Source organism: Desulfobacter curvatus DSM 3379 (assembly GCF_000373985.1).
In the GTDB taxonomy this organism is placed as follows: domain Bacteria; phylum Desulfobacterota; class Desulfobacteria; order Desulfobacterales; family Desulfobacteraceae; genus Desulfobacter; species Desulfobacter curvatus.
Genome location: NZ_KB893063.1, coordinates 1 through 51824, shown reverse-complemented (window position 1 = coordinate 51824; position 51824 = coordinate 1). Strand labels below are relative to the sequence as shown.

At 49.1% G+C, this 51824-nt stretch carries 36 protein-coding genes; 14 read left to right on the top strand and 22 right to left on the bottom strand.

The window, feature by feature from the left end:
* Nucleotides 1–693 precede the first annotated feature (693 nt).
* From B147_RS0114395 to B147_RS0114385, 3 genes are read left to right on the top strand one after another with little or no spacing between them, the layout of a single operon-like run.
* Nucleotides 694–3393 (top strand): DEAD/DEAH box helicase, encoded by a 2700-nt coding sequence (locus B147_RS0114395; protein ID WP_020587899.1) that lies wholly within the window; start codon nt 694–696, stop codon nt 3391–3393.
* Nucleotides 3394–3432: 39 nt separating this feature from the next.
* Nucleotides 3433–4557 carry an SWIM zinc finger family protein gene (locus tag B147_RS30335; RefSeq protein WP_020587898.1) on the top strand — a complete coding sequence of 375 codons (1125 nt, stop codon included), beginning with the start codon at nt 3433–3435 and terminating at the stop codon, nt 4555–4557.
* The gene (locus B147_RS0114385) at nt 4558–5898 is read left to right on the top strand and encodes an L-lactate MFS transporter (protein ID WP_020587897.1); all 1341 of its coding nucleotides are present in this window, start codon (nt 4558–4560) and stop codon (nt 5896–5898) included.
* 81 nt (nt 5899–5979) lie between these two features.
* Here B147_RS0114385 and B147_RS0114380 read toward each other — a convergent pair whose 3' ends face one another.
* The 3 genes from B147_RS0114380 to B147_RS0114370 all read right to left on the bottom strand — a co-directional run bounded on the left by B147_RS0114380 (nt 5980) and on the right by B147_RS0114370 (nt 8671).
* Nucleotides 5980–7035 carry a DUF2278 family protein gene (locus tag B147_RS0114380; RefSeq protein ID WP_020587896.1) on the bottom strand — a complete coding sequence of 352 codons (1056 nt, stop codon included), beginning with the start codon at nt 7033–7035 and terminating at the stop codon, nt 5980–5982.
* Between the two features lie 401 nt (nt 7036–7436).
* Nucleotides 7437–8165: a Tle-like phospholipase domain-containing protein gene (locus B147_RS0114375; RefSeq protein WP_020587895.1), complete on the bottom strand. Its 729-nt coding sequence runs from the start codon at nt 8163–8165 to the stop codon at nt 7437–7439.
* Between the two features lie 125 nt (nt 8166–8290).
* A complete protein-coding gene (locus B147_RS0114370; protein ID WP_157237890.1) occupies nt 8291–8671 on the bottom strand; it encodes a hypothetical protein in 381 nt (126 codons plus the stop codon).
* A gap of 294 nt (nt 8672–8965) precedes the next feature.
* Between B147_RS0114370 and B147_RS0114365 the strand changes: the two genes are divergently transcribed.
* The gene (locus B147_RS0114365; protein ID WP_020587893.1) at nt 8966–9304 is read left to right on the top strand and encodes a hypothetical protein; all 339 of its coding nucleotides are present in this window, start codon (nt 8966–8968) and stop codon (nt 9302–9304) included.
* A gap of 22 nt (nt 9305–9326) precedes the next feature.
* On the opposite strand, the gene B147_RS0114360 is transcribed toward B147_RS0114365, so the two are convergent.
* From B147_RS0114360 to B147_RS0114335, 6 genes are all read right to left on the bottom strand, one after another.
* A complete protein-coding gene (locus tag B147_RS0114360) occupies nt 9327–11921 on the bottom strand; it encodes a helix-turn-helix domain-containing protein (protein WP_020587892.1) in 2595 nt (864 codons plus the stop codon).
* Between the two features lie 53 nt (nt 11922–11974).
* A complete protein-coding gene (locus tag B147_RS28455) occupies nt 11975–13411 on the bottom strand; it encodes an efflux transporter outer membrane subunit (protein WP_157237889.1) in 1437 nt (478 codons plus the stop codon).
* Between the two features lie 150 nt (nt 13412–13561).
* Nucleotides 13562–16711, bottom strand: a complete 3150-nt coding sequence (locus tag B147_RS0114350) for an efflux RND transporter permease subunit (RefSeq protein ID WP_020587890.1) — start codon at nt 16709–16711, stop codon at nt 13562–13564.
* Nucleotides 16711–17880 (bottom strand): efflux RND transporter periplasmic adaptor subunit, encoded by a 1170-nt coding sequence (locus B147_RS28450; RefSeq protein ID WP_020587889.1) that lies wholly within the window; start codon nt 17878–17880, stop codon nt 16711–16713. The genes B147_RS0114350 and B147_RS28450 overlap by 1 nt, the downstream gene beginning before the upstream one ends.
* A 263-nt stretch (nt 17881–18143) precedes the next feature.
* Nucleotides 18144–19484, bottom strand: a complete 1341-nt coding sequence (locus B147_RS0114340; RefSeq protein WP_020587888.1) for an FAD-dependent oxidoreductase — start codon at nt 19482–19484, stop codon at nt 18144–18146.
* A gap of 55 nt (nt 19485–19539) precedes the next feature.
* On the bottom strand, nt 19540–21633 hold the full coding sequence (locus B147_RS0114335) for an ATP-binding protein (RefSeq protein ID WP_157237888.1): 2094 nt from the start codon (nt 21631–21633) through the stop codon (nt 19540–19542).
* 408 nt (nt 21634–22041) lie between these two features.
* Here B147_RS0114335 and B147_RS0114330 point away from each other — a divergent pair, with 408 nt between their 5' ends.
* The 7 genes from B147_RS0114330 to B147_RS30330 all read left to right on the top strand — a co-directional run bounded on the left by B147_RS0114330 (nt 22042) and on the right by B147_RS30330 (nt 31903).
* Entirely contained in the window at nt 22042–22611 is a 570-nt protein-coding gene (locus B147_RS0114330) for a cupin domain-containing protein (RefSeq protein WP_020587886.1), read from the top strand.
* A gap of 89 nt (nt 22612–22700) precedes the next feature.
* Nucleotides 22701–24353 (top strand): AMP-binding protein, encoded by a 1653-nt coding sequence (locus B147_RS0114325; protein WP_020587885.1) that lies wholly within the window; start codon nt 22701–22703, stop codon nt 24351–24353.
* A gap of 160 nt (nt 24354–24513) precedes the next feature.
* Nucleotides 24514–25560 carry a thiamine ABC transporter substrate-binding protein gene (locus tag B147_RS0114320; RefSeq protein ID WP_020587884.1) on the top strand — a complete coding sequence of 349 codons (1047 nt, stop codon included), beginning with the start codon at nt 24514–24516 and terminating at the stop codon, nt 25558–25560.
* Nucleotides 25536–27218 carry an ABC transporter permease gene (locus B147_RS0114315; RefSeq protein ID WP_020587883.1) on the top strand — a complete coding sequence of 561 codons (1683 nt, stop codon included), beginning with the start codon at nt 25536–25538 and terminating at the stop codon, nt 27216–27218. Before B147_RS0114320 ends, B147_RS0114315 begins: the two co-directional genes overlap by 25 nt.
* Nucleotides 27218–27931, top strand: coding sequence for an ABC transporter ATP-binding protein (locus tag B147_RS28445; RefSeq protein ID WP_020587882.1), 714 nt, complete (start codon nt 27218–27220; stop codon nt 27929–27931). The genes B147_RS0114315 and B147_RS28445 overlap by 1 nt, the downstream gene beginning before the upstream one ends.
* 142 nt (nt 27932–28073) lie before the next feature.
* Complete coding sequence (locus B147_RS0114305) at nt 28074–29981, top strand: ABC transporter substrate-binding protein (protein ID WP_020587881.1); 1908 nt, start codon at nt 28074–28076, stop codon at nt 29979–29981.
* Nucleotides 29978–31903: an ATP-binding protein gene (locus B147_RS30330; RefSeq protein WP_020587880.1), complete on the top strand. Its 1926-nt coding sequence runs from the start codon at nt 29978–29980 to the stop codon at nt 31901–31903. Before B147_RS0114305 ends, B147_RS30330 begins: the two co-directional genes overlap by 4 nt.
* Nucleotides 31904–31952: 49 nt before the next feature.
* Here the strand turns inward: B147_RS30330 and B147_RS0114295 are convergent, their stop codons facing one another.
* Together B147_RS0114295 and B147_RS0114290 are read right to left on the bottom strand one after the other, a co-directional pair.
* Entirely contained in the window at nt 31953–32939 is a 987-nt protein-coding gene (locus B147_RS0114295) for a nucleoside recognition domain-containing protein (protein ID WP_020587879.1), read from the bottom strand.
* 28 nt (nt 32940–32967) lie between these two features.
* A complete protein-coding gene (locus B147_RS0114290) occupies nt 32968–34254 on the bottom strand; it encodes an Hsp70 family protein (protein WP_020587878.1) in 1287 nt (428 codons plus the stop codon).
* Nucleotides 34255–34651: 397 nt separating this feature from the next.
* Here B147_RS0114290 and B147_RS30325 point away from each other — a divergent pair, with 397 nt between their 5' ends.
* Nucleotides 34652–37903 carry a transporter substrate-binding domain-containing protein gene (locus B147_RS30325; protein WP_169400716.1) on the top strand — a complete coding sequence of 1084 codons (3252 nt, stop codon included), beginning with the start codon at nt 34652–34654 and terminating at the stop codon, nt 37901–37903.
* Here B147_RS30325 and B147_RS0114280 read toward each other — a convergent pair.
* Genes B147_RS0114280 through B147_RS0114260 form a run of 5 tightly spaced genes read right to left on the bottom strand, consistent with a single transcriptional unit; the run spans nt 37900 to nt 43551 of the window.
* On the bottom strand, nt 37900–38403 hold the full coding sequence (locus tag B147_RS0114280; RefSeq protein WP_020587876.1) for a hypothetical protein: 504 nt from the start codon (nt 38401–38403) through the stop codon (nt 37900–37902). The genes B147_RS30325 and B147_RS0114280 overlap by 4 nt on opposite strands.
* Nucleotides 38400–40712 carry a penicillin-binding protein 1B gene (mrcB, locus tag B147_RS0114275; RefSeq protein ID WP_020587875.1) on the bottom strand — a complete coding sequence of 771 codons (2313 nt, stop codon included), beginning with the start codon at nt 40710–40712 and terminating at the stop codon, nt 38400–38402. Before mrcB ends, B147_RS0114280 begins: the two co-directional genes overlap by 4 nt.
* Before the next feature lie 11 nt (nt 40713–40723).
* A complete protein-coding gene (gene hemA / locus B147_RS0114270) occupies nt 40724–42019 on the bottom strand; it encodes a glutamyl-tRNA reductase (protein WP_020587874.1) in 1296 nt (431 codons plus the stop codon).
* A 24-nt stretch (nt 42020–42043) separates the two neighbouring features.
* Entirely contained in the window at nt 42044–42871 is an 828-nt protein-coding gene (locus tag B147_RS0114265) for a cytochrome C assembly family protein (RefSeq protein ID WP_245569019.1), read from the bottom strand.
* Between the two features lie 5 nt (nt 42872–42876).
* Nucleotides 42877–43551 carry a precorrin-2 dehydrogenase/sirohydrochlorin ferrochelatase family protein gene (locus B147_RS0114260; RefSeq protein WP_020587872.1) on the bottom strand — a complete coding sequence of 225 codons (675 nt, stop codon included), beginning with the start codon at nt 43549–43551 and terminating at the stop codon, nt 42877–42879.
* A 237-nt stretch (nt 43552–43788) separates the two neighbouring features.
* Here B147_RS0114260 and B147_RS0114255 point away from each other — a divergent pair, with 237 nt between their 5' ends.
* Nucleotides 43789–44634 (top strand): amidohydrolase family protein, encoded by an 846-nt coding sequence (locus tag B147_RS0114255; RefSeq protein ID WP_020587871.1) that lies wholly within the window; start codon nt 43789–43791, stop codon nt 44632–44634.
* 180 nt (nt 44635–44814) lie between these two features.
* On the top strand, nt 44815–46146 hold the full coding sequence (locus tag B147_RS30320; protein WP_020587870.1) for a HAMP domain-containing protein: 1332 nt from the start codon (nt 44815–44817) through the stop codon (nt 46144–46146).
* A 61-nt stretch (nt 46147–46207) separates the two neighbouring features.
* Here the strand turns inward: B147_RS30320 and B147_RS0114245 are convergent, their stop codons facing one another.
* From B147_RS0114245 to B147_RS0114220, 6 genes are all read right to left on the bottom strand, one after another.
* Nucleotides 46208–48037: a sensor histidine kinase gene (locus B147_RS0114245; RefSeq protein ID WP_020587869.1), complete on the bottom strand. Its 1830-nt coding sequence runs from the start codon at nt 48035–48037 to the stop codon at nt 46208–46210.
* A 60-nt stretch (nt 48038–48097) separates the two neighbouring features.
* Nucleotides 48098–48787, bottom strand: coding sequence for a response regulator (locus tag B147_RS0114240; RefSeq protein WP_020587868.1), 690 nt, complete (start codon nt 48785–48787; stop codon nt 48098–48100).
* Nucleotides 48788–48819: 32 nt separating this feature from the next.
* Nucleotides 48820–49467 (bottom strand): phosphate signaling complex protein PhoU, encoded by a 648-nt coding sequence (phoU, locus tag B147_RS0114235; protein WP_020587867.1) that lies wholly within the window; start codon nt 49465–49467, stop codon nt 48820–48822.
* Between the two features lie 102 nt (nt 49468–49569).
* On the bottom strand, nt 49570–50013 hold the full coding sequence (locus B147_RS0114230; protein ID WP_020587866.1) for an ATP-binding protein: 444 nt from the start codon (nt 50011–50013) through the stop codon (nt 49570–49572).
* Nucleotides 50013–51128, bottom strand: coding sequence for a PP2C family protein-serine/threonine phosphatase (locus B147_RS0114225; protein WP_020587865.1), 1116 nt, complete (start codon nt 51126–51128; stop codon nt 50013–50015). Before B147_RS0114225 ends, B147_RS0114230 begins: the two co-directional genes overlap by 1 nt.
* A 1-nt stretch (nt 51129) precedes the next feature.
* On the bottom strand, nt 51130–51450 hold the full coding sequence (locus B147_RS0114220; RefSeq protein WP_020587864.1) for an Hpt domain-containing protein: 321 nt from the start codon (nt 51448–51450) through the stop codon (nt 51130–51132).
* Between the last annotated feature and the right edge of the window lie 374 nt (nt 51451–51824).

Below are 51824 nucleotides of genomic sequence, written 5' to 3'. Positions count from 1 at the left end.
CTGGGAACTGATTCATAAAATCAGCCGAACCGCCCTGGTACGAGATCCGTATGCCGGGTGGTGTGGGAGGGCTCCTCAGTGATGGGGAGTCCTATCCCGATTCGCTTGTATAATGTTCAAAGCTCTGTACGCTGCTCGGCCTTGCCAAGAATATTTTTCAAACCGTTCCAAACTACATCCATCAGTCAAAGAGCCCAAACCCCTTCGGAAGGCCCTATGAAAATGTTTCTCGAAGCCGATAAAGCTGCATACTTTGAACAAACTTGGTAAGGGTTTATGAAAAAGTATCAATAAGCCTATAGCCTTCCTTTATTGACCACGTATCAAGCAGCCTATTTTTCATAAAATCTGGTTCAAAGTCCTTTTTGTTTTTTCGATCTCGGCTTCATTCAGCCAATTCATGTCCATTTTTTTTAAGCGAACAAGTAGATCTGTGGTTTCTGTTTATCTTTCATTCTCATTTATCTAACGGGATAACATTCAAAAAGTATGAATATCCAACCCGCTACAATTTTATAGAATGTTAATGGAAGAATTCTTACCATTATCGGAGATGATTCGCAAAGGTTTTCAATATAATACAGAATGTTGCCCTATATGATGGCGATTGCCCGCACCACGGCATCCCTTGTTGTTAATCTAAGGATTTGATATATCTGCGCCGGAGAATGACGATGGCGGAGATAAAATGAATTGACGGACAGAACTAAAGAACAACCGGTTATTTCGGTCATGCCGGACCAAGCATTGGTGCTTGAATGGGAAATGGTAAAAGGCACGCCCCACCCGGACCAGGTACAGCGCCTGGAAGAAATTGCTCAAAGCGCTGAAAATCGAAAAGGCGACTGGCTGTACGACCTGGGGTTCAAACAATTTCCTATAGATTTTTCAGCCTCCCTGGACTATTTCCTGCGGTTTTCCCGCTGTTTTGTCCGGGAATTGTTAAAAACTGCAGAACTTGAAACCCTGAGGCAGGACGCTGTCATCGGCGTACCACCGGGGCTTGTCAGCGATTTTATTTCAGCCTGCCCCCTGATGGCCGGTTCCGAATATGTAACCGTCGGCATGCTGGAGGGGCTGTGGCAGGGGTTCAATGAGGCGTTTTCCCGTGACATTGAAAAATTCAAGGGCCGGGTCAGCGACTATTTCCGGGAAAAAAACCCAGATCTTCATCCGGCAGGCCGGGTGTTTTTCCATCTGGTGGAAAATAAAAATTCAAATCTGCCCTTTGCCTTTATGGCCACCTATTCGGCAGGCATGGGGGCCAATGGAAAACCCAAGCACCTGCCCCTGAAACATGCCATTGAAACCCATGACGATGATGAGCTTTTAACCCTTTTATCCACGGTGTACAAAGCGGCTGAGAAAAGCCGGATCGTGGCGGATCTCGTTGAATCCGGCGAGTTGTTCCATCCCCTGGCCTGGGATGGGGATGAGGCGTTTGCCTTTCTAAAAGAGATCCCGGATTATGAGGCTTGCGGTGTGCTCTGCCGGATCCCGGACTGGTGGAAACCAACCGCTTCCACCCCCCGGGTGACCATCTCCATGGGGGACAAAAAACCGTCCTTGGCCGGGCTGGATGCCATACTTGATTTCAAGGTCAGTGTAGGATTGGGCGATCTGGAATTGTCCAGGCAGGAGGTTGAAACCATCCTGGAACAGACCCAGGGCCTGGCGTTTATCAAAAACAAATGGGTGGCCGTAGACCCGGAAAAGCTGAGACAGGCCCTGAAAGCCTGCGACCGGATTGAGGATCTGGCCGCCCCGGGCATGACCCTGGGAACCGCCATGCGGGCCCGGTTGGCTCCGGAAAAAATGCTCAGCCACGGCGATGACGAACAGGTGGATGTCTGTGTATCCAACGGCACATGGCTGACATCCGTACTGGAAAAGATGACCCACCCGGAGCAGGTTGATCCGGTGGCACCGGGCAAAGGCTTCAAGGCAAAACTGCGGCCCTACCAGTCAAAGGGCGTAGACTGGCTGAATTTTTTGGTTTCCTACGGATTCGGGGCCTGTCTGGCAGATGATATGGGGTTGGGAAAAACCGTCCAGATCCTGGCATGGCTGAGCACTTTTCCTTCAAACCATAAACGCCCGGCAACGCTTCTGGTGGTGCCGGCCTCTTTGATTTCAAACTGGCAGTCGGAAATCAACCGGTTTCTGCCCAGTCTTAAAACCTGTGTGGCCCACCCCGGTTTTACATCATCGAATCCACAGCCCGACAAGGCTAAGAAAAACAAGGAATTCAAGCTGACCAAAACTCAGCTGAACCGCCTGGACCTGGTCATCACCAGCTACACCCTGGTGAAAAAATACGCCTGGCTTGCCAAGTATTCCTGGCATTGCCTGATCCTGGACGAGGCCCAGGCCATTAAGAACCCAGGCACCCAGCAGACCCGGGCCGTCAAAGCCCTGCCTGCGGCCCACAGAATCATCATGACCGGTACGCCTGTGGAAAACCGGCTGTCGGACTTGTGGTCCTTGTTTGATTTTTTAAATCCCGGGCTTTTAGGCAATAAAAAGGAATTTTCCGATTTTGCCAAAACCCTGAAAGATAATCCCAACGGATATGCCAGGCTGAGACAGATGATCTTTCCTTATATCCTGCGCCGCCTGAAAACCGATAAGACCGTGATCAAAGACCTGCCGGACAAGGTGGAGATGAAGGTATTTGCCGATTTAAGCCCCAAGCAGGTGGTGCTATACAAAAAAGCGGTCAAGGACCTGAAACGGGCCATTGAAACCTCCGAGGGCATCCAGCGAAAAGGCCTGGTGCTCTCCTTTCTTCTCCGGTTCAAACAATTGTGCAACCACCCGGACCAGATCACAGGCTCCGGGGATTTCAAGGCCACCCACAGCGGGAAATTCATGCGCCTGGGCAGTATCTGTGAAACCGTTTATGAAAAACGGGAACGGGTTCTCGTATTTACCCAGTTTAAAGAGATGACAGAGCCTTTACGGGCCTTTCTTGAAACCATTTTCCATCACCCGGGACTCGTGCTCCACGGATCTGTGCCTGTTGCAAAACGTAAAAAACTGATACAAACATTCCAGGACAATGCCTATTGCCCCTTTATGGTGCTGTCGTTAAAGGCCGGGGGCGTGGGCCTGAACCTGACCCGGGCCAACCATGTGGTCCATTTTGACAGATGGTGGAATCCGGCCGTGGAAAACCAGGCCACGGACAGAGCATTCCGTATCGGGCAGACAAAAAAAGTTTTGGTGCATAAATTTGTCACCCGGGGCACCATTGAGGAAAAGATTGATTTGATGATCAACGAGAAACAGGCCCTGGCCGACCAGGTAGTCACCCCGTCCGCCGAAGGCCTGATCACGGAAATGAATGATAAAGACCTGCTCGATCTGTTTCAACTCTCCTTGCCGGAATAAGGCGGCAGATAAAGATTTAAAGGCAAAAGGAATCCAACAATGTATTACGGGTACCCCAAATACGTAAGCGTGGCAGAAAAACGGGCAAAAGCTGAAAAAAAGCTTGCGGCCTTAAAAAAGAAAAACCCCGGGATTCAGCCCGTGGTCATTGAGGGCCAGGCCCTTGCAAAAACCTGGTGGGGCAAAGCCTGGAACAAAAACCTGGAACGGTACGCCGATTATGCCAACCGGATCGGCCGGGGCCGCAGCTATGTCCGGCACGGGGCGGTTCTGGACCTTCAGATCCAGCCCGGCAAAGTCTCCGGCCTGGTCATGGGAAGCACCAGCACTCCCTACCGGGTCACCGTCACCATTAAACCTATCCCCCCAAAACAATGGCAGCACATCAAAAATGAGTGCAAGGGAAAAATGGATAGCATCAAGCAACTGATGGCCGGAAAATTCCCCAAGGCACTTGGCGACCTGTTTACCCAGAAAGGCAAAGGCCTTTTCCCCTCTCCCAAAGAGATTGAACTGGATTGCTCCTGCCCGGACTGGGCAGTCATGTGCAAACATGTGGCCGCCGTACTGTATGGGATCGGTGCTCGCCTGGACCAGGACCCGGGTCTCTTCTTCGTATTAAGAAAAGCAAAGGTCAACGACCTGGTGGCCGAAACCGTCAAAGAGACCAAAAAAGACCTTCTGATCAGATCTGGCAAAAAATCCTCAAGAATCATTGATCAAGAAAGCCAAAATCTGTCGGATATGTTCGGCATAGATCTTGATATGGTTGACCAGGACGGATCGCCACCCTTGCCGCCGGCAAAGACCAAACCAGCCGGTAAAGCATCCGCCAAACCCGGAAAATCAAGGGTTGGGAAAGTAAAATCTGGTCGCCCAAAGGCTGCAAAGGCCAAAAACAAATCCTCCCGGCCCGCTGATACGGCACGGAAAACCGCTTCCGCAAAAATCAAAACTGCCGCCGACATTGAAACCCTGTTTAAGCGACGGACAAAAAGCCATACAACGGCTGCCGAAGTCATTGAGAAATCGGACATGGATCCGCAAAAGGTTAGAAATATCCTGTCCGGCCTTCTAAGAAAAGGTAAGCTGGAAAGGGTATCAAGGGGTGTTTATAAATGGGTCAGGCCGGAAGAAATTATCGGTAAAAGAAAGGAGTCCTGATTGAAACGAAGAAAAATGAATGATAGCTGTAACTCCCCTAACCGCTGGAGAATCGCAATCTTTGGAACCCTGCTGCAGGTTTGCCTGGGCACGGTTTACGCCTGGAGCTTCTTCCAAAAACCCCTGGTCAGCACCTATGGCTGGAGCAACAGCCAGGTTGCCTGGACCTTCAGTACGGCCATCTGCTGTCTGGGCCTGGCCGCTGCCTGGGGAGGCATGAAATTGTCAAAATCAGGGCCTCGAAAATTAGCCATAGCCGGCGGCACTCTTTTCGGAGCCGGATATCTGGTCGCCGCCCTGGCGCTAAGCATCCACAGCCTGGTTCTGCTCTATATCGGTTACGGTTTCATCGGCGGCGCAGGTCTCGGATTGGGGTACGTCACCCCGGTGGCCACGGCAGCCAAATGGTTTCCCGACAAAAAGGGGTTTGTTACCGGCATGGTTGTCATGGGCTTTGGTTTCGGTGCCCTGGTCATGTCCAAGGTCATTGCCCCCATTCTCATGACGGCCTTTAACAATAATCTGGCCCAGGTATTTTTCTGGATCGGAATTGTTATGCTCGTTCTGACACTGCCCGCCGCTTACAATCTGACCAATCCTCCGGAAGGCTTTTTGCCGGCGGGTTATACGCCACCGGCCAATGAAGCCCCGGGACAGGGAACAGACGGCAACGCCCCAACAGGGCGCCAGTGTATCTTGTCGGGCAAATTTTTCATGATGTGGATGATTCTGACCTGTAACGTTTCAGCGGGAATCATGTTCATCGGATTTCAGTCGCCCATGATGCAAAGCCTGCTTCGCGATTCCTATACAGCAAAATATGCTGATCCGGCTGCCTTAACTGCGGCCTTGGCTGCAGCAGGCGCAACCCTCATCGCCGTCAGTTCCATTTTCAATGGTGTCGGTCGTTTTTTCTGGGGCAGCCTTTCCGACAGGATCGGCCGCGCCCAGGCCTTTCGCCTTTTGGTGGGCAGCCAGATTGCCGTATTTATCGGGCTTATCTTCATCAAATCACCCTGGGTTTTCGGCGCTCTGGTCTGCTACGTACTCCTTTGCTACGGAGGAGGGTTTGGGGCTATGCCGGCTTTTGTTTTGGATGTTTTCGGACCGGTTCAAATGCCCGTAGTCTATGGCGCCATTCTCACCGCCTGGTCTGCCGGCGGCATCATTGGGCCACAACTGGCCGCCATCATCCGGGACCGTTTTCCAACGAACCAGGGTGTCTATACCTATGCCGGCGGCGCCATCCTTTTAGCGGCGGGATTCCTCTTTTCCCTGGCCCTGTCGGACAAGCCGTTTGCCACCAAGCCCCTGACACAGGACAAAACCGCCGGCGAATGAATCTCTATAGGCATGGATCACTCTCAAAACCCATCCCGGCCAAAATCTACATGACTTTTCGCCTTCCGTTCTAATCTTGGTTTAGACGAAAACAGTCGGCATCCCCTGTGATTTTGCCTGGGATTTTGTATATGCGACACCATCGACTTTCAGGCCCTTTGCATCCAGCAGGGTGATGGTCCCCCCTTTGTTTGACAATTGTGCACCGGCCCCGGAGAGCCTGGCGACAAAAGCCTCGCCCGGAAGCACGGACCCCGTAATCTGTTCGGCTTTATCATTCCGGTCAAGGATCGTCCATCCGTCCAGATTCAATTTTTGGTCGGATATATTGATAATGGTAACAAATTCATGACCCGTGTCATCAGATACCGGATTTACCATGGCGGCAACGATCCGTGCCAATTGATAGGGTGAATCCGGAGCGATGACAGGCCAGGGATTTACCGGGCCGGTATCCGGAATCGGCACTTCCGGAACAGCAGGCGCACCGGGAATGGCGGTGGAATCTTTTTCATCGGTGTGCCATACCTGGTTCTGAAATTTTAAAAACAATGCAGATGCCGTTCCACGGTGGGGAAAGTCGATGAACAGCGCCCCGTCATGATAGAGCCCATGGTTATCCCCGCTGCCGCCCTGATTCATATGAATCATGTGTACGCCGTTGCCCGGCAGGAAGTTGAAATAGGCATCTTTTTTATTGTTTTCCGGCCCCCATTTTTCACCAAAGGCGTATACAACGGCGTCAGTATCATTGATCGCCCGCCCCAGGAGGTTTTCGATATATTCAAACAGATCGTTGTCCGCGCCCGGTTTAAGGTGGGGGACAGGTTTCATGTCAGAGGCCCGGAACATATTGCTTCGGATGTAATCCAGTGCGGCCTCGTCATCAGCGCCGTCTTTCAAATCGTTCCATCCAAGGGGGAGCCTTCGGGCATGGTCAAGGGCGGGGTGGCTGAAATCATGTACTAACAGGTATTCAATCAGGCGTTGATAATCCGGACCGCGACTTGAGCGGACATTGATTGCGATCCTGTATTGAACATCTCCGACCTTCATGAGGACTTCAGAATGGGGGGAGTTGTCACTGTCACGCTTAAACTCAATGGCCGTACCCTTTAATACACCATAATTTTTCATGATGACTCTCCTAACTATTTAATGTTACTAAAAAAAACAATCGTCATATATGAACGATGGCTCAGGATATCAAGTCTTTCTATGATATGCTGTCAGAACATTCAATTTCGTTTCAGCCCAACGCCAGGCTGGTTGATACGTTCCAAATCCAATGACGGCGGTTCAAAGAGCTGCATAGGAACGAGTACTCACGTCAATGAATACCCGAATGTTACCCGCAGTACTCGAATTCCCTTTAACGATGCTTGACTATGGGCTTTTATTTGATCTTGTCATTGATCCATTTCACACCGGCTAACGTGTTAATCACCTCTAACTAAAGGCGCGCGAACACCTTTAAATTCTGCCGATAAAGGCTACGCACCTTTAATTTTCAATGTGAATTTAATTGTTGGGCAATTTTATTTCACTACAAACGCTAAGTCCTCGTATAGCTCGGGATTAACAGAGGCCCCGTCTAAAAGTATCCCTTTGGCCAATAGATCTCCCCGGTGCTTGCTTTTACCTTTAAAAATTTGAGAATAGTCACATTTATAGATATTTTTTTCCTCAACGACTTCATTGTCTTTTTTCCAAATTTTTCTAACTGCATTGAGAATTTCACCTTTTTGATAAACAATTATTCGTTCAGCCGGTTCATGCATATCTCCAATCCCATCGAATACTCGAGGAGATGGATCAAAAGTAAATGCTTTAATTCCATGGTGGACAGACACACTTAATGCCAATCCTCCACCAAGAGAATGTCCAGTAGCAACAACATTTTTATGACTATTTTCTAATAAGTATTTCTTTACAGCCTTTCTTGCTTGGCGATACTGAAAATTAAAAGGTGGGACAGAAAAATTTGCCCATAAATAATCATTTTTGCTGTCTGTCCCCCTAAAAGCAAAGACTGCTTTGTTTGTACCGATTTTTTCATAAATATTATATGCTAATCCAGATAGTTTATATTTCTTTGTAGGTTTTTCAGTCGGTTCACCATATAGATCTACTTGTTCCCACCCTATCTTTTTTAGGTCAAAACGTATACGCCCAGATTTATACTTATATGCATTAGCAGACATCATCGCGTATACAGCTATGCCCCCAGCTATCTCTGGGGTTATATTTTGAATATTGTCACTCATTGAAACCTCCTTTAAATATTTTTGATGAGCCCAACGTAGAGTAAACTGGCGCAACGTCGTTTGCTGCGTCCAAGCGACGAAGGAACGATGTTGAACGACTTATTGTGCATTGTTTATATTATTGTTTAATTCCAATTAGTTTTAAATAGAAGCATTGCTATTACACAGCCATCAATGATTAAATGGAAAATCATATTGATTTTAATTGATTTATTATCTAATGAATTTAACTGAATAAATTTTGATATTACCTCATTATCATTTTCCTTTTCAAAATCACTTAAACTTTTTCGGCTTTTAAAATTTGTTAACAAAGCATTAGCGTTTGAAATAGCAAACAAAGAGTATAAAACAAATAAGGCAATACCGGCAAAGGGTTCAATTGGGGTGTTTTGTGTACCTAAATAGGCTGTTACACCTAATGAAACGGTAATAAGATAGCCCCACATAGTAAGTGCTGAGTTCCTTAGCTGTATTATCAACTCAATTTTCTTGATCTGGTCCACAAATAAGGTACCTTATAATTTTATTAACAAACAAGTTGATCTATAGTTTCTGTTTATCTTTCATACTCACTTATCTGCCGGGATAACATTCAAAAAGTAAGAATATTCAACGCGCTATAATATCAATAGAAAATTCTTACCACTTTTCAGGATGATTCGTAAAGGTCTCCATTTAAGACGCTTCAATAATTCGCTATGAATATAGATACGGATCCACCACTAAAATGACACAAACTGAAAATTGTGATAAGTGACAGAAGATTCTAAAATAATTGAGTGGTGGAGCATAAGAAGATGCAACTTTATTTTATCACGAAACACTTCAAGGCCCGCAGGGTGGCCTATGACGAAAAACAGAATGTACTCTGGCTGGATCCAAACTTCAAAGAACGGTTTCTTAAAAGACACCAGGTTGGATTCAATCTGGATCTTTTACGGTCCATCAAAGAGTACCCTGCCCTTTCTCCGAAGGTGGCGGTCAGCACCACCCTTGTTTATTTCACGTTGCACTTAAAGGACTTTAAAATAGCCGTCGGCGTTGATGAAGAAGGGTTAGAGTTCTTGAATAAATTAAAAATCCCCGACCCCCCAAGCATTTCCGGCAATCCAATTGTTCAAAGACAATTGACATAACTTTGCAATCCGGGGATACAGCTTATCTATCCTTGGATTCAAGATATTCCAGGTGTGCCACAACGGCCCGGATTTCACCGTAGGAATAATCGTCACCCAGTTCGCTTTTCATCTGGCTCAGATTTTTGTCAGGCGATACGATAGCCGCGATGGCTGTCTGTTTTTCTTTGTCCGGCACCAACTGGTCCACAGTCAGTTCGCCTTTGGCAATGAAGGAACATAAGTGCCCCTGGATGGTGGTCGGGGCCAGCCCCCGTTCTTCGGCAATCTTGTCGACTGGCAGGCCGTCTCTAAACAGCATCAGGCTGATATCCCGGGTGTTGGCCTGGGGTGTGGATTTATCAATTCCTGGAGCTTTATCACTGCGGGTTCCCGCATCTTTCTTTAAGGCCTGTTCTACAGGACGCGGCTCAGGGGATTCATCGCCCGGGATCTTTTTTTCATTGCAATAGGTATCCACCATGGCCAGCAGTTCCTCGCCATAGCTTTCCACTGTGGCCGGGCCCACTCCTTTCAAGGCTTGCAGGCTTTTTTTCGACCGGGGCAGGCAGACGGCGATCTGGACCAGGACTTTCTGGTGGGCCACCTGGAATGCTTTTACATTTTGAGCGGCAGCGGTCCGGGTCCGCCATTCCTTCAAGACCTGGAACATTTCAGGGTGGGCAATATCCAGTTCGGTGTAATCTGTCGTGGATGAACCGGAACTCTTTTTAGACTGAGTTCCCGGTGCATCAGCCATGGCTTGGGACGACACAGCCCGAAGGTAAGTGGTCGTGGAAAACCCATCGGCACAGGACAAAATCCCGGCCTGTTTGACACGGACTTCCCGCTTTAAATTGTCCAGGGCATTTTGCACCTGCTTGGCCAGGGCTGCATTGTCGGTGTCCACGGCACCTCTTTCAAGCAGACGGCCAAACACCTGATCCAGGGTATTGCCGAACCAGGCACTTGCTTTTTGCACCCGCTCCTGAATAACGTCACTTGTCTCCGGCAACGGCTCATTTGCCATCAACTGTTTCAGTTGAATCTGAAATTTATCGCTCACCTGAAACACCTGGTCCCGGACACGGGATTCCATTTCCGCAGGCTCTCCAAGTCCGGGGATGCGCAGCACATTGCGGTTGTCCCTTGCCAGGCGCAAAAAATAAAAAAACAACCGCCTGAAACATGAACAGTCAAAGCATTTAAGTACCAGGGTCTGCTGGCAGGCGGCCCGGGCGGATCTGAAAATCCCGGCAAGGTCCTGATCCGGCGGAGCCGTCCGGTTCATAAACTCCACCACTACCGGATCGGTGCCCAGAACGCGGGACGGCACAGGGGCGGTGAGCACCAACCCGTCAAGGCCGGTACAGCGGCTCAAGGCCACATAAACCTGGCCGTGGGCAAAGGCGTCTTTGGCATCCACGACAGCCCGGTCAAAGGTTAAGCCCTGGCTTTTGTGTATGGTGACAGCCCAGGCAAGTTTTAACGGGAACTGTTTGAATGTCCCCACCACCTCCTGTTGGATGGTTTTATCTTCCTCGTTTACCTTGTATGTGACATTTTCCCAATCCACCGGTTTGACTTCCACAACGGGGCCTTCTTTAAGATCCGACTCACTTTCCCCGGCCGACCTTCCGGCACTGCCCCGGCAGGCCACGGTTACGGTTTCGCGTCCCACATGGGTGACCTGCCCGATGGTGCCGTTGAAATAATTTTTATCCGGGGAAGCGTCATTGCGCAAAAACATCACCTGGGCCCCGGGTTTAAGGGTCAACTGTTCTCCTGTGGGAAAAGCGTAAGAGGGGAAATCTCCGGACACTTCTGCAGTCAAGGTGTGCGCTTCCTCTCTAAGCCGGGCAAGTTTGAGATTATTAATGGATTCAGCCTTTCGATTGTGCGTGGTCAAGGTAATATACCCCTGGTCCGGGGGATCGGGCCTCACCTGCCGGTTAAGGATATCTGTACAGTGGCTGTCCATGCGGTTTTCGCGTACGGCATTGAGCAGGCGAATAAAATCAGGATCCGTTTGACGGTAAACGGTATCAAGTTCTATGGTCACCAACTCGGAACGGCTTAACGCCTGGCTTGAAAAAAAATAGGGAGACGCATAATAATTGGACAAAAGATCCCATTCATCGGGTTTGGTCACCGGCGGCAATTGAAACAGGTCGCCGATGAGCAGCAGTTGAACGCCGCCAAAGGGCCGCTCATCCCGGCGCAGCCGCCGCAATACGGCATCCAGGGCATCCAGCAGATCCGCCCGGACCATGGAAATTTCATCAATCACCAGCAGATCAAGGCCGTTGATAATCTGTTTTTTTATCTTTGAGAACCTGAAAAACCGCCGGTTGTCCTGGGGTCGATCACTTTGTCCGGGAAGATATGGCCCCAACGGAATCTGAAAAAAGGAGTGCAGGGTCACGCCCCCGGCATTTACGGCGGCAACACCCGTGGGTGCTGCTACAATAAACTGCTTAGGGCAAAAATCCTGTAAAGATTTCAGGAACGTAGTTTTACCGGTACCGGCCTTGCCCGTCAGATAAATATGGCACAGGGTTTCCCCGACAAAGGCCCGGGCAGCCTGGATCTTTTTGTTGCCTTCAAAGGAAGGTAATGTGGATTGCGCAGTGTCCATAATCCTGTCTTATAACAGAAAAATTCACATCCTGTCCACTGCACCAAAAATCATCATTGTGCAGGCAAAGCCCCACTTTCCACAGCATCAGTCCTTTTGGAAAGCCAGCCCCCGCCAAGGGCTTTATAAAGATTGACATAGGCGTTGAAATAGAGCTGCCGGTTTTGGGAATACTCAAGCTGGGCGGAAAACAGGGTGCGCTGGGAATCCAGTACTTCAAGGTAAGAACTGACCCCTTTGTCATACCGCTCAAAGGAAAGCTTATACGCGTTTTCGGCCGCAGCCACCTTGCGCTGGGACGCATCACTTTCCCTTTTGTAAGTATCCACTTCCACTAACGCATCCTCCACCTCTTTAAAAGCGGTGAGCACCACTTCCTGGTAGTTGAACAATGCCTGGCGGGTCTGTTCCTTAGCCACCTCTACCCTGAATTTGCTTTTATTGAAATCAAACAAGGGGCCTAGAAGGCTGCCGCTTAGATTCCATATCCCGCCATGATTGGTAATATCGGACATTTCGGACGAGGCAAGCCCCAGGACACCGGTCAGGCTGATGGCCGGAAACCGCTGGGCCACAGCCACACCGATTTTTTCGTTGGCGGCATGCACAAGAGCCAGGGCTTCTTTGATTTCAGGACGGCGCTCAAGAAGGGACGCAGGCATGCCCACAGGGATCATGGGGGGCAAGGGCTGCTTATCCAGGGTAATACCTGTCCGCACCGTCCCGGGCAGCCGGCCTGTGAGCAGTTTCAACCGGTGCTCGGTTTTGGCAATAAGGCGTTCATAGGAGGGAATGGCACCGGCCGCCACTTCCAGCTGAATCTGGGCCTGGTTCACATCGATTTCCGGGATGATCCCCTTGTCAAACCGTTTGGTAATAATATCCAGGCCGTCCTGGCGGGAGGTAAGGGTATCCCTGGACATCTCCAACCGCTGGCGATAGTCCAGAAGCTGGTAATAGGCAGACACCACATCTGCAATAAGCGTTGTGCGCACGGCCCATGCACCATAGGCCGATGCCAGAATCTGCGCCTGGGCCGCGGCAGTGGACCGCTTGAATTTTCCCCAAAAATCCAGTTCCCAGGACAGACTTGGGGCCACATAATAATTATGGTTGGTGAATGTGGACCGGGTTCCCGAATAGTTGCCCACGAAACCTCCGGCCCCAAGATCGACAGCCGGAAACTGATCCGCCCGGGTCATCCCGTGGGTGAATCTGGCCTCTTCAATCCGGCTTAATGCCGTTTTCAAATCCTGGTTGTTCTCAAGGGCTGTGGTCACAAGTTCATAAAGCACCGGATCTTTGAACAACTCCCACCACTTTAAATCCTGATCACTGCCGGAAGCCGCCGGGGCAAACCGGTAAGCCACCGGGACATCCACCACAGGAGATTTAAAATCAGGTCCTAACGTAAGACAGCCGGACAGGCCGAATCCTGACAAAAGGACCAGGGCGATAAACAATGCGGGAATGGATGACACTTTGTTCATAACCATAACGTTTACGCTTTCTTGTTACTCGATGATCAAGTTTTTGTTAATTTGCCCAACTTCGGCGTTGGAAACAATTTTTAATCCTCAAAATATGTTGTATATTCCTCCGGTTAAAAATTGTTTCCGCCTTGAATTTGAACAAATTCCCTAAAAACTTGATGATCGAGTATTAGCCAAATCTCGTTTTTTTTCATACCGGCACAACTTGCCGATAAACACGAACAACATGGGATAGAAAAATACCCCAAGCAAGGTAGCCAGGCACATGCCGCCAAGAAGCGCCACACCCATGACTTTACGGGACAAGGCGCCGGCGCCCGTAGCCACCACCAGCGGAAAAATTCCTAAAATAAAGGAAAACGCCGTCATGAGAATCGGGCGGAATCGTATTTTTGCCGACTCGATGGCCGCATCAAACAGGCTCATCCCCTCGTTGAATTTGATATTGGCAAACTCCACAATCAAAATGGCGTTTTTGGCCGCCATGCCGATGAGCAGCACAAGAGAAATCTGGGCAAATACGTTGTTTTCGTAAGTCAGATCAAAAAACCGCGCCAGGAACAAAAACCCCATGGCCCCGAACAGGGCAAAAGGCGTCCCCAAAAGAATGCTGAAGGGAAGAGACCAGCTTTCGTACTGGGCCGCCAGGATCAGGAATACAAAAATAAGTGAAAATACAAAGACTATGGCCCCTGTGCCGGACGCGGCCTTTTCCTGGTAGGACATGTCGCTCCAGGCGTAGGTCATATCATCGGGCAGTACTTCGCCAGCCACCTCTTCCAAGGCTGCCATGGCCTGAACCGAAGTGTACCCCTGGGCAGGGGTTCCGGATATTTCTGCGGCCCGCATGAGGTTGAACCGGTTGGTATAATCGGGACCGTACACCTCTTTGACCTTGATAAACGCAGACAAAGGAACGCTTTTTCCCGCCTTGTTTTTCACAAAGAACTGGCCCAGCTTTTTGGCGTTGAGCCGGTATTCGGGTTCGGCCTGGATATAGGCCCGGTAAAGACGTCCAAACCGGTTGAAGTCGTTGACATAGGAGCCGCCCAAAAACGTACCGATGGCGGTATAGATATCATTGAGATTGATGCCAGCTTTCAATGCCTTGTCCCGGTCCACCTCAATCAGCTTCTGGGGCACGTTGGGACTGAAGGTGGTACGAATGGAGCCGATTTCCGGGCGTTTTTTGGCTGCCGCGATAAACTGGCCGGCCTGGTGTCCCAGATAAGCCGGAGTATTTCCCACGCGATCCTGGAGCATAAAAGTAAATCCGGAGCCTGTACCCAGACCGGGGATGGCCGGCGGGGCAAAGGCAAACACCTGGGCCTGGTTAACACCGAAATAAAACTCTTTGTTCAATTCGTTGACCAGCTCATCGGCTGTTTTATCCCGCACATCCCAATCCTTAAGCGAAACGAACAAAAACCCGTAATTGGGGCCCATGGAGGATGAGAGCATGGAAAAACCCGTGGCATTGGTCACATGTTCCACTTCCGGGTGTTTGGCAATGATCTTTTCCACCTGCCGGGTCACCGCGTCCGAACGCTGGAGGGATGCAGCATCGGGCAATTGCACATTGACCATGAAATAGCCCATGTCCTCGGTGGGAATAAATCCGCCGGGCAGAAGCTTACCCACAACACCGGTACCGCAGCACACTGCAATGATAAAAATCACACCGAGCAACGCTTTGCGGACCACCATGCGGGTAATTTTGGTATACACATTGGTGGACGCGTCAAAGGCGTTATTAAACATTGAAAAAAACAGGCCCAGAGGCCCCCGGTAGGGTTTGGGAGCCTTGAGCAGCAAACCGCAAAGGGCAGGACTTAAAGACAACGCATTGATGGAGGAAAAAAGAACCGAGACCACAATAGTCAGGGCAAACTGCTGGTAAAGCCGTCCGGTAATACCGCCCATGGCGGCTACGGGCAAAAACACCGCCACAAGGACCAGGGTGGTGGCGATAATCGGCGCGGTCACCTCGCGCATGGCCTCAATCGTGGCAGATTTAGGTTCCATGCCCTTGGCAATATTGACCTGGACCGCCTCCACTACCACAATGGCATCATCCACCACAATACCAATGGCCAGGACCAGCCCCAGAAGCGATAGGTTATTCACCGTGAATCCCAAAAGCGGGAACGCCACAAACGCTCCCAGCAGGGAGACCGGAATAGCAATGGTAGGGATCAGGGTGGCCCGCCAGTCCTGGATAAAAATAAAAACTACGAAAACGACCAAAGCCAGGGCAATCAACAGCGTCTCAATGATTTCGTCAATGCCTTTGGTGATGGGAAGTGTGGCATCCAGAGATACGTCATAGCGCATGCCCTTGGGAAAAGATTTGGACAGTTGGGCCATCACCGACCGGATCTCATCGGCCAGGTTCACGGCATTGGACCCCGGCGCCTGGTACAGGGCAATAATGGAACAAGGTTTGCCGTCCATGCGGGCGAACACATTATAGGACTCCACACCCAGTTCCACCCGGGCCACGTCCCTGATTTTGACCTGGGCGCCGGTATCTGTGGTGCGGATGACGATATCGCCAAAGGCCTCCTTGGAAGCCAGCCGGTCGGGTAGCCGCACGGTAAAGGTAAATTCCGTCCCGGCAGGTGCGGGTTCCGCCCCGAACTTTCCGCCCGGAACAATGACGTTCTGGGCCTTTATGGCATTGGTGATTTCAGATACGGTCATGTCCAGCTGGGCCAGACGGTCCGGCTTGATCCAGATGCGCATGGAGTAATCGGAGCCCCCCAGGACATCCACCCGGCCAATACCCTTCAACCGTGCCAGGGAATCTTTAATATTGATCAGGGCATAGTTGTTCAAAAACGTCTGGTCGTATTTGTTGGAGGGGTCGGTGAGTGCCACCAGCATCAGGATATTGGGCAGCGATTTCTCCGTGGATACCCCCAACCGCTTTACCTCCTCAGGCAGTTTGGCTGTGGCGGCCGACACCCGGTTCTGCACAAATACGGTGTTCATATCCGGATCCGTGCCGATTTCAAAGGAGACATTAATGGTCATGGTGCCGTCATTGGCATTCACCGACTTCATGTAGAGCATGTTGTCCACGCCGTTGATCTGCTGCTCCAGGGGTGTGGCCACGGAGGCTTCCACATTGGTTGCGTTGGCACCGGTGTAACTGGCCCGCACCTGCACAATGGGCGGAGTAATATTGGGATACTGCTCCATGGGCAGCTGCAAGACGGACAAAACCCCCAGAATTACCGTCACAATCGCAATAACCATGGCGACAATGGGCCGCCGGACAAAAAAAGAACCCATTATCTCTCTTCCTGTACTATACGTTCCACCTTCACCGGTTTGGCCGTCACCTTGGTCCCGTCGGCAACTTTCTGTAAGCCTTCGTACACAATTGACTCACCCCCTGAAAGGCCTTTTGCAATCAGAATAAAATTGTCAACATCCGGTCCCAGTGTAACATCCTGCTCCTTGACGGTGCCGTCTTCACCCACCACGAACACCTTTTTAAGACCCTGCAGATCTGTGATGCAGCGCTGGGGAACAAGAACGCCGTCCTTGACACTGTCGATCATAGCCTTAATCTTGCCGAATTGGCCGGGGCGTAGCAGGCCGTTAGGGTTGGGGAAGGAGACCTGTACCAGAATAGCACCGGTGGTGGGATCAATCTGCCGGTCCAGGAAATTAGGCGTTCCCTTGTGAGGGTAAACAGATCCGTCAGCCAGAATCAATTGGATATCGGTATTGGAGGCTTTTTCCCTTTCCAACACCTCCTGGCCGGCCGCCATGATATGACGAGCCAACCCAAGATATTGGTATTCTGTCAGAAAAAATTCGGCTAAAACGGAATTGGTGTTGGAAACGGTATTCAAAATAACCGGGTTGGGATCACGGCCCACAAAATCCCCGACCTTGGCCTTTGTTTTTCCAATGATGCCGTCAATGGGAGAATAGACCTGGGTATATCCCATCTGGATCCGGGCTGCTCGGACATTGGCCTGGGCTGCCGTCACACCGGCTTTTGCCGCATCATAGGCCGCCACAGCCCCGTCGAGATCACTTTGAGAGACAGCATTCATCTTTGCCAGGGGCCGGTACCGGTCCAGATCCCGTTTGGCCTTGACCATCTTTGTCCGGGCCTCTGCAAGAAGCCCTTCCATTGAAGCGACCTGGGCCTCAAAGGGCTGGCTTTCAATGGTGTAAAGCAGGTCGCCCGCCTTAACAGGCGAGCCCTCCTTGAAATGAACGCCTTTTAAAAAACCTTCCACCCGGGCTCTTATGGCAATATCCTTGGCACCATAAATCTGGCCCACAAACGTGTGATAAATGGGGACATCCTGGGCAACTGTTTTATACACGCTTACACTTACAGGTGGAAGGCCCTTGGCTGTTTTCTGTCCGGCTTCTTTACAGGCCGGTGTCCAAACCATCAACAGGAATACCAGCAGCACAACGCTAAATTTAGTTTTCATTTTTCACATAAATCCATGCGTTCGTGTTCACCCATAAATCAGACTTTTCATCCAGAAAAAAAATCGAAGACAAAAATTATTTACGAATGGACACAAGTTGATACAAAATATTAGATTGTGATATCTTTGCTCGGCTTTGCCATGAACACGATTAAGCAAAAGATATTCCTACCATCTCTATTTTTACTATACTATTACACCTGGACTTTAAACCATTTTTCCAAAAAGATAGCAAAGAAGCAAGAAAAACAACCCAAGGACTGTTACATTTTTTTCAGCAACTGACCGGCTGCAGTTAGAAGCGGGTCCCATACCGGCCCGAAGGGCGGCGCATAGGCCAAATCGGTCTGGAAAAATTCAGCGACTGTCATGGATGTCTGCAAAGCAACAGCGGCCGCATTGATTCTGTGGGCAACGCCCTCGGTCCCCGTCATCTGAACACCCAGCAGGCGGCTACTGGTTTTATCCCCCACCATGTTCACTAAAATCGGCGTGGATCCGGGATGGCCATGGGCCCGGGACCGGGCTTTAATCATATTTTCCACCGGGTAAAAACCTGCTGCGTTTGCCTCCCGGGCGGTCAGCCCGGTCCTGGCGACCTGCAGATCAAACACCTTGAACACTGAAGTGCCGGCCACGCCTTTCAGTTCGGTGTCCACCCCGCAGATATTATCCGCCACGGCCCAGCCTGCCCGATTGGCACGAAGGGCAAGGGGAATCCAGCATTTTTCGCCGGTAACCACATGATAGGCATCGGCACAGTCTCCTGCGGCATAGATATCAGGGTCACTGGTTTTAAGCCTGCGATCCACGGCAATGGCCCCGCCGACGCCAAGTTCAAGCCCGGCGTCCTTGGCCAGTTCACTGCAGGGCACAACACCTGCAGCCACAATCACCATATCCGCATCCAGGGTCAAATCATTTAAGACCACCTTTGCCCCGGTTTCAACCGGTTCAATACGTTCCACAGACTTTCCCGCATACAGGGCAACTTTTTTTTGCTCTATCTCATCTTGGACCATCCGGGAGAGGTCTGCCTGCATCCAGGGCAAAAAAATTCTTCCCGGTTTGACCATGGAAACCGAAACCCCTCTTTTTTCAAATGCCTCACACATCTCAAGGGCAATGTACCCCATACCGATGATGACGGCTTTTTTTACTTTTCTTTCTGATATAATGGACTTGATCCGCCGTCCATGGGCCAGATTTTTCAAAGGCAAAACGCAGTCAAGATCAATCCCGGCAATTTCCGGCATCACAGGCTGGGCTCCCGTGGCAATAAGCAGCTTGTCATAGGCGAATTCAAAGGCGTGTCCGGAAATGGTGGTGCCGAAAACCTTTTTCTCTTCAGGGCTTATCTTTTCCGCCCTGTGGCCCGTGAGGAGATTGATTTGATTTTTCTGCCTGAATACCTCTGCGGTCCTGACCACAAGCACATCCATATCCCGGTCCGGATCAGCAATATTGTAGGGCATGCCGCAGGCGGAGTAAGAGACATCTTCGGTCATCTCCAGCACCGTCACCGTCGCGTTTTTGTTCATCCGTTTCAACTTGCTTGCCGCACTCATGCCGGCGGCATCACCGCCGATAACCAGAAAGTTCATGACCTGTTCCTTTTTCAGTCTTTAAATTCTTATCGCCGAGCAGCCCTATCCGCCATTATTGTACGGATCTGTTTTCTGCGGCCTGGGGCAGATAGATATCAAAGCAGCTCCACTCTCCTTCAGTACTGTCCACAAAGATATAGCCCTTGAGCCGGGCCACAATACCCTTGATAATGGGAAGGCCCATTCCCGTACCCCGCCCCTTTATCTTTGTTGTAAAGTATGGTTCAAATATATTGTCCATGACGGCACGGCTCATCCCGTGTCCCGTATCCTTCACCTGCAAATGGACATAGGAGCCGGGCAGCATCCGGCGCGTCTCTTTAAGGAAGCTTTCTTTAACCAGCATTTCATCCAGACAGACGGTAAGCGTACCGCCTTTACCCGCCATGGCATGATAGGCATTGGTGCAAAGATTCATGACAAGTTGATGAATCTGGGTGGGATCTGCCATAATAGGCGCAAAATCCGATGTGATCAACGTTTCGATTTTTATGTTTACGGGGACAGAGGCCCGCAGCAACTTTAAACTCTCCTTGATAATGGGGCCGGGATGGCAGCGGATATACTCTTTTTCCCCCTGGCGGCTGAATGCCAGAATCTGGGCCACCAGGTCCTGGGCCCGTCCGGATGCGTTTTTCACCCGGTAAAGATATTTGAACATCTTTTCATCTTTCGGGCACATTGCCAGGCACAGATCCGTATATCCAATGATGGGGGACAAAATATTATTGAAATCATGGGCAATACCACCGGCCAGAACACCAAGGGCCTCCATTTTCTGAAGCTGCACGATTTGACGTTTGAACTCACCCTGCTGCGCTTCACACTTCTGCCTTCTGTAGACACAGCCGATCTGCTGAGCCACTGCCATGACCAGGTGGGTGTCATTGTTGTCCAGTCTTCTGAGGGTAACCGTATTTCCGGCAATCATAATGCCGATGGGTGCACCGTCCACTTCGATGGGGCTGATGATAAAAGAACGGGGTTTGATACGGTCGACCAGCTCCTGACTCTGGGGAAATTTGCGTTTAAGCCAGGCCATATCGTTCACAAGCATGGTTTTGTTATCCATGAAAGACTCGTAAAATACCCCTTCGGATGACTCCCCAAGGCTGATGCGATATTCGTTAATATAAAGTTTTTCGACCTCGGTGAACCCATACCCGCCGCGATAGGACAAAAAAGTTTTCTCATCATCGGCAATCATGATCATTACACGGTCATACCGAAGCTTTTTCCCCACGATATTTGCGGCCCGGTTAAAAATACATGCATCAGGATCTTCAATCCCCAGGACCTGTCCGATTTCGACAATGGCCTTTGAATTTTTGACATTGAGCTCAACCTGATTGATCATCTCTTCCCTGGCCTTATGAAACCCAATTAAAGATTTTACAAGCGCCTTTGATTTCATCCATTGGGCGGCCCACCCCAGGCCCAAACACAATACGGCCGGACAAATCAGCCACAAGCTTTTGTACCCAACAGCCCAAGGCGTTATCCGGAACATAATGGGCATTGCGATGGCAGCAACTCCGGAAAGCCCACAAAGCATGGCAAGTATGGGAAACGCAGAATTCTTCCAGGAAAGCTCATATCGGCAGACCTTGCCCCCTTTGAACATACATTCCGAATGACGCACGGTTAGTTCATTATGCAGGAAAACATCTGCAAGTCCCTGGAAATATCCCTGTCGGATCTCGCACTGGAAGGGTTCTTCTTTTATCTCTTCATTGGGAGTGATCACAACCTCGATTGTATTTTTTTTAATATAATTGATATGATAACAAACAGACCGGGTCAGATTCCCGGCATATTTTGCCATCATTTTACAGGCCCGCCTGACACCGGCAAAGGGTAGCACCCGGCGGCGAAGCATCCCCAGGCATCCGGGTGTCACCGCGTACCGGCCAGCCTCCCGGGCAATTTTCATATTGTCGGTACGTATGCGCAAATGCTCATGGAAGCGGTTGATCTGTGCCTGGCTGAGCCCTTGGGGATTATCATTGTTTTTACTGTAGTTCCCGATCCCGGCCTCGCCCATGAGGTCCTCAATGTCAATTTCAGGGTATTTTTCCTGAATCAGGATTACATAGGCATCCAGCACCTTATTGCTATACGGTTTTTCTTCTTTTGCAGTTTCCATTTTCAATTTTTCCATGGGTCGGAATCTTGCCTCAGATTTTTATATATCGTTACAAATCTGCGCTTGAGATTCAATCGAATCGTTATAGACTAAAACGATACTTCTTTCTCCAAAAAAATTATTATTTTAGGATTAAATCCATACCCCGGCACAGTCTGCTCCAAAATCGCGGGACACACGAAATCGACGACAGTGCTTTATATTTTTTATCCTGATATGCCCAATCAGGGAATGATTTTTTTGAACTTTTTGACAAAGATTTTGTGATATATTATATCAATATACTTTTTATAAACAGCCATGGGCTGACTTAGTCTATCAGCACCCAGGCTTCAGCCCACAACGAATGTTGAAAGATCTGTGTAGCTTACACAGACTTTCTTATGAAACTATAATTTGGGAGGATAGATGCAAACAGGAAAAGTTAACCAGCGGATTTTATCATTCATGGAAAAACGGGGCATGGATATCCCGGCCTTGTCCGAGGCTTCCGGCCTTGACCCCCAATTTATCAAGGCCATGCTTGAAGAAGACGCCTACCCCCCCCTGGGTCCTCTAATGAAAATTGCCCGGGCCCTGGGTGTGCGTTTAGGCACTTTTCTGGATGACCAGGACAGCAGTGACCCCTACATTGTCCGCAAGGCCGAACGGGCAGACGGTTTTTCCGTTCTCGACGGTACAAACAAGGCCCCGGCCTTAAATTTCTATGCCTTGGGCAAAGGAAAGTCAGACCGGCATATGGAGCCGTTTTTTGTTGAAATATTGCCTGAATCCGCAAAGAACAAAACACTGTCTTCCCATGAGGGCGAAGAATTTATTGTTGTTGTTTCAGGTGTTGTGGAGGTAATTTACGGAAATGAGACCTATGAACTCAAGCCCGGCGACTCCATCTATTACAACTCAGTGGTTCCCCATTATGTATCATGTGTGGGAGAAGAAAAGGCCGAAATTCACGCCGTGGTTTATGTTCCGGAATAATGTGGCCACGGGCTGTCCTAAACAGTGTTGATCTGCCCAGGCACGGCCCATAACAAAACAACAAAAGAATTTGAGGAATAGAGCATCATATGGACGAAACTTTCCCATTGCAATCCCTGACTTTAGGCCAAATCCTTGACAAAACAGTTGAAAAATATCCAGACAACCCGGCCGTTGTTTATGTGGACAGGGATTTTCGCCTTACGTACCGCCAGTTTGCCACCTATGTAGATGAAACAGCCAAAGGCTTGATGGCTTTAGGCGTTAAAAAAGGCGAAAAGGTCGGTATATGGGCCACCAATGTACCGTACTGGGTTATCTTGCAGTTTGCCACGGCCAAAATCGGGGCGGTACTGCTCACGGTGAACACAAACTATAAAACCGCCGAACTTGAATATCTGCTCACACAATCTGACTGTGAAAACCTCTTTCTCATCGACGGATATCAGGACACGGATTATATATCCACTGTATACGAACTGGTGCCGGAGTTAAAAACCTGTCAACGCGGCCACCTGAAATCTGAAAAATTCCCCCATCTGAAGCGGGTGGCATTTCTTGGCCCCGAAAAACACAGGGGCATGTATACCATCCCTGAAATCCGGGCCCTGTCCGTCATGATTTCCGAAGATGAATACCAGGCCCGCCAGGATAGCCTGGATTGCCATGATGTGGTGAACATGCAGTATACGTCGGGTACCACAGGTTTTCCAAAAGGCGTCATGCTCACCCATTACAATATCGGCAACAACGGGTTCTGGATCGGTGCCAACCAAAACCTGGGCCCGGATGACCGGGTCTGTCTGCCCGTCCCCCTCTTCCACTGCTTTGGCTGTGTGTTAGGGGTGCTGGCCTTCGTAAACCACGGCTCCTGCATGGTAATTCTGGAAGGTTTTGATCCCCTTTTGGTCATGGCCTCGGTGGAGCAGGAAAAATGTACCGGTCTTTACGGCGTTCCCACCATGTTCATTGCCGTGCTGGATCACCCCCTTTTCAACAAGTTTGATTTCTCAACCCTTCGCACGGGCATCATGGCAGGATCCAACTGTCCCATCCATGTCATGGAAAAGGTCATTGACAAAATGAACATGAAGGAAATCACCATCTGCTACGGCCTGACCGAGGCCTCTCCGGTCATGACCCAAACCCGGCAGCACGACGACATCCGGGTGCGGACGGAAACCGTGGGCCGGGCCCTGCCTCACCTTGAAGTCAAAATCATTGACCTTGAAACAGGTAAGGAACTGCCTCCGGGCCAACAGGGTGAGGTGTGCGTCAGGGGGTACAGCGTTATGAAAGGATACTACAATAACCCCGAAGCCACGACCCAAACCATTGACGAGAACGGCTGGCTGCATTCAGGCGATCTCGGGGTCATGGATGAAGCACGTAACCTGTCCATCACAGGCCGGCACAAGGACATGATCATCCGGGGCGGCGAAAATATCTATCCCAGGGAAATCGAAGAATTTTTATACCGCATGGATGGGATCCGGGATGTCCAGGTGGCTGCCGTTCCCAGTAGGAAATACGGTGAAGAGGTCGGCGCCTTTGTCATTTTAAATGAGGGGACAAATCTTGAGCCCAGTGATATCCAGGACTTTTGCCGGGGAAAAATCAGCCGGTACAAAATTCCCAGGTATGTTCATTTTATCAAGCAATATCCCATGACGGCCTCGGGCAAAATTCAGAAATACAAATTGACGGAGATGTCCGAAGATATATGGCCGGAAAGGCGCTGATCAGCCAATGTCATAAATTTTAACCTTGGATATTTTATTATACCATGAAGGACATGAAGCGCATGAAGCATATAGCGGAAAATCAATCTTCATATCCTTTATAATTATTGTAATTGGAAGGTACCTGCAACAAAAACCCCAAAAAAGAAAAAGATAAGAAATGCGAATATCTGCTGCTGTTGCCACTGTCATTGCTTGCTTATTTTTAGCCATGCCAATGCTCACCGGCCAAGCCCTGTGCCGGGAGTTGACTGTCATGACCCATGACAGTTTCAGCATGTCGGAAGCCGTACTTGAAGCGTTTAAAAAGGCTGTGGGCGCGGAGATCACGATATTACGATCCGGCGATGCCGGACAGGCATTAAATAAGGCGATTCTATCTAAAAACAATCCCATGGCTGACTTATTTTTCGGGGTGGACAACACTTTTATCGGCAGGGCCATGGATAATGATCTGTTCATTGCCTACACCCCCAAAGGATTTGACGATATTAACACGACCCTTTTACTGGATGACAAAAACCGTTTGATACCCGTGGATTTCGGTGATGTATGCCTTAATTATGATATCAAATGGTTTAAGGCAAAACATCTTGCCCCCCCGGCCGGCCTTGAAGATCTGCTGCGCCCGGCATATAAAAATCTCACCGTTGTCCAGAACCCGGCCACATCCTCCCCGGGCCTTGCCTTTCTTCTGGCCACCATCAGCCGTTTCGGGGAAACCGGATACATCGCTTTTTGGCAGAAACTTAAAGCCAATGGGGTTATGGTGGTAAACGGCTGGCAGGAAGCCTACTGGGGACAATTTACGGCCGCCTCAAAGGGAGACCGTCCCATTGTGGTCTCCTACGCCTCAAGCCCTGCGGCAGAAGTGTTTTATGCCGAACAAAAAACGACCACAGCCCCCACAGGTATCGTTATTGGGAATAAATCGGCCTTTCGCCAGATTGAATTTGCAGGTATTTTAAAAAACAGCACCAATACAGATCTTGCCAAAAAGGCCATGGACTTTCTTTTAAGTAAGACATTCCAGGAAGATATCCCTTTGCAGATGTTTGTGTTTCCGGCCAACACAAAGGCAAAGCTGCCTGACGTGTTTTCAAAGCATGCAAAGATTACGGATGCGCCGGCATCTTTGCCCACAGACGACATCAACCAAAACCGGGATAAATGGCTCCGGGAATGGACGGAAAACCTGCTGCGGTGAAAGCAAAGATCTATACACACCCCTATGTATTGGCGGGACTTATCCCTCTTGTATTTTTTCTTGTTTTCTATTTTTACCCCCTGGCCGGTATTTTTCTAAGAAGCTTTGTACCGGACTTTCCCCAAAACCTTCATATTGATCTCTCCTTTTTGAATCAGGTTACCGGATCACAGCGTCTTCACCACATTATTTGGTTCACCTTCTGGCAGGCGGCCGTATCCACGGGGCTGACCCTGGTTTTTGCCTTCCCATGCGCCTTTGTCATGTCCCATTACCAATTTAAAGGAAAACAATTTTTAACCCTGTGCGCCTCCATCCCCTTTGTCCTGCCTGCCGTGGTGGTGGCCGCCGCCCTTGACGCAAGCTTCGGCAAAAACGGATGGTTGGGCATGTTGAATATCCGCCACCCCTTGGTTCTGATTTTCATGGCCCATGTGTTTTACAATTTTTCGGTCATGCTCAGAATTCTGACCAGCTTTTGGACGGGGCTGCGAGGCAAATCCCAAGAAGCGGCAGCCATGCTCGGGGCAGGTCCCTTTCAGACCTTTATCCATATTACCCTGCCCCTTCTCATGCCCGCGGTATGGGCGGCGTCTTTTCTGGTATTTATTTTTTGTTTTTCAAGCTTTGGTATCATTCTGATTCTTGGGGGACCTGGTTATTCCACCATAGAAGCAGAGATATACCGGCAGGCCGCATATATGTTCAACCTGCCGGTGGCATCATTTCTCTCCCTGCTTCAAATCGGGTTTACCCTTGTGCTCATGGGCTTTTACACAGCTTTTTCCAGAAAGGCGGTCCGCTTTGCCCCAAAGGCCGTCCACACCCATTTTAAACCACCGGAAAAATTCCGGGAAAAGGCAGCAGTTACAGTGATTGCCGGTTTTATCATCCTGTTATGCCTTTTCCCCCTGGCAGCCCTTGCCGGAAAGTCACTGGTCCATGAAGGGCAATTGTCCCTGATTTACTACCGGGCCATTTTTGACAACCCTTCAACCTCCATTTTCCATGTCCCGCCTTTTACGGCGATAAAACACTCTTTTATCTTTGCGGGGACTGCTCTGATGATTGCCCTTGTGACAGGCCTGTGCGCAGCCCTTTGCCTGAATCATCTGGACCGGATAAAAGCAAAAGGCCTTGCCGCTTTTTTTGACCCGTTGTTTATGCTACCCCTGTCCACGTCAGCAGTCACGTTAGGATTCGGTATTATCATCACCCTGGACCGGCCCCCGCTTAACCTGCGCACGTCAGCACTGCTTGTCCCCTTGGTTCATGCCCTGGTGGGATTTCCCTTTGTGCTACGGGCGGTCCTGCCTGCCCTGAAAAGCATTCCCAATGACATCAGGGAAGCTGCCGCCATGTTAGGTGCCGGCCCTGGAAAAATATTCAGATGCATTGATCTGCCATTGATATCCGGTGCATTAACGGCAGGCGCCGTGTTTGCCTTTACCATCAGCATGGGAGAATTCGGCGCCACCATTTTTACGGCAGGTCCGCGCACACCGACCATTCCCCTGGCCATTTACCGGTTTTTAGGCCAGCCGGGCGCCATGAATTACGGCCAGGCCATGGCCATCGCTACCCTGCTTATGGCGATCACAGCAGCCGGGTTTATCCTCATTGAAAAAATCAGTTCAAAAGGGATACAGCAGTTTTAATGGAACATGAACTCATCATACAGAGCCTAAACAAAATCAGCGCAGAAGGCGCCTATTTTTTAAACAACATCAACCTTGCCCTGCCCCGGGGCAGCCGCCTGTCGGTACTCGGCCCCTCAGGCAGTGGAAAAACCACCTTATTACGCATGATTGCAGGGCTTGATGCACCGGACTCGGGCGATATCCGGTTCAATGGTGCCTCCATCCTGAATCTGCCCCCGCACAAGCGAAATTTTGGCATGATGTTCCAGGATTATGCCCTGTTTCCCCACCTGAATGTATTTGCCAATATTGCCTTCGGCCTGAAAATGAAGGGCATGCCCAAACAGGAACAGATCCCAATTGTCGAACAGATGCTGGCGCTGACCAATCTTGAAGGGTTTGAAAACCGCAAAATAGATGAACTCTCCGGGGGCGAGCGCCAGCGGGTGGCCCTGGCAAGGACCCTTGCCCCGGGCCCCAGGCTACTCATGCTGGACGAACCTTTAAGCGCACTGGACCGGGTCTTGCGAAAACACCTGCTGGATCAGCTCACACAAATTTTATCCCGACTGCACATCACCACCATCTTTGTCACCCATGACCATGAAGAGGCCTTTGCCGCCGGATCACAAATCATCTTGATGAACCGGGGCTGTATTGTCCAGTCCGGCACCCCCAAAGATCTCACACAGCATCCGGTGAATGACTGGGTCCGGCAGTTTATGGGCTAAAGGAAAACCCATTCTATTAATTGCTCTTGCCTCTTGATGCCTTTACAAATATAATTGTGTTATTCATCTTCCCATAGCCTATAGTTCATCGCTATGAGCGAACAGCCGCCCAAAGGACGATAATTCATATGGAAAAAGCGTCATGAAAAAACAGGCTGCCATAATTTTAATTGCGTGCTGGACCTTGTTTGCTGCGGTGATGCCCTGCTCAGCCCAGAAAAAGAGAATCCTCTATGTGGATTCCTATCATCCGGAATATTTGTGGAGCACCCAGGTCACCCGGGGCATCCATAAGATCCTGGATGCCAAACCTGATATTGAACTTGAAATATTCAGGATGGACACCAAAAGAAACAAAGCCCTGGAATTTAAAAAGACTGCGGCACTCAGGGCAAAAAAACGCATTGAAACCTTCAAACCGGACGTGGTGATTGCCTCGGACGACAATGCCGCAAAATACCTGATCGTGCCGTATTATCTCAACACGGATCTTCCTGTCGTGTTCTGCGGTATCAACTGGGATGCCTCAATGTATGGCTTCCCGGCGCCCAACGTCACCGGCATGGTGGAAACCTCCTTTTTTGACACCGGCCTGGCCACCTTGAAGCAGTTCGCAAAAGGCGGCAGAATCGGATTTTTGTCCTCGGACACGGAAACCCAACAAAAAAAAGTAAGACAACTAACCCAGAGATTTAAAGTGCAGTTCAATGTCCGGCTTGCGAAGACCTTTGATCAGCTCAAACGGGATTTTCTTGAACTCCAGGAAGCATGCGACATGGTCTTGATTCAGGAATTCCGGTCCGTCAAAGGATTCAACCACGAGTCCATGAAAACCTTTGTCAATGCCCATACAAAGGTGCCCACACTGGCAATGGATAACTTCATGGTTGACTACGCCCTGATCGTTTATGCCAAAAACGGTGAGGAGCAAGGGGAATATGCCGCCCGCACCGCCCTTCAAATTCTGGATGGACGGCTTCCGGGCGACATCCCGGTCACCACAAACAAAAAGGTTCGAATCTACCTGAACATGACACTGGCCAAAAAGCTTGGCATTAAATTTCCCATGACCCTGATGGACTACGCCCAACTGGTCAGCACGGCGCAAAAAAAACTGCTTTATATCAACTCTTACCACAAGGGCTATCAATGGAGTGACGGTATTGAAAAAGGACTGTTCAAGGCCCTGGGCATAGACATTGACCCGGACAGCAATACCACGGACACATCCCTTAGCCCGATTCAGGTAAAAGTCGTGCGTATGGACACCAAACGCAACCAGGGAGAGGCATTTAAAAAAAAGGCGGCACTCAAGGCCAAGTCCGTGATTGAAACCTGGAAACCTGACATTGTGGTGGCCAGCGACGACAATGCATGCAAATACGTCATCGCACCCTATTATGTCAACTCAGACCTGCCTGTTGTGTTCTGTGGGGTCAACTTTGATGCCTCAATGTACGGCTTCCCCGCCCCCAACATCACGGGTATGGTGGAAGCCGGCCCATATGCGGAAACCATCGCCCTGATGAAACAGTTCTCCCGGGGGAACCGGATTGGACTCATCGGCACGGACACCCTGTCAAACCGAAAGGAGATCGCCCATTTAAAAAAGAGAATAGACATAACAAATTGGCAGATGCGGCTGGTTTCCAGTTTTAATCAGTGGAAAACAGTGTATCTCAAGCTCCAAGATGAGGTGGATATGCTGATATTGATTGATTGCTCCTGTATCAAAGCCTGGAATCCTAAAGCGGTGGAAGATTTTGTCCTTGAAAGCACAAGAATCATCACTGGCGGCGTCAGTGAAAATGATATCGCGTACGTCCTTTTGGGTAGGATAAAAATGGGTGAAGAACAGGGATGGTGGGCCGGAAAAACCGCCTTGAAAATCCTGAACGGCACGGCGCCCTCTGCCATTCCTGTAACCACCAACAAATACTCAAAGGTGCTTTTGAACATGAAGCTGGCCAAACGCATGGGGATCGTCTTTCCCATGGAACTGATCGAAGAAGCTGATTTTGTCGAAAAGGACGGGGAAATCCTGCCATGAAATATCACTCCATTACGTTTAAGCTTCTTTTTTTTATCGTCAGTGCCTTTGTCCTGACAACCTTTTCCGTGCTTGCCTTATCGGACATTCAGCTACGGCGAACTATAGATAAAAGCCAGGAATCCATTTATGAAGAAAAAATCGACGGAATCCTCGGCCTCCTGGGTTCATACCATCAGCGACTCGAAAAAACAGAACTGGTTGACGTCTATGAGCAGGACTTTAAAAAAAAGGCTCTGGAGAACATAGCTCAGGTTGTGCAAAATCAAAAAGACGGCGTTGAACTGCTCATCCTTGACCATGAGGGAAACCTGGTTTTCAGCCCTCGCCTGCCGCCCGGCACCCCGGCACCCCTTGCCGGCATATCAGACCGAAAAATTCTCAAATCGGAACAGGGCAGTTTTGACTATAAATTAAACGGCGTGGGGTACTGGTGTACCTTTAAGCGGTTTGCACCCTGGGAATGGCGCATCGCCTACACCCTGCCGCTGGATTACAAGTACGCCGACGCCAAAACCTTTTTCAGCTTCATGCTCTTTATTATGGTCGGTATCAGCCTTACGGCCACCATCCTTCTCTCATGTGTCGTGGCCCAGTTTACATACCCCATTACCCGGCTGACAGATATTTCCGCACGAATGGCCAAAGGAGATCTGGATCAAAGAATAAATCTTGGCGGAAAGGATGAAATAGGGATACTGGCCCATTCCTTTGAACTCATGCGAGACTCCATCAAGGAAAAAATATCCCGGTTAAGCAGCCTGCAGAACTACTTGTCCAATATTATTGATTCAATGCCTTCGGTGCTCATCGGCGTGGATGGTCATGGAAAGGTTACCCAGTGGAACAAGACTGCAGAACAGGCCACAGGTATCCGGGCCGGAACAGCCCAGGGCCAACCCCTTTCAGACGTACTTCCAAAGATGGCGTCACAGATGCAGCAAATCTTTGAAAGCATCCGGACCCGGAAAGTACACCGGAAGCGCAAAAATCCCAGGCCCTCGGAAAACGGAATTCATTACGAAGACGTCACCATCTATCCTTTGATAGATAACGGCGTGGAAGGCGCTGTAATCCGGCTTGACGACGTGACGGAAAAGGTCCGTCTTGAAGAGATGATGGTTCAGTCGGAAAAAATGCTTTCAGTGGGCGGACTTGCCGCCGGTATGGCCCATGAAATAAATAATCCTTTGGCCAGCATGCTCCAGACGGCCAACGTCATGAAAAGCCGATTGTCAATGGACTCAAAAATAGATGCCAATATCCGGGCCGCTGAACAGGCCGGCACGTCAATGGAAGCTATCCAGGCCTTTATGGAATCCCGGGGTATTTTCCGGATGATCGGCACCATTAACCAATCTGGACGCAGGGTAGCGGATATTGTGGACAACATGCTTTCCTTTGCCCGCAAAGAGGAGTCCCAAATCTCCTTAAACGTGGTGGAACATCTGCTGGACAAAACCCTGGATCTGGCGGCTACGGATTACAACTTAAAAAAAGAGTATGATTTCAAACTGATCCGGATCACCAAAGCATACCAGGCCGGTGACACCCCCAAGGTACCCTGTGAAAGCAGCAAAATCCAGCAGGTCTTGCTCAATATTTTCAGAAACGGGGCACAGGCCATGCAGGAATTCGGACAAAAAGAACCGGAATTCATTATCCGCACCTGGTTTCAAACAAAGGAAAACCAGGTATGCATGGAAATCCGGGACAATGGTCCGGGTATGGACGAAAAGATACGCAAACGCGTTTTTGAGCCGTTTTATACCACCAAGCCGGTGGGCGTGGGAACAGGCCTCGGGCTTTCTGTATCCTACTTCATTGTCAAAGAGAATCATGACGGGGATATCAGAGTGGAATCCAGCCCTGGGAAGGGTTCCGCATTTATTATCTGCCTTCCGGTGGAAAAGAAACCCTAACCCGGAAGATAGACAGCACCTATCACGAAAGCGTTAACTCACTGAAAAACTAATAAAAAAAGAGTATCCAGATCAGAACCAGTATTCTGGACAAAAGACCGAACGCCATGGTCAGAACACAGATGGCAGCACCGTTGCGCCCTCCGTAAATGGCGATATACCGGGGCAAGGTCCGGCGCAGGCGGGTAATGGGGATCATAAGAAGACCGCCGGCGATCAGGGCCGTGATCGCCTCATATCCGGTGATGCTGTTTTGGGTCAAAAGGGTTGACATATAACTGATCCCCGCAACCGGACTGAATATGTAGGTGGTGAGTGGACCAATAACGGCCGGGGAGAGACCAAGGGCGGATGTCAAAGGAGCAATCCCCGACTCTACCCAGGAGAGCATGCCCGACTCAGTGAGCACCTGAACCAGCAGGGTCACAACCGCCAACACACCTATCATTTTGAAAAACATTTTTTTTCGGGCATGCCAGCTGTCTTTCAAAAGCCGGGTAAAGCTGCGCTTAAGACAATTCGCATCGCCCGGTGTGCATTCATAGGCTGAAAACGGGTCTTCTCCAGTTTCCAAAGGCTCACTGCCATTGCCCCAGGCCCGTCCCCGGGCCAGCACATAGCAAAGTTTCAGCACACCGGTAATCCAGAAAGCGGCCATGTAAATCATGGCCAGACGGCCCCCAAGCAAAGGTAAAACAATGGGGAGCTGAAAGGTCAGGGTCTCCTTTAGATGAAAAGGCACCGTGTTTAGGATGCCGGTCAGCCGCAGCTCACGATCGTCTAAACGTCCATCCGCATGGAATTGGGCGGCCATGGTGTGGGCCGCGATCATGGAACCTATTGCCGCCAGAAAACAAAACGCTGTTTCGGCCGGCAGCCGGGCGACCCTTGCCACAGGCTTTCCAACAGGTTCCAGGTAGCGCATCAGCCCCATCTGCATGAACAGCTCCACCCCGAAAAGACTAATAAACATTACCGAACCCATTCGAAACACCAAATCCGCCGTAAACACAATTGAAGATAATAAAATTTCCATGGGTATAACCTGTATTGTAAAATGCTTTTTACGACGCCATGAGGCTTGCTTCGAGGCCAAGCCCGTAGGCCACACTGGTGAAAGCGTCGGAGGTCTTGATCTTATCTGCCCCCCACCGGGACTGAAAAATGGCCCTGATCAACGGAATATAGGAAGAACCGCCGGTCAGAAACACCGCATTGACCTGTTCCGGGCCAACGCCTGCATTGACAAGGGTATCCGCCACACAGGCATCTATCTTTACAACCAAAGCCCGAATCATATCTTCAAATTCGGTTCTTGTGACAGACTCTTCAATGGCAATGCCGTAATCCTTGAACACCACTGTTGCATCTTCATGCGCTGACAAGCGGCACTTGGCGGATTCAATGGACCGGAATAACAAATACCCATAGTTATCTTGGATCAAACGTTCCAGGTTTTCCAGCAGGCGCTTGTCCCTGAGAGAGGCACAGACCTTGAGTTCTTTTATATTCCCAAGGGTTCGGGGACGCCGAAGCCATGGGATGCGGTGCCATTGCATCAGATGGCTCAACACCAGCGGGGACAATCCCGTTAAATTATCACTGAACATGGATTTGACTTTAACATCCGTACCATAGTGCTTTGCCACCTTGTGGCGCATGATCAGGGAATCAAAATCATCTCCGCCGATATAAAGCCCGCCAACGGAAAGGATGTCCTTTTCCCTGTCCCCGGCGTGCGGGGGATTGCCCACCCTGAGCACGGTGAAATCAGAACTGCCGGCACCAAAGTCGCCCACCAGCACAATCTGTTCCTGGTTGGAGGGCAGGCTGTTCTCATAGGCCCGGGCAGCAGCCACAGGCTCCATCTGCAGTGCAATCTCCTTGAACCCGGCAAGTCGGGCGGCTTTTATCAACCGCTGTGTCGCGGTGCGTTCCCGTTCTCCGTCCGTTGAAAAAACAACCGGCCGGCCAAGTACAACCTGGTCCACATCCCGGCCAATAATCTTTTCCCCCCGCTCCTTCATAGTTTTGAGCAGATAAGCAATCAGCTCTTCTATGGTGTAATTTTTACCGTAGACATTTGTTTTCTGAAAGGAAATGTCCGATAAAAATGATTTAATCGACTGCATGTACCGGCCTTCAGCACCGTTGTCGATATATTGTTTGACCCCTTCATAGCCCACAAAGGACAAATTCTGCCCCTCTTCCTTCATAAAATAAAGAATGGATTTCAAAGAATTTGAAAGGGGATTGCCCGGATCAATATCCAAAAGTTTTACCTGGTTATCAACACTTACAGCCAATGCAGAGTTGGAGGTGCCGAAATCAATGCCAAATATAGGGGACATACGCGTTCCTGAAAGTGTCCCGGCAATACCGGGACTATTAACGATTAAAAAATAAGCCGATATATTTACAGGATTACGGCATAAATTAAAAGCCCCAGTTGTCATAATATCAGGACCAACGCATATAAGAAATTGATTTCATACCTATTGTTCGGTATACACACTTAATTATTTATAAAAACGTCTATGTAACCAGCACAGATCTTTCAACTTTCGTTCTGGGCTGAACCACGGTGAAAAAACAGGTCAGCCCATGGCTGTTATGGAAATTATCCCCCTTTATCAGCGAGTAGTTCACATGTTAACAAAACCTCAAACATTTATCCTTTTGATATTATTTGCTTTTCTCTTTTCTCCCGGAGATCTTCATAGTTTTCAGTCGCCTGAAGAAGTCATTATGTCTCCTTCCCATATCCCGCTAACCAAAGATGAGGAGGCATGGCTTAAAAAACATCCGGCCATCAGGGCCAGCAACGAGACGGATTACCCTCCTTTTGATTTTGCAGTAGGCGATAAGCCGGCCGGGTACACAATTGATCTACTAAATATATTAGCTGAAAAGATCGGACTACATATTGAGTATGTTAATGGCTACACCTGGAAGCAACTGGAAAACAAATTCAAAAAAAATGAACTTGACCTGTTGCATACGCTGGCCAAAACCCCGGAGAGAGAAAAATTCGGTCTTTATTCGGAACCCTATATGCGGCTGAAAAGTAATTTTGCCATACGAATTAATTCTCCGGATATCCATGATATCAAGCAGCTGTATGGTAAAACAGTGGCCGTTGGAAAAGGATGGCACACCGAAGAATATCTTTCAAAACACCATCCTGAAGTGCGTTTACTGGCTGTCAATGGGATGAGGGAGATGCTCGATGCTGTCTCACGGGGAGCCGCAGATGCCACGGTGGCGTCCGGACTTGTCATACGTTACCATCTGAAAAAGATGGGCCTGAACGATCTCAAAATTTCCGGCTGGTTCAAGGAGCTGGACAGGGGTAAAAGCGGCAAATACCACTTCATGGCGCATCACAATGCCCCGGAGCTGATCTCGATGCTCAATAAAGCGTTCGCGAATCTGACACCCGGAGATATTGAACCTTTGGAAAACAAGTGGTTCGGTTCATTCAAAGAGACAGCCGCCAACGACAAACACATCAAGGTAAACTTGACAAAGGAAGAAAGTGAGTACCTTAACAAAAAAGGCATAATAAAGTTTTGTACTACCCCAAATTATCGGCCTTATGAGTGGATCAGTGATCAAGGGAAGCATGATGGAATAAGCGCTGACTTTTTAGAGCTCTTTGAAAAAAGGCTGAATACAAAATTCCAGCTGGTTCCCACACAAGAGTGGGGAGAGTCATTGAAAAATATACGGGAAAAAAAATGTGACATTCTGCCGATTTCCATGGATGTCGCCAGCAGGCATGACGCCATGAATTTTACCAAACCTTATATCATCCTGCCTATTGTTGTCGTGACAAGGATAGAAGGTCAGTTTGTCAACGATGCCGAAGAATTGGGAAACAGACCCATAGGAATCATCAAAGATTCGGCATATACAGAACCTTTGAAAACGAAAAACCCCTATTTTAACGCTGTGGACGTCAAGAATGCTGAAGACGGTCTTTTAAAAGTACAAAAAAAAGAGATTTACGGCTATATCGACTCCATGCCGGCAGTGGGCTATATCATGCAAAAAAATGCAATGACGGCCCTCAAAATTGCCGGAAGGCTGAATTTCGACCTGGAACTGTGTATCGCATCAAGAAAAGACGAACCTCTTTTAGGACAGATCCTGCAAAAAGCCTCAGACAGCCTCGGTGAAAATGAAAAAACAGAGATTGTGGGAAAGTGGATTTCAGTCAAATATGAAAACAAACTCTCGTTGCGCGACGTCATACGGTGGATTGCTCTATTTGGGTTGCCGGCTGTCTTGATTATCGCCTTCATGACTTATTCGAATCGGCGCCTCAAATCGATGCAGGTAAAGCTGGAAAAATCCAAAAAAGCCGCTGAAGCCGCCAACCAGGCCAAGAGCCGTTTCTTGACAACCATGAGCCATGAGATCCGTACGCCTTTAAACGCCATCGTCGGCATGACCCACTTGATGAGTCAGCATGCGCTCAATTCAGAACGATTGAACGATCTCTCCGTCATTCAGACGGCCAGTGGGCAGCTGCTGGACCTGGTCAACGACATTCTGGATTTCTCCAAAATTGAGGCCGGGGAATTGTCAATAGATCCCCGTGATTTCTTTCTGCCCGGATTGCTGCAGGACATCAGGCAGCTCTTTACCGTGAATGCCGAAACCAAAGGTTTGAATTTCGAGGTGGCCGAGCCTTCGGCCGACATTCCCAAAGGGGTGTACGGTGACGACCATCGACTGAAACAGATGCTGGTCAATCTTATTGGTAACGCGATTAAGTTTACCGATGCCGGGGGGATCAGCCTGACGGTCACTTCAGTTTCAAGGGACATTCCAGATAGCCAGATACTTCTTCGCTTTACGGTCAAAGACAGTGGCAAGGGCATCGCACCGGAGGCACAATCAAGGCTCTTTAAGCCCTTCAGCCAAGAAGATGCCAGTACCACCAGAAACTACGGTGGTACCGGGCTGGGGCTCTCCATTGTCCATCGACTGGCGGAAATGATGGATGGGCATGTCGGCGTGGAAAGTGAACCAGGTCGGGGATCCACCTTCTGGTTGGATCTGCCGTTTACGGTTTCGGGAAAGATCTCAGAAAATCAAAGCGGATACCACACCGATAAATTACAGCATGTCACGAATGACATGACGATTCAGGAGAGGCAAGACCAAAGGTTGGCAGGTGTTCGACTGCTTTTGGTCGACGACAGCCGCATTAACCTGATAATCACAAGGCGAATTCTGGAAGCAGAGGGTATTGTTGTTACCGACTGTCAAAGCGGCCGGGAAGCCATCGAGGTTCTGGAAGCAAATCCGGACGATTACGATCTGGTGTTGATGGATCTTCAGATGCCTGTCATGGATGGTGTGGAAGCCACCCGGGCCATATATCAGCAACTGGGGCTTACGCTTCCTGTTATTGCGTTCACCGCTGGGGCCACGGCAGAAGAAAAGAAACGAGCCACGGATGCCGGAATGGATGACTTTTTACCCAAACCGCTGGATCCGGAACAATTGATATATGTGCTGCGACGAAATATGAAAGAAAACCGAAATTGTCCTCTGCAGTCTACACCACAAGCAGATACGCGAAAGGGATCTGTTCCGGACGAATCATTGTCCCCCTCTGCCGACTTGCCCAAGATTGCCGGTATTGATCCCCAGGAGGTTTTAAGAATTTTGGGCGGTAACGCAAGTCTTTTTCAAAAGCTGCTGAATCTGTTCATGGATGAAAATGAGGGCGTCCTTGAACAAGTGCAGGCGTCCTTGAATGCCGGAGATACGGATACCGCAGCCAAACAGGTTCATAAAATCCGTGGGCAGGCCGCCTACATTGGAGCGATGCCATTGAGAAAGGCGGCCAATGAGCTTGAGGAGATCCTGAAATCGGACAACCCTGATTGGGATACCTCTTTTCAGATATTTTCACGACGCCATCGGGAACTGTGCGAGGCCATAGAAGCCTCGCAGACGACACCCATTGAGTCAGCCACCTAATCAGCACTGCCCTGGGCTTTGCGAAGAAGTGCTGCGTTTTTTTCCTTTACGTCCGGATAGGCGGCAGCCAGGCTATTGGATTTTTTGGCCAAGGAAACCGCCTGGACAACATTTCCCTGGTCAAACTGGGCCCTTGCCATCAGGTGCCATACCAGCGGGTCCTGACCGTCAATGTACAATGCCTGCTCCAGGGTGGAAAAGGCCAGTTGAGGCTGCCTGTTTTTAAGTTGATTTTCAGCATTCCGGATCATCCGGGCCAACGCCTTGGGCCGGGGACGCTGAACAGGACGGACCGCAGACAGAAGCGGGTTTTGGCCCGCATCCTGACCCGAAACGGCCGAATCATCGGGCATATTGCGTTGATCCGTTGAAGGCCCGCCGATTTCAGGCACGGATGCAGGCGGCAGATGGGACTGTGGCATTGAAACAGGTCTTTTTTGTGCACAGGCGGATACAACGACAAGGGACATGACAATGAGATAAAAACAAAATTTTTTCATTTGAATACATCCTTGAGCCAGTCAATGAGATATCGCGGCTTTTTTTTCTGCACCGGTTGTTTGTCGGGCCCAAGGGGTGCCGTGGATGGAGGAGCGACGTCAGTACCGGGGTCGAAAACAGGATCGGAAACAACAGGGGCAGACCCGCGGATAAAAGGCACGGCAAGGGCACCTGGGACATTATTATTCGTAGCAAGCCCGGTCTGGGGATTGATAACCGCCCACTCAATATTTTCTGGAGGGGTCAGGGTCAGGGGTGTGTTGGGGACCTGTGTCATAATCCGGCCAAAGACCTGCATGGCACCGGAGGCACCGGTCAGCCCTGTGGACTTGTTGTCATCCCTGCCCACCCAGACCACGGCCAGGCGATTCCCGGAAAAGCCGGCAAACCAGGTATCCCGCAGATCATTAGTGGTACCGGTCTTTCCTGCAATGCCCAGATCCGGAGAAAGCCACCTGGACAAAGATCGCCCCGTACCTTCGCGGACCACAGCCTGGAGTGTTTTGTCCACCAAAAATACGGCACCCGGATCCAGGTGCTGTTCAATACGCAAAGGATAACGCTGAAGCGTTTCTCCGTCCGGGGTATAAACGGCGTTTATGACCCGGGCCGGGGTATAAAATCCCCCCGAGGCCAGGGTGTGGTAGACCTGGGCAACCTGAACCGGTGTCATCTCAAAACTGCCCAAAAGCATTGCAGGCACAAGCGGGGCATTGGGTTTGAATCCCAACTGCCCCATGGTTGCAAAAACCGTTTCCAAACCCAGATCCATGCCCAGCCTGACCGTGGGTGTATTGTAGGAGTGGACCAAAGCCTGGTATAAGGGCAGCTCCCCATGGAATTTCCTATCATAATTCATGGGCTTCCAAAGACGGCCGCCACTTTTCAACGAAATAGGCTCATCATGGATCCGGGTCACCAGAGTATAGTTTTCAGGCCGTTCCAATGCCGAAAGATATACCGCAGGCTTCACCAAAGAGCCAATCAGACGCTTTGCATCCAGGGCACGGTTAAACCCTTCGTATTTAGGTTCCTTTCCCCCCACCAGGGCCTGGATCTCATTGGTGGCACAGGCCGTGACCACCACACCTGCCTGAAGTTTTGAGCTCCTGCCGGCCATGAAATCGGCCACGCCCTTTTCCGCAGCCAATTGCACCAGCGGATCAAACGGGGTAAAAATACGCAACCCCATGGTTTTTAAATCTTCTTCACGGTACTCTTTGAGCAGTCTGCGCTTAACCAGATCCAGATAAAAGGGAAACCGCCATTGCCGGGGTACCGGAATAACGCCAAGGGGACTGCCAAGTAATTTTGTCAGCTGGGAGGATGAAATCAGTTTCTGGTCAGCCATGAGGCCAAGTACGGTATTTCGCCGGGCTGTGGCCCGCTCGGTATGAATCCTTGGATTGTAAACGGACGGTCCTTTGAGCATGCCCACCAACAGTGCCGTTTCCCCTGGGGAGAGCAGCTCCAAAGACTTGCCGAAATAAAACTGAGCAGCCAAACCAAACCCGTGAATGGCCCTGGCACCGTCCTGTCCCAGGTAAACTTCGTTAATATAAGCTTCAAGAATTTCCTCTTTGGTAAACTGACGCTCAATGGCTGCCGCGACAAACGCTTCGCTGAGCTTGCGTTTCAGTGTTTTTTCAGGGGAAAGGAAAAAATTTTTTGCCAGTTGCTGGGTCAGGGTGCTGGCGCCCTGGGTAAAACGGCCCTCCCGGATATTCACCACAATGGCCCGGAAAATGGACTTAAAATCAATACCGTAATGGGAATAAAAATTTTTATCCTCCACGGCAACAATGGTTTTTTTAAGCAACGCCGGAATACCCTCGGTATTCACGAGAACACGGTCTTCCATGGAGGATGGGTAGAACTGCCCGATGAGCACCGGGTCCAACTGTTCCATGTCTGCGGTGCGGTCTGAAGATTTTAGATCGGTTACCCGGCCGCGGGATATAATGAGCTCTATGCGCCGCACGGGGCGGCTCTGGGTTCCAAAATTAAAGGGCCTGCAATTGAGGACAAACCGGCCTTGGTAACTGGCGTAAGTGCCCGGCACTGTCAGCTGCGCCTGGGTTGAAACCCGTCTATATCCCATCAGATCCAACTCCTGCCCAAGGGATTTAACGGACAGCGGTAACCCAGGATAAAGGGTCATGGGCCTGGCATATACCTTAGCCGGTATATCCCATAACCGGTCTTTGAACCGCTGGGCCACCTGATGATTGATCAAATAAGCATAACCAAAGACAACCAAGCATGCACACAACAGTAAAAAGATGATCAACCGCCTCAACAATTTCATTTAACTCACCTTCAATAATTGTGATCCGGGATGTCCAGATTAAACAACTGCCGGGCGATATTCAAATACAAAGAATCGTCCCGGTGATCACCGGTGTTACGCAGAAATAAAATGGGATCATGGATGGCACGGGATGCAATGGCCCTTGTCATCCTTCGGATGGATTCGGCATCACCCGTTGACAAATGGGACAGCCCGGCCAGGGTTTTCTCACATTCCAAATTCACAATGTCAGTCATTTTTCGGTTAATGGCCTTAATGGTAGGCACCACGGCCAGTTCATCCAACCATCGGCGGAAAGCCAGCAAAGCCTCCTCCACAAACCGTTGTGCCATTATGGTTTCCTGTTCCCGCTGACTGATATTTGTTTCAACAATATTTCTCAAATCGTCAATATCATACACATAGGCATTGGAAATTTTATTGATCCGGGGATCAATATCCCTGGGCACGGCAATATCAATGAAAAACAGGGTTTTATTCTGTCGTTTTTTCATGATGCCCTTGACCTGGTCACGGGTTAACACATAATCCGTGGCCCCGGTGGAGCTGATAATAATATCCACATCTGCCAGTGCGGATACCCGTTCCTCATACTGAACCGCCTGACCGTTAAACTTACGGGCCAGTTCCAGAGCGTTTTTAAATGTACGGTTGGTCACCACAATCTTTTCCACATGGTGGGCCATAAGGTGTTCAACAGCCAGTTCCGCCATCTCCCCGGCCCCGATGAGCATGACGCTCTTGGTGGCAAGATCGGCAAAAATTTTATGAGCAAGTTCAATGGCGGCATAGGAAATGGACACGGCATTATCACCAATGCCGGTTTGTTTTCTCACCCGCTTTGCCACGGAAAAGGATTTGTGCATCAGACGATTGAGCAATACCCCTGTTGTACCGGCACTTACGGCGGTTTTATAGGCCTTTTTCACCTGTCCCAGGATCTGGGGTTCTCCCACCACCATGGAATCAAGACTTGCAGCCACGCAGAACAGATGGCGGACAGCGTCGTCATCGGTGTGGATGTACAGGGATGATTTGAATTCTGAAACAGGTAACTGCTTGAGTTCAGAAATAAATGCCAGAACGGCATCAACTTTGTCGTTATTTTCCCCATCGCTGTTTTTCGGGATATATAAAAATTCCAGACGATTGCAGGTGGAAAAAACCAGGCCTTCCTTGATACCTGACTCTTGTTTTACAAATTCCAGGGCCGTTTCAACCTGTTCCTGGGAAAAAGACAACTTTTCCCTGAGCTCCACAGGCGCGGTTTTATGGCTGGCACCAATCAGAATTATCTTTGACATAATGGATTAATCTGCGTCCTGTTCTTATTGGGTAAACCCCTGGTGATGCCCGCCAAGGAAGAAATTCACCCCCAGGAAGGTAAAAATTAATATGATAAAAGCAATCACGGACATGACCGCGGAGTTGCGCCCCCGCCACCCCGAATAGAGCCGCAGGTGCAAAAGGGCCGCATACACCAGCCAGGCACCCAGGGAAAACACCTCTTTTACATCCCATCGCCAAAAACTGCCCCACACGGATCTGGCATAAATAAAGCCGGTGACAAGCCCAAATGTGAGTAAAGCAAATCCTGTGGTAATACAGGTATAGGAAACTGCATCCAGAAAATCCAAAGAGGGCAACCGTTTAAAAAAGAACCCCGGACTTTTTCCTTTGATTCCCTGCTCTTGGAGCAGATAAAGGATACCAGCACCGCAGGCCAGGGCAAGCATGGATTCCCCTGTAAAAATAAGAATAATATGCCCGAAAAAGAAAATGCCCTTGTATATCTTGTCCGGGGTCTTGGCCGCCTCGGGCAGAAAGATGGACGCAAGCATCAGGACACTGATCATGGCCGTGGCATACACCCCAAGGATTTTTAAACGGAACCGGTACTGGGTATAAATGAACATGGCGGCGAGGGAGAGACCTGCCATGGACAGGCTCTGGCCAAGGGTGTAGATGGGCAGCCCGCCAAGTGCCGCGCTTTGCAGCACAATGGCAAACAGATGCACCACGGCCCCGATGCCCACGGCGCCCAGGGCGGTCTGCTGAATTCGATTCTTCTGGTGAAACAGATAACAAAAATACCCGGCTGTGCTTATCAGGTAAAAAAACGTTGCACACTGCAAAAGGATAAAAGGAATATTCATAAACATCACAACTCCCTGGTACCGAAATCGGGCATAAGCCTTGCCAGACTGAATCCGTCATCCAAGACCTTGGCAAGCACGGCATCAATCTGCCGGGTTTGTCCCGCGGCAATTTTTTCAGGCAAGTCGGCATCAAGCAAGGCACGAAAAATTTTCCGGTGCCCCTTGGGATCATGTTCCCGTTCCAGCAAAAGGGCTCTGATGCGGCCTAAAAGGGCTGCAAGGATGCCGTATTCAGGACCGAAATGTGCCTCAAGCACCATGCGCAGGTGTCTTGAAAGGGCCGGACTTGCCCCGCAGGTAGATACGGCAAATAACAGATCGCCTCTGTCCACCACCGCCGGCAGAATAAAATCCCCTTTGTCCCGGCCGTCAGCAATATTGCACAATATATTTTTCTTTTGTGCCGCCTGCCGTATCGCGGCATTTAACTGCATATTATCTGTAGCGGCAAAAGCCAGGCTCATACCGTCCAGATCCGAATCTTCAAACTCTTTTTCTTTTAAAGTGATGGCAGAAAACGATGGATTTAACAATTCATCTGAAAACCCAAGGCTGACCACGGTAACCCGGGCACCTGCCCGGGCAAGGCCAAATGCCTTTCTTGTTCCCACAGCCCCACCGCCGGCCACAAGACAGTCTCTGTCTTTAACATCTAAAAAAATCGGATAGTAATCCATCACCTCATCCCTTATTCGCCCTTGTTTGAGCAGGGGGTTTAATATATATTGCCTGTTAGTTTTTTTCAATCTTTATAACAGCCATGGGCTGACCTGGTCTATCGACGCCCAGACTCAACCCACAACAAACAATGAAACTAATGACTCCAGCAATTCAGGGCTAAAATGGGCGCCGCAGGCGCTTCGCTCTCTTGTTTCTTGTATCTTGTCTCTAGTTTCATATAAAAAGGTCATGCCGTGATTATCGATTCCCACACCCATCTTTTTTTCCAGGCCGTTGCAGATAACAGGACCCCGTTCTTTGACGGCGAACCTGAATTCACGCTTTTATATGATTCCCCAAAATCAAAAATTACAACGGTGCCTCAACTGATAGAAACCATGGACCAACATGAGGTGGATGTCTCCATTGTTTTCGGATTTCCATGGCGTAACCCTGAATACACAAAAAGAAACAATGATGCGATAATTGAGGCCGTCACGGCCCACCCGAAACGGTTGCGGGGTCTGGCCTGTTTTGATCTGTCCTGGGAAGGTGCGGCACAAGAGGCTGAACGTTGTATTGATGCAGGGCTTTCCGGGGTGGGAGAACTGGCCTTTTACCTGTCCGGCATTGATGATCAGGCCATCCGCTTCCTGGAACCTGTGATGGACGTTCTCAGGCGCAAGGGCAATTTACCGTGTATGATCCATACCAATGAGCCTGTGGGTCATTACTATCCGGGAAAAACTTCTGTTACCCTTGGGCAGATTGACAATCTGGCCAGGACCTTTCCAGACAACAAAATCATTCTTGCCCACTGGGGCGGCGGCATCTTCTTTTACCACATCATGAAAAAAGAGATGAAAGAACGGCTTAAAAACATCTGGTATGATACGGCTGCGTCCGTATTTCTTTATGACCCGGAAATCTATGATATGGCCCTCAAGGCCGGGGTACTGGAAAAAGTTCTGTTCGGCACGGATTATCCCCTACTTACCCCTGACAGGTATTACAGGGACATTGACCAATCTCAGCTGACTTTAGATCAGAAACGGATGGTGCTCGGAGAAAATACCCGGGCCCTGTACCCGGACTTATAATAAAAACACCGCTTCAAACCGTTTTCAGGTTGAGATACAATAATCTTTCATTGCTTAATTCACCATGAAGTACATGAAGAATGGACATTTTCATGTACTTGTATGGTTAAAAGTCAAGCCCAGTAAAATTTATAATTTAAAACTCAACTTGTTGAAAATTGATAATCTATGGGATGATGTATGCGAAAACCTAAAATTAAATTATCATTTCAATGGAAAATTCGAATTGTATTTTGTCTGGTGTCTGTTGGCCTAACCAGTCTTGGTGTTTATTATTTTTATGTGGCAAGTCATCAAACAATTTTAGGGTTGTTGCAGAAAAATCTTCGAGATGTTGGCAGTGTCGGTGCAATGCTGTTCGATCACGACAGTAGAAATGCCATCAAACGGTTAAAAACAAAGGCTTTTGAAGAAGTTGAATTTGACCGGCAGGTAATTGATGCACTTCCGGTAGGTGGAACTGCCAGAAGTATCCCTCCGGAAAAAGTAAAAATTATTCAATCGTCAGAAGACTTTCAAACGATTCTGCATCGTCTTAAAATGATAAATTATGCCAGCTATAAAGATGCAGTACCTCTGTTGGAGGATTATGAGGAAACCAGCCATGAGGGGTTTACACTGGGCATGATGGGAACATATCTTATGATTGGAGTGGATACTTTGCCCCCCAATATGGGGATGTATCTTGCCTCTTCAGACGCTGAAGCAACGGACGATGGTTGGCCGGGGCTACCCATTGGTACTTTGTTCCGATCTTTTGTTCCATTTTCAAAATTCGACCATAAAATATATATTCATAATGAATTGATAACAGATGATTTCTACAAATCCTTATCAGGAAGTATTCCCATCTTAGACGAGAATAACGATACAATTGCCATCCTTGGTGTAGATTATTCTGTTGGGCCTGAGCTGAACAAACTCATCAAGTTGAAATGGATTTGTGTTGTCTTAATTGTATGCAGTTTTATCCTTTCCTTTTTACTCTCTTTTATCATATCAAAATTCCTTAATAGATCCCTTAACTTATTGATAGAAGGGACGAAGAATATCGGGCAGGGAGATTTTCAAACCCGGATCTCAGTCCCTTCTAATGATGAGTTCAGTATCCTGGCTCAAGAGATCAATAATATGACCCAAAACCTTAAAAAAATAACCGTATCCAGGGATAAACTTGAAATTGAAATAACTCAAAGGAAACAGCTGCAAAAAGAAAGACAAAAAGTGATTAAGGATCTTGAAATTGCCTTGGACGAAATTAAAACCTTAAAAGGGATTGTCCCAATTTGTTCCAAGTGTAAAAAAATTCGTGATGATAAAGGGTATTGGAATAAACTCGAATCATATATTGAGAAACACTCTGAAGCTTCTTTTAGTCATGGCCTGTGCCCAGAGTGCATGGATGAGCTTTATAGCGAAGAAAAATGGTATATTAAAATGAAAAAAAAGAAGGATGTGCACTCTTCTGTCAGTCAAGACCATGGAAATTTTTGTTGCAAAAGGCCAAGTTGAATTCTGTAAGAGTAACTGAAAAATGATATTAAACTGCAGGATAGTTACATGCGATTACCCTCTACCCTGAAACCGTTTCCTTTTCTGTGGCCCCGGGAATGGTAATGGTGAAACACGTTCCCTTTCCCCGCCGGCTATCCACCTCAATGCGGCCGTTGTGGTACCGGACAATATGTTTGACAATGGCCAACCCCAGACCCGTGCCGCCCTGGTCCCGGCTCCGGCCCTTATCCACCCGGTAAAACCGGTTGAATATTTTTGGCAGGTGCGCCGCATCAATACCCTGGCCCGTATCTTTAATCCGGATTTCAATATTGCCATCTTTCATTTCTGCATTGATGGTAATGCATGTCCCATCACCACTGTACTTTATGGCATTATCCACCAGATTAAACACCGCCTGCTCCATGAGCGTGGGGTCTACCATACCGGTAATGGTATCCGGGCAGTGGACTTCCATGGTTATCCCCCGGGATTGGGCCCTGTCCGTGCAAAACCGAACGACCTTTTGGATCAGACCGGCCAGGGGATGGGGCTCAAACTGGATATCGGTTCCTTTAAGACGCTCCAATCTTGAAAGGGCCAAAAGGTCATCAATCAAGCTGACCATGCGGTTAACGTTTTTTTCAATGATGTCCAGAAACCGCCTGTACTGGGCGGAAGACTCGTGGTCCGGCGCATCTGAATCCTCCGCGGTCATCTGTAACAAAGTCTCAATAAATCCTTTAATTGTGGTTAAAGGTGTTTTTAATTCATGGGAAACATTTGCCGCAAAATCCTTGTGCATGGTTTCGAGCAAACGCATCCGGGTGATGTCACGAAAAATGATCAGGGTGCCCATGCGCTCGTCCTGGGCGTCATATAAGGCTGTGGAATGGATATTAAGCACTATGCGATCATCTGCGTCAATGACAATATCATCTTCCACAGGGTCTTTGGTGGCAAGGGCTTTTTTAATGAATACCTGCAGATCATAATTCCTGGCGACCTCCAGCACATGCTTTGTTTTCAACGTTTCCGGCGGGAAGTCAAATATTTTGGCAGCAGCCTTATTGACGGTAATGATCTGCTCCTGGCCGTTAATGGCAATAACACCTTCCTCCATACTGGTGTGGACTGCTTCAAGCTCCCGACTGCGGTTTCTGACATCCATGATCTTTTTATTAAGTTCCGAGGCCATAAAATTCATAGCCTCGGCCAACTGGAACAGCTCTATGGTATCCGGATAGGACAGCCGGTTGGTCAGGTTGCCCTTGGAAAACGCCTGGGCCCCTTGACGCATTTTTTCCACGGGCCTGGTAATGCGCCTTGAAACATAGAGGCTTGCCAGGGCCGCAGCCATGGTGGTCAAAACCAGTACCAGGGCAATTGAATTGCGCATGGCCTCAACCTTGGCGTCGATATGCGAAATGGAGATGGCCGTCCGGACCACAACGGGATCGAACCGGCTTTGATCAATGGGAAGGGCAATATACATCATCTTTTTATCAAGGGTGGGGCTATAGCGGACTGCCATACCCTTCTTACCGGAAAATGCCGTCTTAATTTCAGGCCGTTCCCGGTGGTTTTCCATGGTCTCCACCCTGGCAAAGGAGTCCCCAATTACCTCCCCTGAATGCAGAATGACCGTAATTCGGGTCTGAATTTTTTCTCCCATATTTTTGCACAAGGCATCAACCTGCTGTGGAGAAAAGCCATCCACAGACAGGGCATGGGCAAGCTGGTCCTGCATCAAAGAGGCCCTGACCATCAGTTCTTGCTCGGCGGTTTCAAGAAAAAAACTTTTGAAATAGCTGGTGGAATACCAAGCTTCCACAGTCAATGATAAAAGAGTAATAAATAAAAATGATGGAAAAATCCGCCAAATCAGCTTTGTTTTTTTACGATACATGGGGATGTGTTGCCCAATTTTTGGTTTATGTGATTATAAGGGCAGGGAATGGGTGCGTACCTATTCCTTAAAACGATACCCCACGCCCCTAACAGTTTCAATACAGGATGAATAAGTACCCAGCTTTTTACGCAACCCGACGATAATAACATCAATGCTGCGCTCGGTCACGGCATAATTTTCACCGTGAATGGCATCCACGATCTGCCCCCGGGTAAAGACCCATCCCTTTTTCTCTGCCAGAAAAGAGAGCAATTCAAACTCCGACAACGTCAGTTCGACAATTTTACCTTCAATGGTGACCCGGTGTTTGGCCCGGTCAATGACCATATCTCCTTCCTGACGAACGCGGACCGGTGCGTCGGCGACACTTTTCTGGCGGCGACGCAAAATAGCGCGAATCCGTGCCGTAAGCTCCCTTGGGCTGAAAGGCTTGGATATGTAATCATTGGCCCCGAGTTCCAGGCCGGTGATAATGTCGGATTCCTCGCCCTTTGCAGTGAGCATCACAATGGGAATATCCGTGGTGGCATCGTTATGTTTCAAATACCTGGTGACTTCAAGCCCGTCAATTCCGGGCAGCATCAAATCCAGTACCATGAGATCAGGGCCGGAGTGCTTGGCAATTTTAATGGCCTCCTCACCGGTCATGGCTTGAAGTATATTGTAGCCCTCACCCTTGAGATTAAATTTTATCAGTTCAAGAATGTCTTCCTCATCATCAACAATCAATATGGTCTCTTTGGACATTTTTTATTTCCGTGTTTCGTTATTGTTAAAATTCAAGAATGACGGATAATCTCACCTTCTATCAGGTAAATGACTTCCTCTGCAATATTTTTAGTGTGATCGCCCACCCGCTCAATGTGCCTTGAAATAAGATACATATTGATGATTTCCTCAACTTTTTCCGGATTTTTGAGTATGGCCTCCTTCATGACACTGTAGGCTTCATTGCGCATGGCATTAACTTTCTCGTCCATCTCTCTTACTTTATAGGCAAGATTTCCGTCCAGGCTGACAAGGGCATCCAGACTGAGTTTAAGCATTTTTGCCGCCTGGTCGGCCATGGCGGTGTAGTCATATTGAAAAGAATTCGAATTTCGGCCGCTTGCCTTAAACCGCCGGGCTATATTTGCGGCATAGTCGGCAATACGCTCAAGATCAGTGTTGATCTTGATCACGGCCGTAATCAGTCTAAGGTCCGTTGCCACAGGGTGATACAGGGCAAGGGTTTTCAGGCACTCCTCTTCGACCTCAACCTCCTGGGCATCCACCAGGTAATCGGTCTCGATGATCTGGATGGCCTGCTCAAGATCATCTGTCTTGACGGCGTATATGGTTTTTTTAAACCGGTCTTCCACCATGGCGCCAAGGGATAGAATCTCCTTTTTGATCTTGTGCATGGCACGGGTAAGCTGATTGCTCATAAAAGTCCTTCACTGCTTTAAAAAAAGAATAACTAATGTTAGTTTTTTACCCTGAAATCATTAGGAATTGGTTAGGATTGTATTAACGAGGAATTAATTTTATCACAAGATCTGTTTTTCAAGATAGAGGATATTACCTTTTTCATTATAATGGAAAAGGTCAAAATAGGTTCGCATGATACTCATGCCCCTGCCGTGATCAGCTTCATCAGGTGCCACCCGATCCTGCACGCGCATCCAATCGAAACCCGGTCCCTGGTCGGAAATCTTTATACGAAGCCACGAATCCCGGCTTATGTCCAGTTCCATGGAAACAAACTTGCGCAAATCGTATTTATTCCCATGGCGCACGGCATTTGCCATGGCCTCGCGCATGCCTAAATTCACGGCAAACAAATGGGGGAAAAACTTTGGTCCCTTGGATCGAAGAAAAAGAAGGACCTCGGCACAGGCCGTGTCAATATGTTCCATGGCGGAAGAAAATCGTATGAAGACACGATTTTTCTCCTCTTTGATTTCATAAAAATCCAGGATTTCAGGCATCATCACACCTCAATGCATAAAAAAACAATATCATCCTCGGGTACGGGCTCGCCGTTAAAAAGTCGGGAAATCAATATATTCGGAACATCAGAAAGATCAATCTTGCCCACCCCATCAAGGATGGATAAAAGCCTTTTTATCCCTTCCGGCCATGATATTTTTTTTTCTGTGGATTCCACCAGGCCATCTGAATAGATAAAAAATCGGTCCCCTTGATTCACTGCTATTTTTTTTATGCCGAAGGTCGCATCGGCAAACATGCCCAGGATGTCCCCCTGGCCTTTGATGAAAAAAGGTTCCTTCCCCTTGGGCATGTAAACTACGGGGGGGTGACCTGCATTCACTATAGTCATGACCCTTGTGCCGCGATTCAGGTGCATGTAGCATGCGGTGAGATATTTTTCTTTAGGCATAATTTCCACAAGCACGTCATTGATCATTTTCATGCTCTCCCTGGGCGAATACACCGGGGTGCAGTTCTGGGCCAAAAGCGCCTTGACCGAAGCAGTCGCATACGAGGTTTCAATGTCATGCCCGGAGTAATCCGCCAAAAAATATCCGGTAATCTGATTCGAAATATTTAAAATATCATAAAAATCCCCACCGGCCTCTTCCAGGGGCAGATAAAAAACACTGAATCCGGCATCGGGAAAGTCTTCAGGCCTTGGCAGCATGGCGTTCTGGGCCTGGGTTAACTGGCGCAGCTTTCTGGCCTGATCCTGAACCAGGGAGTTGGTAGCAATGGAAAGTTTTAGGTGAATACGTACCCGGGCCAGGACCTCCTGGGGATGAAAGGGCTTGAGTATATAATCCACAGCCCCAAGTTCAAAACCCTTCAGCTTGATATCCACCTCGGAAACACCCGTTAAAAAAAGCACGGGGATGGTGGCGGTGGCCGCATCATTTTTAAGCTTCTGAATAACCTCAAATCCGTCTTCACCAGGCATTTCAATGTCAAGCAGGATAAGGTTCGGATGTTCTTGCGCCGCTATACGCCTGGCATCAGGCCCATTGTCCGCCACGAGGGCAATATACCCCTCCTTGGTCAGCACCTTTTCAATGAGCTTAAGATTCAACAGATTGTCGTCAACCACAAGGATGGAATATACGTCCGCCATATTACTTTCCCGACAGACTGCCTTCAAGTTTTTCTAAAAGGCGCTGCATTTCCAACAGAAAACCATCCAAACCGTCAAGCCTGCCCGCCCGGGTACGGGCCTCTATAGCCGCAGCAAGTTGAGAAAGTCTTTCAAATCCCAGATTCCCGGAAGCGCCTTTTAAGGAATGTGCCACAAAGCTAATGGATTCCGCATCACTATCCCGGAGACTACGGCGGATCTTTTCCAGATCAGATGCCAGGGTGCTGGCCAAAAGGCGCCCCAGTTTTTCGGCTTCACTTGTATCAACGCTTAGAAACGACTCAATATTGCGAAAATCCATGAAATTACCTGTAATGAAATTGTGTATTAAAAGGTGAGCCATTATAATAACACAAAAGTATAAGAGACATAAGCACTCTTGTAAAGAATTAACTTATGAATGCAGTGCTGACGCATAAATAATAAAAGGTCGGCCGAAGTTGTTCCGCCCACTCCTTTTTGGGAAAATTCCGCCTTTCCTTCTTTCAGAAGGCATCGGAAAGGTAGTTCTTCCTACACAAACCATGGCCTGTACCGAAGATTTTCATTCCGTCCGGGCATAGTTCTCCCCCATTCCAGGCTTGAAACTGTTTCGATTACCTGTCCGTGGTTGCCGTCTCACACTAATCGGAGTTGAAAGGGGGCGGACAGACGCTCTTTCAGCCATGGATAATC

Excerpts from the sequence above, each read along its gene's own strand:
- B147_RS30335 (WP_020587898.1), top strand. The coding sequence starts at position 3,433 with ATGTATTACGGGTACCCCAAATACGTAAGCGTGGCAGAAAAACGGGCA.
- B147_RS0114380 (WP_020587896.1), bottom strand. The coding sequence starts at position 7,035 with ATGAAAAATTATGGTGTATTAAAGGGTACGGCCATTGAGTTTAAGCGT.
- B147_RS0114375 (WP_020587895.1), bottom strand. The coding sequence starts at position 8,165 with ATGAGTGACAATATTCAAAATATAACCCCAGAGATAGCTGGGGGCATA.
- B147_RS0114365 (WP_020587893.1), top strand. The coding sequence starts at position 8,966 with ATGCAACTTTATTTTATCACGAAACACTTCAAGGCCCGCAGGGTGGCC.
- B147_RS0114360 (WP_020587892.1), bottom strand. The coding sequence starts at position 11,921 with ATGGACACTGCGCAATCCACATTACCTTCCTTTGAAGGCAACAAAAAG.
- B147_RS28455 (WP_157237889.1), bottom strand. The coding sequence starts at position 13,411 with ATGAACAAAGTGTCATCCATTCCCGCATTGTTTATCGCCCTGGTCCTT.
- B147_RS0114350 (WP_020587890.1), bottom strand. The coding sequence starts at position 16,711 with ATGGGTTCTTTTTTTGTCCGGCGGCCCATTGTCGCCATGGTTATTGCG.
- B147_RS28450 (WP_020587889.1), bottom strand. The coding sequence starts at position 17,880 with ATGAAAACTAAATTTAGCGTTGTGCTGCTGGTATTCCTGTTGATGGTT.
- B147_RS0114340 (WP_020587888.1), bottom strand. The coding sequence starts at position 19,484 with ATGAACTTTCTGGTTATCGGCGGTGATGCCGCCGGCATGAGTGCGGCA.
- B147_RS0114335 (WP_157237888.1), bottom strand. The coding sequence starts at position 21,633 with ATGGAAACTGCAAAAGAAGAAAAACCGTATAGCAATAAGGTGCTGGAT.
- B147_RS0114330 (WP_020587886.1), top strand. The coding sequence starts at position 22,042 with ATGCAAACAGGAAAAGTTAACCAGCGGATTTTATCATTCATGGAAAAA.
- B147_RS0114325 (WP_020587885.1), top strand. The coding sequence starts at position 22,701 with ATGGACGAAACTTTCCCATTGCAATCCCTGACTTTAGGCCAAATCCTT.
- B147_RS0114320 (WP_020587884.1), top strand. The coding sequence starts at position 24,514 with ATGCGAATATCTGCTGCTGTTGCCACTGTCATTGCTTGCTTATTTTTA.
- B147_RS0114315 (WP_020587883.1), top strand. The coding sequence starts at position 25,536 with ATGGACGGAAAACCTGCTGCGGTGAAAGCAAAGATCTATACACACCCC.
- B147_RS28445 (WP_020587882.1), top strand. The coding sequence starts at position 27,218 with ATGGAACATGAACTCATCATACAGAGCCTAAACAAAATCAGCGCAGAA.
- B147_RS0114305 (WP_020587881.1), top strand. The coding sequence starts at position 28,074 with ATGAAAAAACAGGCTGCCATAATTTTAATTGCGTGCTGGACCTTGTTT.
- B147_RS30330 (WP_020587880.1), top strand. The coding sequence starts at position 29,978 with ATGAAATATCACTCCATTACGTTTAAGCTTCTTTTTTTTATCGTCAGT.
- B147_RS0114295 (WP_020587879.1), bottom strand. The coding sequence starts at position 32,939 with ATGGAAATTTTATTATCTTCAATTGTGTTTACGGCGGATTTGGTGTTT.
- B147_RS0114290 (WP_020587878.1), bottom strand. The coding sequence starts at position 34,254 with ATGTCCCCTATATTTGGCATTGATTTCGGCACCTCCAACTCTGCATTG.
- B147_RS30325 (WP_169400716.1), top strand. The coding sequence starts at position 34,652 with ATGTCTCCTTCCCATATCCCGCTAACCAAAGATGAGGAGGCATGGCTT.
- B147_RS0114280 (WP_020587876.1), bottom strand. The coding sequence starts at position 38,403 with ATGAAAAAATTTTGTTTTTATCTCATTGTCATGTCCCTTGTCGTTGTA.
- mrcB (WP_020587875.1), bottom strand. The coding sequence starts at position 40,712 with ATGAAATTGTTGAGGCGGTTGATCATCTTTTTACTGTTGTGTGCATGC.
- hemA (WP_020587874.1), bottom strand. The coding sequence starts at position 42,019 with ATGTCAAAGATAATTCTGATTGGTGCCAGCCATAAAACCGCGCCTGTG.
- B147_RS0114265 (WP_245569019.1), bottom strand. The coding sequence starts at position 42,871 with ATGAATATTCCTTTTATCCTTTTGCAGTGTGCAACGTTTTTTTACCTG.
- B147_RS0114260 (WP_020587872.1), bottom strand. The coding sequence starts at position 43,551 with ATGGATTACTATCCGATTTTTTTAGATGTTAAAGACAGAGACTGTCTT.
- B147_RS30320 (WP_020587870.1), top strand. The coding sequence starts at position 44,815 with ATGCGAAAACCTAAAATTAAATTATCATTTCAATGGAAAATTCGAATT.
- B147_RS0114245 (WP_020587869.1), bottom strand. The coding sequence starts at position 48,037 with ATGTATCGTAAAAAAACAAAGCTGATTTGGCGGATTTTTCCATCATTT.
- B147_RS0114240 (WP_020587868.1), bottom strand. The coding sequence starts at position 48,787 with ATGTCCAAAGAGACCATATTGATTGTTGATGATGAGGAAGACATTCTT.
- phoU (WP_020587867.1), bottom strand. The coding sequence starts at position 49,467 with ATGAGCAATCAGCTTACCCGTGCCATGCACAAGATCAAAAAGGAGATT.
- B147_RS0114230 (WP_020587866.1), bottom strand. The coding sequence starts at position 50,013 with ATGATGCCTGAAATCCTGGATTTTTATGAAATCAAAGAGGAGAAAAAT.
- B147_RS0114225 (WP_020587865.1), bottom strand. The coding sequence starts at position 51,128 with ATGGCGGACGTATATTCCATCCTTGTGGTTGACGACAATCTGTTGAAT.
- B147_RS0114220 (WP_020587864.1), bottom strand. The coding sequence starts at position 51,450 with ATGGATTTTCGCAATATTGAGTCGTTTCTAAGCGTTGATACAAGTGAA.